Here is a 57,671-nt window from a genome sequence, read left to right as displayed (position 1 = left end):
ATAAGAAGGTCGGATAAGTTAGCGGCTGTAGGCCTACTAGCCGCGGGAGTGGCTCATGAGATTCGAAATCCATTAACAACCCTTAAAGGTTATATTCAATTACTTGCAACAGATATTGATAAAAATTATGCAGATATTTTGTTATCTGAAATAGACCGAATTAACCTGATTGTCAGTGAATTCCTGATTCTTTCAAAACCGCAAGCAATAAAATATGAATCCCAAGATATAAAACTTATTCTAAATAATATCACATCAATTCTTGAACCCCAGGCCAGATTAAACCGTATACAAATCATTTCAGAATATGATTCAAATATACCGTTTATCAACTGTGAGCAAAATCAGTTAAAACAAGTATTCATAAATCTTATAAAAAACGCGATTGAAGCTATGCCAAATGGTGGTGAAATTATTGTAAAGGCTAAGAAAGTTAATAACCAAATGGTTATTATTCAAATTTCAGATGAAGGAATTGGGATAGAAGAGGAGAGAATCCCTAAACTTGGAGAACCATTCTATACAACAAAAGAACATGGAACGGGATTAGGTTTAATGGTATGCTTTAGAATCATCGAACAACACGGCGGTACTATTAATATTTCTAGCCAGTTGAATAAAGGTACATCAGTGGATGTTTGCTTACCTATTGATTGCTAATACTTCCCCCATCCTTTCACCCCAAGGATGGGGTTTATCGTGGGGAACTCCCTAACTTTTGCTTGCTAACTAATCAGGTATCATGAGAAGATAATTTCTGTTGATTATTCGTAGAAAGACTGGTGAACATTCATGAATCCAAAGGCTTTAATGTTAGGGCTTTTTACCGTATTGATTTGGGGTTCAACATTCGCGGCAATCGGCTATAGTTTAAAAGGCGGCTATTCTGCTGGACATTTATTATTGCTTCGTTTTTTGATTGCCTCTGTTTTATTTGGAATCCTTGCTTTTATTCCAGGGATGAATTTTCGCCTGCCCGAGAAAAAAGATTTTTGGAAAATAGCCGTTCTTGGCTGGATCGGGATTAGTGGCTACCATATCTGTGCAACATCTGGACAATTAACGATTTCTGCAGGTACGGCCGGTATGTTAATCGGCTCAGGGCCTATTTTCACAACCATTTTCGCCGTCTTGATTTTAAAAGAGCGGTTAAGCAGACTGGGCTGGATGGGGCTGGGATGCGGTTTTATTGGGATTTGTTTCATTGCAATCGGTTCGGGAAATGCCTCTTTTGGTGTGGCACCAGGTGTATTTTTAACACTTTTGGCTGCCATTGCAACATCTATTTTCTTTGTTTACCAAAAGCCATTATTTAAAAAGTATTCGGCAATTGAATTAACCGCTTATTTTACATGGGCAGGGACAATTCCATTTCTATTTTTTGCTCCCGGATTACTTGAGACAATCGAAACAGTACCCGTTAGTGTCAATATCACGGTTTTGTACATCGCTATTTTTCCAACTGCCATAGCATACTTAACTTGGGCATATGCCTTATCCCAAGCCAATGCAAGTTCCATCTCCAGCATCCTTTATCTGGAGCCTGTTATTGCTATACTCGTTGCCTGGGTTTGGTTAAAAGAACTTCCTGCTTCACTTTCCATCATTGGTGGAATGATCGCAATTTCCAGTGTACTGCTTGTCAATGTATATGGAAAACATCATGCAGTCAGACAAGCTCCCCCCAAAACGAAAGCGTTGCAATAAATACTTAGAAATGATTAAACATATGTAAATTCCTTTTTAAAAGGAACTTTGGGATTAAGGGGAACATAGAGATTGTCTATGTTCCCCTTTTGATAGGATTTCTGTTTCCATGGGAACATAGAAGGTATCTATGAACCCTTTTTGATGCAATTTCACTTTCACCGGGCATATAGGAAGTTTCTATTTGCCTTTATTGAACTAAATTCAACGTCCAAGGGTACTTAGAGCATTTCGTGCCTTATAGAAGAAGGAAAACCATCACTCGAGAACGACTTTTCCTCAGTACAGTTTCCATTTGAAAGTCCTTTACTTCAACTTCCTAGCGCTCAAGAAACCCCGTGATTTCCACGGGATTTCTACATGGGTATATCATTCAAGAATCACCGATCGCGGTTCACGATATAGTTCAACATTTGCTTTAAAAACTTCACATTGTGCGGAATTTCTTTTAACGCTTCCAAAGCTAAACTATAGTGTTCCCAAAGTTCTTCTTTTGCCTTGTCAACTCCCAAAGCCGTTACAAACGTCGAACTTTGATTGTCATGATCGATTCTTATTGCTTTGCCTAGTTTTGTGGATTCCCCATCATAATCAAGCAAATCGTCCTTTATCTGAAAGGCAATTCCGGCATGGCGGGAAAACGTTTTTAATGCCTGCCTCTCACTTTCGTCCGCCTTCGCCAAAATGGCCGGCATCAACAGGGCGGCTTCGAAACCTAACCCGGTTTTGTAGAAGCACATCATCTCCAGCTCTTCCTTCGAGAGTCTTCTCCCCTTTGATTCTAAATCCATCACTTGCCCCTTGCACATGCTGGCTGTTACTTGTGATGAGTATTGAACCATTTGAAGGATTGTTTTTGCATCAAATTCATTCAGCAACGTTTGTTGTTCCATCGCCTTCTGTGTCAGGAACAGACCGCTTAATTCTGCAACTGCCTCATTATACATTTCATGGACAGTAGGGCGGCCCCTTCGATAGGAGGCGTTATCCTGGGATGGCAAATCATCAAACACAAGAGAAGCGGTATGCATATACTCCAATGATTTCAGCAGAGGAATGAGCGAATCTTCTTTTAAACCATACAGTTCCACTCCGACAAACCATGCAATCACCGGTCTCAACCTTTTCCCGCCACTGCTTAAGCTATAATTTGCCGCTTCCAATACAAGGTCGTTTCGAAACATTGAGACTTCATCAGCTGCTATTAATAGAACGTCATTGACCCTTTTCTTTACATTTTCTATTGTTTCTTTAAATGCTTCTTTTTCCTCACTTTGTTTTTTTAGGTGTTCAACCATCCCGTCACGCAGCAGCTTATCGAGAAAGTCGACATCATCCCCTTTTTCCACCATCTTTTGCAATACTTCGTTGAACTCCGGAAATCCGGAAGCAAACCGCTTCATCACTTCATCATATTTTTGGCGTCCATGCTTTTCCTTGAAGCGCTTTAGCCCATTGATCGCCCGGTTCAAGATAACCTCCCGTGTACGATCATCCGAATGGTAGACATGATGAATCAAGTTAGCGATTACAGCCCAATACATTTCAAAGGGATTGATCAGATCTTCCCGTACGCCTGCATGCTCCATAAAATACGTATAGGGCGTGACGGAACCCATTTCCAAATCATCGAACATATCTGCAAAATCGTCCGCCAATTGATTGTATATGCCGTATAAGAAAGTAAGTTTTTCAAATTTTTCATCCGTGTCCTGGAGAACCGAGCGGGCAACCAGCCTTGAAGAGGAGGATTTTAAGATAATCGGAACGTAAAGTTCTTCATTGGTATACGCGGCATTCGATAACTCTTTTTGCCGGTCCAATTCTTGTGAGTGAAAAAATACAAATGCCTGTTCAAAAAACTTTTTCGTTGTTTGATGAGATTGAATAAATTCAAAAGCTTCCTTTAGCTCTCCGTGAATAAATTGCATGAACGGAAGCGTTTCTTTCCGCCACCCATTCCCAAGCGGCGGCACTGTTCCCGTAAGGAGTGCATCGCGAATTAACCGCGAATAGTTTTCCTTTTCTCTTTCGGTTAATAAGTTCGCATCAAGCAGATCGTCAACAAAGGGATATGTTAAACCATAACAATAGCCCAAACGTATGGCTAGATCGAGTTTTTCCGTGCGCTCCGTTTGCGACGTGTTTTCATCGAATTCATCAAAGGTGTGCATCAAGACACCTGCAATAATTTTAATTAGCTTTCTTTGGGCATTTACCGCATCCAATTCTTCGGGGATATTGGAGGAAACCATTTTCAATTTATCCCAAAGCCAATCTACGGTTAACACAATATTTTCTTCTTTGGCCTTTTGAATCAGCCATTCCAGGCTAAACAAATCATCGGTTTCATGCTTTGTCGATTCCAGCAAGCGCTCTTTCAAGGAGGAGACTGTTTGATTGATTTTGGATTGTGTTTGGGGATGATCCAGCGTTTTCCCTAGATCACGCAAATATAGATACGAAATGCTGCGATCTAGATAATCTTCCAGCTTATTTGTATAGTTCAGCCATTTTATATAATGGGATATTTCTTTTGAATTCGGTTTTTTTCGTTTTGGGGTTAAATAAGCAAAAAAGGTTGGATGATGAATATGCTTGATTTTCCACATTTGAAAATCCTCTACTAACTTGGGGATATAACTCTTGTTGTCTACCTGCGTATGCAGGAATTGGAAATACTGCCTGGCTTCTTTCTCTTCTTGCCGATAACATTCATCGGTTTTGATTACTTCCTTCATTTTCTCATCCTTATCTTTCATCTCTTTTCATTAACAGGGGAAAACGATTAAAGCCGCACCACCATTGTCCTTGTATTCTTTTGCGAAATCAAAAAGACAAAAAGAGGCTCAAAGTTTACGTTTTTGAGCCCTGATTATACTCTTATTCTACAATGATGCTGCCGTTGTTGGAAGTTAGCTTTATGACATTTTCGCCTTTTCCAAATACTGTCTCACTGTTGAACTGGCCAAAAACGTTCACAAATCCGTTATCGGTGTCCACATTAATCTTGGCATTCTTCGGTTTATCAGTTGTTTTTATATAAATTTCCCCATTGTCAGTATCCAACTCCATCGGCCGGTCAAGATTTTCCGTTGTAATCACTAGATTGCCATTGGATGTTTCACCTTTAATTGTACCGGAACTCTCGTCAATCACTAGATTTCCGTTATCAGATTTAGCGAAAATTTCTCGGCTTGCCATGTCTTCAATGATTACTTCCCCATTGTCTGTTTCACCAATAAAATTTCCAACTTTGATTCCGGTTGCTTTCATTGTTCCATTGTCCGTTTCCGCTTTTATCGTACTGTATTCTTTATTTGGCAATCGTATACTAACAGTTGCATTTTTGGAGAAGAAATTCGAAGTAAACCATTTAAACCACTTGCTTTCCACATCAATTTTCAACGTATCTCCCTGCATTTTTACATCGGCTGTATATCGTTTATTGTCCAACTCGATCTCCGCTTCTTCTCCATCCGCAGGCATGATCAGGATATTGGCCGTATCGCTTTCGACTTCTACATTAGAAAAGTCTTGAGCGATTGTTAGGTCTTCTTTTTTCCCATTTTTATAAAAATTAAATATCAGCACAGCAACGATTGCAATAAGGGTCACCCAAATAAATACCTTTTTGTTTTCCAATTCAACCTTGCTCCTTTTCATCATATTACCTTCATGATAACTGCTGAATATATGGAAAGAAACGTACCTTGACTGTAATTTTTTCTAAGTCTCGAGGCGTAGCCTTTTCTCATGACTTCAGCGCCAAGCATAAAAAAGTTAATTGAAAAGAATGATTATATTTCCATCAAATCTGAACATGCTAAATAAAATTCGTTTGTTCAAAAAGATGAGGAGTGTTGCCCCGTGAAACTATTTCAAGTTAGAAAGGGACAGTTTGTTTATTATCAAAATGAATTACATAAAGTATATGCGGTCAAGCCGATGTTCAAGAAATCGGTTCATTTGATTCGGCTTCGTGATCTGACTCAAGTATTGGCAAGCGCACCGGAAATCGAGCGATACCAGCCTAAAGAAACAGATAGTTTTATTTTTAATAAGAAAATTTTTACGTTATCCAAGGACAGAAAAGCAGAGGTTGGAGACTATATCCTAATCACAAATCCAAACCCTGATATCTTGGATCATTATTCATTGAATTCTATAGAAGTGGTTGAAAAGGTTGAGAGCAAAGGGGTCATTACCAATGAAGCGAACGGGATTCTTCATAATGAGTATTTGTTAATGGTCCCAGGCAGCCATGATTATAGTAATCCCATTCAATATAAAAATATGGAGCATTGGGCTGAACAGGATGCCGATTCTGAAACAGATGCATTATTCAGCGATCTTCTTCCCGCAATTGGGGACGTCTATCAGAAAAACGATCAAAATTCTCCTTTGGAAACAATGGTCGTTGCCGTTCATGGGACAACTGTCTACCTTGGAAACGGTCTCCAAGTACATCAAAATGAATTAATGGATGCAGAAAAATGGCTTTTTCAATACAACCTAGCGGATCAATAAAATTATGCGCAAAATCGGAGGGTCTTCATTGAATGTCAAAAAATTGAAAGAGAATAGCGTTTTTATTATTTCCTTATTATTAACTTTAATATTTATCGCTTGGGGAGCCTTCTTTACAGAGAATTTAACGAACGTGACAAATATTATTTATAATGCCTCCATAGATTATCTGGGCTGGGTATATATTGGTGTCACCCTTTTTCTGGTAATATTCTCCTTTTATTTGTTATTTTCAAAATACGGGCATATCCGATTGGGCAAAGCAACAGATCGTCCCGACTTTAATACCGGTTCTTGGCTAGCCATGCTGTTTGGGGCGGGAATGGGTATCGGTATTGTCTACTGGGGCGTTGCTGAACCAGTGACACATTTTACAACCCCTCCATATGGAGAAGCTTATACCATCGAAGCGGCAAATACCGCCATGCAATATACCTTTTTTCATTGGGGTCTTCACCCTTGGGCAATTTATACCGTGATTGGGCTGGCACTTGCCTATTTCCAGTACAACCGAAAGTTCCCCGCTGCCATCAGTTCCGTATTTTATCCGCTTTTGGGCGATCGAATCTACGGTCCCATTGGCAAGGCGATTGATATTCTCTCGGTCTTTGCGACAGTATTTGGCATAGCAACTTCTCTGGGGCTAGGCGCCCTGCAAGTCACTGCCGGCATGAGCGCCATTTTTGATTCGCCCGATACCTTAACTGTACAACTCATCGTCATTGCTGTGGCAACAGTTATCTATCTTGTATCTGTCAATTCGGGTCTTGAAAAAGGAATTCAATATTTATCGAACAGCGCCATGATTATCTCCTTTGCCATTTTACTATTGGTTTTGATCATTGGACCTACCATTACCATAATTAAATTATTTTTTAATACAACCGGTTTATATTTAAATAATTTTATACAAATGAGCTTGCGATTAAGACCCTTTGGCGAAGGGGAATGGATTGCTGCCTGGACATTATTTTACTGGGCATGGTGGATCGCTTGGGCCCCATTTGTCGGAATGTTTATTGCCCGCATTTCAAGGGGGCGGACCGTAAAAGAATTCGTAATTGGCGTTCTGATTGTTCCAACTCTGGGTACCTGTCTGTGGATGTCCATTTTTGGGGGTTCCGCTCTTGAAATGGTTGTCCATGCAGACAATCATGAGCTTGCTAAATTTATAACAGATAATGTTTCCTTGGCGATTTTCACCTTCTTTGAACAATTGCCATTCGGCAGTATTTTAAGCATTCTGGGATTTGCTCTTGTCGCCATTTACTACATCACCGTAGCGGATACTGCAACCTTTGTGTTGGGCATGCTCAGTGAAGGCGGAACTTTGAACCCTTCAAATAAAATAAAAATGACATGGGGAATTATCCAATCAGCGGTAGCGGCTGTACTTCTTCTATCCGGGGGATTGGAAGTGCTGCAAACCGCTTCCATTGCAGCGGCATTTCCTTTTGCCATCATCATGTTATTTATATGTTACTCCCTGTTGAAAGGCTTGGACAAAGAACTTGAAGTCCAGAGAAGAAAACCAAGAATCAAGGACACGAAATAAAAAAGCGGAAGCGCAACGACCTACAGGGGCTAGGCGCTGGAGCTGGACATACAGAAAAAGCCGCTATAAGGATTGCAACCCCTTGTAGCGGCTTTTTCTCTTATTCCTGCGGTTCGCCTGCAGCTTCCCAACGATTGATTTCTTCGCGCACAATCGGCGCCACTTCTTTACCCAAAAGTTCGATGGATTTCATTACATCTTCATGCGGCATGGATCCAACCGGGCAATGCAGCATAAAACGAGTAATGCCCACTTTTTTGCGCAGCAAAATAATCTTCTCTGCAACTGTTTGAACATCCCCCGTATAAAGGGCTCCTTCCAAACTTCTAGCATAATCAAACGATTCACGCGTATAGGAACCCCATCCACGCTCCCTGCCCAGTACATTCATTGCATATTGTGTGGAAGGGAAGAATTTCTCGATCGCCTCTTCTGTTGTTTCAGCAACAAAACCGTGTGAGTGTGACGCTACCGTTAACTTCGATAAATCATGTCCTGCTTCTTCAGCAGCTCGATAATAGAGTTTAACAAGGGCCGAAAATTTCAATGGACTTCCACCGATGATGGCCAGTACTAACGGCAATCCAAGGAACCCGGCACGTGCCACGGATTGCGGAGTCCCGCCGCTTGCAATCCAAACAGGCATCGGATCTTGAACCGGACGAGGGTAGATTCCACGGTTCGGAATATCTGCCCGGTGCTTTCCTTTCCAATTAATGATCTCGTTTTTGGTTAGCTGCAATAATAAGTCCAGTTTTTCTTCATATAATTCATCATAATCTTTTAAATCATAGCCAAATAACGGGAAAGATTCGATGAAAGAACCTCGGCCTGCCATAATCTCTGCACGGCCATTCGAAATGGCATCGACTGTTGCAAACTCCTGAAATACTCGTACAGGGTCATCGGATGACAGTACAGTAACCGCGCTTGTTAAACGGATTTGTTTTGTTCGCGCTGCCGCTGCCGCAAGCAATACAGCGGGCGCAGAACAAGCATAATCCTTGCGGTGGTGTTCCCCCACTCCATAAACATCCAATCCGACCTCATCCGCCAAAACAATTTCTTCCACAACTTCACGAATTCTTTCTGCATGACTAATGACTTTTCCGGTTTTGACATCCGGTGTCGTTTCTACAAAGGTTGTAAGACCGATTTCCATATGCTTCACTCCGCTTCCTAAACTTCACATTAACGTTTTAATCATACAAGAATTAGGAAATGAAAGGCAGTTTTATGCTTAGCATGGCGTATAATGAGAGATGCACAATTAGTTTGAAGACAATCGATTTATTTCCTTGATCAAGTACTCGACAAACATATCATCTTTTACCAGCCACGCCTCGTATTGGCGTTTAAGAAACTTTTCGCTTTCCTCAAAACTTGCAAATTGCTCATCTAATCGGTTCTTGTTTTTTTCAATGACCCACTTTTCCTCTTCGGGATAAACGAGGAATAGATCATCACTTTTATTTTTATAGATCGTGCCAAAATCCGATTCCTTCAAATTGTAGCGATTTCTTTTGGCATCTTCCCGCAATGGTTCAAGATGGAAGGTATCCAGCACATAGTGATTGTATGCTTCCTCGCTCAGGGAGCTGCCTGAGGCTTTTTGATGTCCCCCACCGCCATAAGTTCCTGCAATTTCCGAAACATCCACATCATCATGAATCGTCCGGTAGGATATCCGTTTTCCACCCATATTTAAGATGGCAATATAATCGAGATGGGAAAATTCCTTTCCCAATTCATTGCCAAGTTCCGAATGATAGGATTCTGCATACACTACCCCGGCATAATACTCACCGATTTTGGCTTGTACAATTTCCCGTTTCTTGCGGCGTATATACCGTTCAATTTTATCGTCCTCCATATGAAGCAATCTTTTCTCGAATTCATCAAAGTCAAAATGGCTGCTTTGTGAAAGACGCTCCAGCATCATCTCTTCGAATTCATCAATCGACACCAGGAAGAAGAGCGAATTAAGGGAATGTGCCTTGTGATTATTGTTCTTTTCCCATTCCCACGTATCGTATTGCCTTACCAATTCAACAAATTCCGAAATTGCATCCTTTGTTTCCAGAAAGTCATTTTCCACCAAGTATTCATAAAATAATGAAGTGGCCGATTCCAGTTTGCCTTCCACTCCTTCAACTTTTACAAATCCCCATTCATAATCATTAAGATGCAGCGCTGTTTTATGATGGTCAATTAACTGGATGTTGGGATGGTCCTGATAATGCTCATTTAAGTTTTTTTCATTTTCTTCATTCGGGGATAAGTCCGTGATGAATAAAAATGTAGAAGGATCATCCTTTTCCAAATAAAATCCAATTTCCCGATTTAATGAAGAGATTGAATTGTACCGCACCTTAATCTCTGATCCAAAAGCTAATTTTGCTAAAATACCGCAACCTACTCCATCTAAATCATTATGGCTTAATAATTTATACACTTTCTTCACCTCAATATATAGTATGGTTTTTTGATGCCGATTTAATAAATATTCTCATTGTATAAAATTCAGTCTTCAAGGGAAAAATGATAATTGATAAAAATTCTTTAAAGGGATGACGAGAAAATGCAAAGAGAACAAAGAAAACTAAAGGAAAGAAAAATGACTCAGTTTCTCCTTCTGGGAATATTTAGTTTTTCGATGGCGGTTGCTTTGTTGGACTCCATCCATATTCAGCCTAATGTGACATCAGCTTCTTTTTATTTTCTTCTTTTAATCGTTATTGCAATGGTCTATAAACCAGTTCGGCTCTATGTACTTAGAAGTGTTGCTTCCATTTCGAGATTTCTTTTTTCCGGCGTAAAATCATTTTGTATATTTTGTACTTCGGCTATTTCTTTTAGATCAAATAAGTAGGGGCTGTTTCGGCAGCCCTTTTTTTCATTATCTAATTAAAAAAACCCCACATAAGTGAAGACTTATGCAGAGTAATAATGGTTCTTATTTCAGCGAATATTTTCCAAAGCCATCTGTACCATCACCGATATATCTGATGCTGCTTTCTTCAGGAATGTAGTCCGCCGCTTTTTTGGATGTTTCAAAGACCACCTTTACATCCTCGGGCAATTCGGCAAATTTCCAGTTATAATCCGCAAAAATTTAATAAAATCCCTTCAAGCTTTTATGTATAAAAAGTAAAGGCTGACACAAAATATTTTGTCTCAGCCTTTAGCCACGTTTAATTTACTGTTCGGAACGCCCTCTAAGTTGGGCCTCAGCCATTTGAACAAGGCGTTTTGTAATTTCGCCGCCAACTGAACCATTGGCACGTGATACTGCATCCGGTCCAAGATTGACGCCAAATTCTTGAGCGATTTCATATTTCATTTGATTCATCGCTGCTTCGGCACCCGGGAATAAAAGTTTATTTGAATTTCTATTAGAAGCCATTTTTTACACCTCCTTGTTTTCAATTAGAATGGACCAAAAGGCATCATTCATACATTGCTAATGATTCCTTCAATGTCTCAATTTACCTCGCACTTTATTACTCATTTGTAAAACTTGAGGCAAAGGTATTGCAATCCCATCTGGAAAACGGTATTATTTTATTTAACGAAAAATTCACTTATTTCAATAACTTTTGAAGTAAGGATAGAGGCGCAAAAACCATCAGTACACAGTTTGAGGATGATGAGATCCGGGGATGATTGTGGAAAGGGGAATTTGCCGAAGCTTTGGAGATCCTCATAGTCTCAAAAGCTGGTTCTGCATTGAAGAAATGCAGAATTGTCATATAGGTTTCTATATGGAGGGCTATCTTACGCATGGAAATGAAACTTATTTCTACGCAACAATGAGTCCTCATTGTTGCTTTTTTGCGTTTACCACCCAACGCCCTTCTCCCTCTATTTCTTAGAATTAGCCAAAAATGATAAGGATGTGGAGAAGAAATGAATTTTGGAAAAATTTTAACCGCTATGGTTACTCCTTTTGACGCTTTCGGCGAAATTGACTGGAAAGCAACTGAAAACTTAATCAACTATCTAATTGCGAATGGAACAGATGGATTAGTAGTATCTGGTACAACTGGGGAATCCCCAACATTAACAGAACTAGAAAAAGTCCAACTATTTAAATTTACAGTGAATGTTGTGAATGGGCGAGTACCGGTTATTGCAGGTACAGGCTCTTACAACACAAGAGCTTCCATCCAGTTAACAAAAGAAGCGGAAAACGCTGGCGTGGATGGCATTATGCTTGTTACACCTTACTATAACAAGCCTTCACAAGAAGGCATGTATCAGCATTTCAAGGCGATTGCAGAGTCTACAACATTGCCGATTATCCTATATAACATTCCAGGGCGCAGTGTTGTCAATTTAGACGTGGATACAGTAGTACGTCTATCTGCGATCCATAATATCGTAGCGATCAAAGAAGCGAGCGGATGTCTCGATGATATGGCGGAAATCATAGAAAATACACCGGAAGACTTCTCTTTATATACCGGTGATGATGGATTGACATTACCTGTCTTGTCAATTGGCGGAACAGGCGTTATTTCTGTTGCTTCCCATATTATCGGAAACGAAATGCAAACAATGATCGAAAAATTCCAAAGCGGGAACTTATCCGGTGCAGCACAAGATCACCGTAGACTTTTGCCAATCATGAAAGTGCTATTTGCAACACCAAACCCGACGTCCGTCAAAGCCGCTTTGAATCTAAACGGAATTCCGGTTGGCGGTGTGCGCTTGCCGATGATTCCATTAAATGATCAAGAATTAGCTACTTTGCAAAATGTGTTAAAAACAGTGGAAAAAATAAAATTATAAGAAACGTCCAGGCACTAAACTGGAGAGAGTACAAGAAACGGGAACAGCTAATTTGTTCCTGTTTTATTTTTGGAAGAAAATCGCTCCCATTAAAATTTAAAGCCTGGAATCCATAAATGGATTCCAGGCTTTGCAATTCCGGTTAGCTTTTCTTCATTTTTAAAACGCCGTTCACTACATAGTTTGGTCTTTGATCATGGATGACAGCTTCGACATTTGACCAAATATTTTGATGGGCCCTGATAAATGTACTTCTTGTGATCCCTCCGATATGCGGAGAGAACAACACTTTATCCGCAACTTCGGGCGGCAGGTCAACTATCGGATTATCTTTTGTCGTAGGTTCAGGATACACGGTATCAAAACCTGCTCCACCAATATCGCCATTTATTAAAGCATCTCTCATCGCTTCGTTATCGATTATTTCACCACGTGCTGTATTTACGATTAAAGCCGTTTTTTTCATTTTATTTAGAAACTCGCGGTTAATCATATTCGTTGTTTCCTCTGTCACGGGTACATGAATACTGATAATATCGCAAGTCGCTGCCAAGTCCTCCAATTCCAGATAAGTGACATGTAATGCATTCTCTACTTCTTTCCGTTGACGGGTCCGACTATAATAGTAGAGCTCGCATTCAAAAGGATAAAGTCTCTTTGCTGTTGCTTGGGCAATATCCCCAAACCCGATCAATCCTATCTTGCAATCGGCCAATTCTACAATTCCTTCAACCATCGCTTTTTCTTTCGTTTCAATTTGATAGCCTTCACGAACTTTACGATCTCCCACTATAGCTTTTCTTAATAATCCAAGCATAAGCAGAATGGTTTGTTCAGCCACTGCCCCTGCATTCATTCCCTTGTTATTGCAAACATAGATTCCGCGCTCTTTGGCTGCCTGAATATCGATTGCGTTATAAGCAACTCCTTCTGAGTGAATGAGAAGCAGGTTCGGCAAATGTTCAATCAAATACTTGCTAACCGGAGCAATGGCATCCACCAGAAGAATCTGTGCATCCCCGCCCTTTTCAATCAACTCATCATCTGTTGTGCCGATTGGACAGAAAACTATCGTTGCCTGATTGGCACAATCAGTATTCGGCATATATTTTTTATAGCGTTCCTCATTCCCGATTACCAATACTTTCATTGTATCCTCCAGCTCTTAAGGTCAATATAAGTTCCTTGAATTTTCTCTTATTTCTATTTTATCTCTTCCTTTCTCTATTTTGTAGAAAAGATATCCTTTTTTTATTGTTTTTTCTTGTTTCCTGTTTTTATGTTTTATTCTTGGAATTTCGGGAAATGACAAGTAGCATAACAGAAAGAGGAGACAAAGGAATGGTGAGAAAAATCCTGGTTTCATGCAGCACGTTGTTTCTGCTCATTGCATGCAGTTCTGCCGAAGAACAAACGATGCATTCTCTAAGCAATGAACCCTCTTCGCAAGCCGGCAATGGTGAACAGGCAGAAGCATCATCAGCAAACATTCTGGACGTTGATACTTCGCTTAGCGATGCAGTTGCAATTTTTCGGGAAGTTCATCCTACAGCAAAAGTTCAATCAATTGATTTAAATACAAGCTATGAAAATTATGTCTATGAAGTTACCGGATTAGATGCCAACACTGAATATCGGGTCTTCATCGATGCAACTTCAAAAGAAGTGCTCAAAGAAAAAAAAGAATCGCAAGACAATGATGACACGATAGACTTTGCAGCCATTATTCAACCTGAAAAGGCCATGGAAGTAGCTTCAAAGGTAGAAGAAACAAGAGGGCTTATGCCGGAAAGCTGGACTTTGGAAGCCGAGGATGGCATCCATAGCTATACACTGACATATGAAAACGGCAATTCAGAGATAGAAGTAAAAGTTGATGCCGTGAAAGCAAAACCATTGAACTAGAAGTTGACGTTTGGCCAAATAGAAGGACAAGTCATCAAGAGCTTAACTTTCACTTGTCCTTTATTCACCCATAACTATTCCTCTTTAATGAATTTCACCACATCATATCCACATTCAGGGCAAACCATTAAATGCGGGCAAATTTCATCCTTTGCCGTGTTTGGATAGCCATCCCCCATTTTTACCGTTTCTTCATCATTATAATGGCCGTATGGATCCAAAAAATCAGAAACTTTTCCCGAATCCTCCAGCTGACTATTGCATTGCGGACATTGTGCTTCCAGTGTTTTTAGCGAATTGCATAACGGACATACTGCCATACTGATCACTCCCTTAACGCGAACGGTTAATACATATTTAAAAAAAGCTTGAGCATTCTAATTTCATCTTGATACTTTAGGAGGAAAATTAGTCATGAAAAGAAAAGAAATAGAAGAAAAATGGAATGGACAAGCAGCTTTAAACAATAATATTGGTTCTTCTACATTAAGCATGAATCAACAAATCGCCAAAGACCACGCTGCGCCAAAAGCAACTAAAACCAATGACGATAAAAAACATGAAAATAAATTCAGCTAGAGTATAAGCAACATGCCTTTTGGTATAGTTGCTTTTTCTTTTCCAGTTAAAACTGCCAATTTATGCTATATTTTTAATAGATGACAAAGAAATTGGGGTGGAACGATTGGATACATATAAAATAGCGGTGATTCCTGGAGACGGCATCGGAAAGGAAGTTGTGCCCGCAGCAATCGAAGTGTTGGACGAAGTGGCCAAGCTAGACGGCAGCTTCCAATTCCAATGGACTTATTTTCCGTGGGGCTGTGATTATTATTTGGAACATGGGGAAATGATGCCGGATAATGGCCTGGAAGTGTTAAAGCAATATGATCAAATCTTTTTGGGGGCTGTTGGCATGCCTGAACTCGTACCCGATCATATTTCACTATGGGGATTATTGATCAAGATTCGCCGTGGAATGAAGCAGTCCATCAACGTACGTCCGGCAAAATTATTGCAGGGATTGGAATCTCCATTAAAAAATCCACATGATTTTGATATCACGGTTGTTCGGGAAAATTCCGAAGGCGAATATTCGGATAGTGGCGGACGCATTCATAGCGGGAATGACGAAATAGCGATTCAAAATGCGATATTCACACGCAAAAGTACCGAACGCGCCATGCGTTATGCATTCGAATTAGCCCAAGATTCTCGAAAGCATGTTACAAGCGCCACCAAATCGAATGGGCTTACCTATTCCATGCCATTTTGGGATGAAGTATTTAATGCAGTGAAAACAGACTATCCTGAAATCGATACTTCCGTTACTCACATTGATGCATTGGCAGCTTTTTTTGTAATGAAACCCCAAGCATTTGATATTATTGTTGCCTCCAACTTATTTGGCGATATCCTGACAGATTTAGGTGGAGCGATCATGGGCAGTATCGGTATTGCGCCAGCCGCCAATCTGAATATTGAACGAGAGTACCCTTCCATGTTCGAACCGGTTCACGGCTCAGCACCTGACATTGCAGGAAAAGGCATAGCCAATCCGATTGGACAAATCTGGACCGGCAAAATGATGCTTGATTTCCTGGGTCATTCCGAAGCCGGTACCCGTGTATTAAATGCCATTGAAAAGGTTTTGGCATCCGGTGTGAAAACTCGTGACTTGGGTGGTTCGTCCTCACTTGAAGAAGTGAAGGCTGCCATTATCCAGTCTTTATAAAAAAAATAAAAATCCTCTTCGCAGAAATGTGATAGAGGATTTTCTCAATTATTCCCCAACTTGAAAATAAAGCGGGTAATGCGCTGCACACCCTTCATTAAACAGGTGATTACAATTTGGACATCTACTGGATTGCATGTATTCAGTAATTGTTAGTTCTGTTTGACAGTGCCCGCAGAGAATGGCCTTATTACCAAACTCCTCTTTTGCCCATTGTTCAATTTCATGATTGGCATCTTCTTCATGACAGCGATAGCAGGGATAATAACGATTGCAACATTTAAATTTAATGGCAATAATATCTTTTCTCGAATGATAATGCGTGCATCTTGTTTCACCATCGACGACTGATCCATAAACTTTCATGTTGACATCCCCCCCTGTCGATACAAATATCCCAAATCTGCCCGTCTATTTTGCATTTTCATCAGGCTGGTGAATCCCAATGATATTTCCTTCTGTATCAATAAAATATCCTTGCCATGCCATTCCTGGCAACGCATATTTCGGTAATGCAACTTTGCCTCCATACTCAAGGATTTTCTTTTCCGTTGCATCGAAATCTTCCACACCCATTGTACAAACAAATGCATTTACACATTGCCCCAATTCAGGCGATGCACTTTGCCTTTGCATTAACCCTCCGTTAATTCCTGGCTCGTTTGCATCTCCCGTAATAACACCAAAGTATGGCATACCCGCAAATTCACTATAATCTTCGAACGTCCAGCCGAATACTTCTCCATAAAATCCTTTTGCCCGCTCGATGTCATCTACATGGATTTCAAAATGCAATACTCTTCCCATAGTGGCCTCCTTAATTTTCATTTCTCACATATGTGTTCTGTAAAACAATTCTCGATGGATCTTCTTATTCCCTCTTCGCTAAAGACACTTGTACAAAATTATTATTACCTCAAACTAATTTCATGGTCAAAGTTTACTCACTCATACTTTTAAGAAAGTACTCTTATTTATTTCCTTTTGTGAATAAGCTGTATTAAGCCGATTTCTAAAAGAAAGGTAGGGAGAATGGTAAACACTCACGCTGCAAATATTTCCTTTCAAAATTTGAGCCAAAAGAATATGTCCTTTGAACGGGTTTTTCGAAATATTGAACAGTTTATGGAAAAGGATCCCGCCGGCAATTTTAAATTAATGTTCGGTACAGATTCGCAAGTATACAGCCGGGAGACGAAATTCATCACAGGAATTGTGATACAGCAGGAGCGAAAAGGGGTTTGGGCATGCTTCCGAAAAGTAGTCATCCCCAGAAAAATGACCAACCTTTATGAACGCATTTCTTATGAAACCACCCTAACCGAAGAAGTGGTTTCATTGTTCACCAACGAAAAGAAAGAACGGTTAATCGACATTGTCATCCCTTACCTTTATAAGGGGGCAAGCTTTTCGATAGAAGGCCATATTGATATCGGATCGGGCACCCGCAATAAAACAAGCATTTTTGTAAAAGAAATGATGGCGCGCATGGATACAATGGGTTTAAAACCAAAAATCAAGCCTGATTCTTTTGTGGCCAGCAGCTATGCGAACAAATACACAAAATAAAGGGATTGCATCATACGAATAGTCAATTTATTCACAATTGATAGGTAAATTATAACGTTTTTATTCAATTATGATAATATTGGGATGAAGTATAACTTTGGAGGAAATTTTATGTTACCTAACTTTAATGAAAACTTGAAAAAATACGCAAAGCTTTTAGTGGCAAAAGGCATTAATGTGCAGCCAGGCGATTGGGTAAAATTGACAATCTCGGTTGACCAAGCCCCTTTTGCGCGTTTAATTACAAAAGAAGCTTATGTCTTAGGTGCCGAGAAGGTCATCGTGAAATGGTCAGATGATGAAATTACTAAATACCACTATCTTCACCAGCCAACAAAAGTATTAACCGATATTCCTCAATATGAAATCGACGAATCCGAAGATCATATTTTAAATCATCGTGTCAGCCGATTAACGGTTTTATCCAGCGACCCTGGATTATTGGATGAGGTAGACGCAGGAAAAGTGGCGGCCTTCCAAAACGTTGCGGCTAAAGCCTTCCATGTGCAGCGAAAAGCAACCCAAAATGACGATTTAAAATGGACGGTTGCAGCTGCTGCAGGCGCTGGTTGGGCATCGAAAGTATTCGCGGATCTAGGTTCAGAGGAAGAACAGGTGGATGCACTATGGGATCAAATCTTCAAAACATGCCGTGTCTATGAAGAAGATCCAATCGCTGCTTGGGATGAGCACAAAAAAACATTAAACGAAAAAGCGGCGAAATTAAATGAGATGCAATTTGATGCCCTTCATTATTCAGCTCCTGGAACGGATTTAACATTAGGCTTGCCGAAAAATCACATTTGGGCATGCGCAGAAAGCTATAACCCAAAAGGGGAAGAATTCATTGCCAACATGCCAACGGAAGAAGTGTTTACTGCTCCTGATACACGCCGCATGGATGGTGTAGTCCGCAGTACAAAACCGCTTAGTTATGCAGGTACCTTGATTGAGGGAATCGTAGTGCATTTCAAAGACGGGAAAATCACCGATATTTCTGCCGAAAAAGGTGATGAAGCAATTAAAAAATTAGTCTTTGATAATGATGGTGGCACAGGATTGGGTGAAGTCGCCCTCGTTCCGGACCCTTCCCCTATTTCACAATCAGGCATCACGTTCTTCAATACTTTATTTGACGAAAATGCATCCAATCACTTGGCAATCGGCTCGGCATACCCTACAACGATTCAAGGGGGTACCAAAATGAGCCCGGAGGAATTGCAAGCTCATGGAATGAATACTTCAACCGTGCATGTGGATTTCATGATTGGTTCTGCTGAAATGAATATCGACGGCATCAAACAAGATGGCACAGTGGTCCCTATTTTCCGCAATGGAGACTGGGCATTTTAATAAATAGATAAAAAAGAAATGTACAATTCAGTCGAGTTGTACATTTTTTCGTTTGCTATTATAAGAGATTATTAAAATATTTCCCGAGAAATGTTTTTATTTGGTGGGATTTATCGAAATAAGATGCGTCCCATACACGCAACTTTCTTTATCATAATTTTCCCATTGAAATCCTGCCGAAATTGCTCCAGCTTTGCTGCTCCTTTAGCACCATATGAACTAACAGTTAGCGCACAATGAAATTTGCAGCCCAAAATTAGAGGAATCTCTCGTGTTTTTCAAGAATATTCTAGGTATGGACGAAATACAACGTCAAGGCAATTCGGTCTATATGCGTTGCTTATGAAGACCAATATCACAATGAAGCAGGCTTGGATCATATGGCATTGAGAACAACATCACCTCAGGCATTGGAACATCGTGTTGTTGCGGTAATCCTGTATGGTCGGATGTACTTGATAAAAATTCATAAAATTAGACCGGTAAATTTAAATGATAAATCACTATTTACGGGCTTTGCGAACTATTAGGACAATGAGTGGAGAAAATTTAAGTGAGGTTGATTTTTGCCCAAGTTTTACAAGGAGGGATTGTTTTGCAAATCGGGTCAAAATATATAGAAATCAATGGAATTAATACACATTACCACGAAGAAGGCACTGGCCATGAAAAAATCATTCTAATACACGGATCCGGTCCAGGAGTTTCGGCTTTTGCGAACTGGCGCCTGGTGATTCCACGTTTAAGTGAATCATATCAAGTTTTTGCACCAGATATTATCGGCTTCGGCGAAACAGATAAATTATCCAATCATGATTATAATATTGAATTATGGGTCGAACATTTAATTGGATTTATAGAAGCAGTTTCCGATGAGCCGGTTTACCTGGTGGGCAATTCATTTGGCGGAGCGCTATCTCTTCACATTGCCTATCGCAGACCGGACTTAGTAAAAAAATTAATCTTGATGGGCAGCGTTGGCACGAAACACCCAATTTCCGAAGGTCTGGATCGAGTATGGGGCTATGAGCCAAGTCTTGATTCCATGAGAGAATTGATAAAGTTATTCTCCTACAATCAAGAAGCCGCAAATAATGAGGAACTGGTTCGAATGCGCTATGAAGCAAGTACTCGACCAGATGTAAAAGAAGCTTTTTCTGCAATGTTCCCGGCTCCGCGCCAAGAGAAATTAGATGAAATGGCATTGGAAGATGAACAAATCCAAACAATCGAGACTAAAACTTTAATCTTCCACGGCTTAAATGATCAAGTAATTCCCATTGAAGATACAAGCTATCGATTAATTCAATTATTGCCGCATGCAGAATTGCATGTATTTAATGAATGCGGGCATTGGACGCAAATTGAAAAAACAGAACCTTTCATTGATAATATTTTAACTTTTATAAAAAACTAATAGTGTTACTAGAATGAAAAAAAATGCATATTAATAACCTTCAATATTTAAAGCCCGATTTCTTGTGGATTCTAGCAAAATTGGGCTTTAATTTCACCGATTCCTCTCTCCCCTTAAGAAAACTCTCTTTCAAAAAAATGTAAAGTTAAAAATTTACTGATTTTTGTCTCTTTTTAAGTATCTTGAAATAATTTCATGTTTCCTAATCATCTTATCCGTGGTAAACTATTGTTTAATTAAGTGTCCACTTGGGCGATACAAATGTACACTATACTAATATATTTAACTTACTTCGGAGGCATAACATGAAAAACATCGTACATAAGTGGAGCCAAATTAGTTTAGTAAAACGAATTTTGCTTGGAATTATTTTGGGTATTCTCTTGGCTGTGACAGTACCCGATGCAGCTAGCTGGGTTTCTATTCTTGGTTCTTTATTTGTCGGCGCTTTAAAAGCTGTCGCTCCAATTTTAGTTCTGGTTCTAGTAATGCATGCCATCTCCAGTCACCAGAGCGGCAAAAAAACCAATATGAAATCGATTCTTGTCCTTTATGCGATTGGAACGACTTTAGCGGGAATCGTTGGCGTGGCAGCAAGCTTTTTATTCCCCGTCACTTTAACATTTGCATCAAACCCTGAAGATATCGCTCCTCCAGAGGGCATATTGGAAGTACTGAATACTCTTTTATTCAACCTTGTTGATAATCCGGTTAATGCAATATTGAACGCGAATTACCTCGGAATTTTAATGTGGGCAATTTTATTGGGCTTTGCATTAAAAAAAGCATCCGATTCTACCAAAACAACGATTGCCAATTTTTCAGAAGCAATCACAAAAATCGTAAAATGGGTTATAGAATTAGCTCCTTTTGGTATTTTGGGTCTTGTGTTCGACGCGATCGCAACAAATGGTTTTTCCGCAATGAAAGAATATGTCCAACTGCTGGTATTGCTTTTAGGCAGCATTTTCTTTGTGGCGCTGGTAATCAATCCGCTGATTACATTTATTTATATTCGCAAAAATCCATATCCACTTGTACTAAGAACAATAAGAGAAAGTGGATTAACTGCCTTCTTTACCCGCAGTTCGGCAGCCAATATTCCAGTGAATATGGCTTTATGCGAAAAGTTAGGTTTGGATGAAGACACTTATTCTGTTTCCATTCCATTAGGTGCAACCATTAATATGGCCGGTGCAGCGGTAACAATTTCTGTCTTAACGCTGGCAACCGTTCATACGCTTAATATAGAAGTAGATTTTTGGACGGCCATCATTTTGGTAATCGTTTCTGCAGTATCCGCTGCGGGTGCTTCAGGTGTGGCTGGCGGGTCTCTATTGCTCATTCCGCTAGCTTGTAGCTTATTTGGTATTCCGAATGATATTGCAGTGCAAGTCATAGGAATCGGGTTCATCATCGGCGTGTTGCAAGACTCTTGCGAGACGGCGTTAAACTCCTCTTCCGATGTCTTGTTCACTGCAACGGCTGAATTGGCGAAAAATCGCAAAATGGGATAATGGCCATTAAAAGACAAGAGACTAAACCCAACCCGGTTCAGTCTCTTGTTTTATTTTAGTTTTCGCGATAACGAATCGTTAACCCTTTTATGAAATTTCTCGTAAAATTGTCGCCGCATTCTTTAAAATTGCGGTGATTGGCTTTACGCAAAATCGCTCCGATTTCCCCTTTAGACACATTTAATCCAGCATCATAGAAAATATCGATCATATCTTCTGTTGTTAAACTTAAAGCTATCTTCACTCTTTTTATAAATAAATTATTCGGTGGATCTTTTCTTTCAGCAACTTCCGGTGTTTTCTCCTGCCCTGGCTTTTGCTCTTTCTTGCCGCGCTTAAAAGTGATAAACCCATTCAGAAATGCCTCAAGCATTTCATAATCACATGGCATAAAATCCTCGGTTGGCGTTAAGTCATACTCGCCATCTTCTGTTTTCTTTGGTTTAGTAAGGATTTTAAGTACGTCTTCTTTTGTAAAATCCATACCGCCCAGCCGAAAAATTTCAACCATCTCCGTATTTTTAAGATCCAGTGCGTATCGTAATCGAATTAGTAAATCGTTATTTGTCATGCGTATCTCCTTTAGTCTTTTTGCTGCCTGAAATTTTTAATTTCAAAATTAACTAGATTAAATTAATCATGCGTTCATTATACATTATCGCTTAACTTTCATGAAATTCATACTTGCTGAATCGCTAAAGAACTCGCCATTACTTCGATTTTCTATAATTTTTTATATTGATAAATATTTCATTGACTAAATAAAAAACGGATTTACAATCAATAATATAGTTTCAATTTTGCTATAATAACAATACTTTAATTAGATGGAGGTCTTTTTCTTGAAACTGACTCAAAAGGAACGGGAAATTGTTGAAATTTTGGAGATGAACGCCCGTATAGCTGCCGAAGATGTAGCAAAAATGGTAGGGTTAAGCTTGGAAGAAACACAACAAGCCATTCAAAAGCTTGAAGATAATAAAGTAATCATTCGATATATTTCTCTCGTGGATTGGACAAAGGTTGAAGAGCATCCTGGTGTACGGGCGATGATTGATGTAAAGGTAGCGCCGAAGCGAGGCGTTGGCTTCGATGAAATCGCCGAAAGAATATACCGCTTTGATGAAGTGAATTCCGTTTACCTGATGTCGGGTACTTATGATTTATCGGTTATTGTAGAAGGAAAGTCAATGAATGAAGTTGCAAACTTTGTATCGAAAAAGCTTTCAACACTTGATTCTGTTCTCTCTACAACAACTCATTTCATCTTGAAAAAGTATAAACATGACGGAATCATTTTCGAACCTGAAAATAAAGACAAAAGAATTGTGGTGTCACCTTAATGGAATCAACAAAAAGCAAGTATGTATCAACGTTAGTACATGAATTAAAACCATCGGGAATTCGCCGCTTCTTTGATATGGCGGCAGGGATGGAAGGAGTAATCTCACTCGGTGTAGGAGAACCTGATTTTGTTACACCTTGGCATATCCGGGAAGCAGCCATTGCTTCTTTGGAAGAAGGTTATACTTCCTATACTCCAAACGCAGGAATAATGGAATTGCGTAAAGAAATTTCCTATTATATGAACAATCAATTCGGGGTAGCCTATGATCCCGCTCAAGAAATCATCGTTACGGTTGGAGCAAGTTCCGCCATCGACATTGCAATGAGAACCATCCTGGATCCGGGCGATGAAGTGATTGTTGTGGAACCATGCTTCGTTTCCTATATTCCAATGGTTGAATTGGCTGGCGGTGTTGCGGTTCAAGTGCAAGCAGAAAAAGAAAACGATTTTAAGGTCCTTCCTGATCAGATTGAAGCAGTCGTCACGGAAAAAACAAAAGCAATCATGCTGTGCTCACCAAACAATCCAACAGGGACGATGTTGAATAAAAGTGAATTGGAAGGGATCGCTCATATCGCAAAAAAATACGATTTGCTAATCGTTGCCGATGAAATTTATGCAGAGCTCTCATACGATGAAGAGTATACAAGCATGGCTGCCATCGAAGGAATGCGAGAAAGAACGATTCTGGTTAACGGCTTCTCCAAAGGATTTGCCATGACTGGCTGGCGCTTAGGGTATGTTTGCTCTCCAGCAGAAATTTCGTCTGCCATGTTAAAGGTTCACCAGTATGGCTTAATGTGCGCTTCCACAATGTCTCAGTATGCGGCGGTCGAAGCTCTGAAAAATGGACGTCCGGATGTCGAGGAAATGGTAAAAAGCTATCGCCGCCGACGCAATTATATTGTCCAATCTTTCAATGAAATGGGATTGGATTGCCATATTCCCGGCGGTGCCTTCTATGCCTTCCCTTCGATTCAATCGACCGGCTTAACTTCTCAGGAGTTCGCCGAGCAGCTTTTGATGAAAGAAGGAGTTGCCGTAGTACCAGGAGATGTGTTTGGCGAGAGCGGCGAAGGCCATATCCGCTGTTCCTATGCAACATCCTTGGAGCAACTGCAAGAAGCGGTCAAAAGAATCAAACGTTTTATCGATCATTTATAAACGAAAGCGCCCTGCCTATCCAACGGATACAGATGTTTTGCGTATCGGGCTGGCGGCTTTCGGTGAAAGTATAATAAAAGAGTCATTTCCTTTTGGAAGTGGCTCTTTTTATTCTTAAAACTCCATCCTTACAGCTTTTCGGAAAGAATGCTAATATGAAATGGTAAGAGGAGTGAAGACATGATTAAAATCATAACAGATAGCTCTGCCGATTTACCTGATGAGCTGATTAAAAAATACGATATTACCGTTGTCCCTTTAACTGTCACAATTGATGGGAAAGATTTTTTAGAAACAATCGATTTAACACCTAAAGAGTTCTTTTACAAAATGGAATCTGCCGAAGAACTTCCAAAAACATCACAACCCTCTCCAGCTGCTTTTGCCCAAGCCTTTTCAAGTTTTGATAAGGATACCGACCTGCTTTGTTTTACCATCTCGTCCGGTCTAAGCGGCACGTATCAATCCGCCTGTCTTGGAAAAGAACTGGCCGAATCAAACGCTGTTATTTTTGATACCCTTGCCGGCTCACTCGGGCATGGCCTTCAAATTATTAAAGCAGCAGAACTTATAGAAGAAGGGCGTCCATTGGAAGAAATCATCCCTGAACTGAAAATCTATCGTGAAAAAATGAATATCCTGGTCCTGCTTAACACGCTCGAAAATATCGTAAAAGGCGGACGTCTAAGTAAATTCCAAGGGACGGTTGCCAAACTTTTAAATATAAAAGTAATCTTGGATCGAGTGGAAGGAGGAAAAGTAGAGGTTCTTGAGAAAATAAGAGGCACGAAAAAATTCCAAAAACGAGTCGTTGAACTAATCGGGGAAAGAGGTAACGATTTTTCTCAAATCACCTTTGGCATCACCCATACCGGCAATATAGAAGATGCGGAATCATTAAAGCAAGAACTGATTCGGATGTTCAAACCTAAAGATGTCATCATTAACTACATGGGAGCAACGATGGGAACCTATGCCGGCAAAGGTGGGATGATTCTCTCTTTCTAAATAGTACATTTAAAAAAGACTAAAGGACTTTGCCTCTAGTCTTTTTTATATTTCACCATTTTTCCGTGCGTTCATCTCATCCTGGATTTCGTCCTCCATTGCCTGGATGGATTGTTTGCGGCGTTCATTCTTTAGTTGAATGTTTTGCTGATCTTCGGCACTGGAGAATTCCAGGCTTATTTCGGCTTCATGCAACTTATTTTTCGTATTTTCAATCATCTCATGCAATCGCTCTACATTATTGGAACGGTCGTCCGGTTTTGGTTGCTGTTGCGGCATTTTATTTCCTCATTTCAATAGTATTTTATCGACTTTAGTTTGTTTTCTTTTCAGCGATCTATACTTGAAGGAAGCAAGCAATAAAATGTGAAAATAACGCATAATTAAGACGGTTCTTTGACACATTACTTATAGGAGGTGGAAGAAAAAATGTCACATATTATTGGTGTTGAAGAATCTTTAACTAATGTGGAACAAGCTTTAAAAGCAAAAGGTTATGACGTAGTTCAGCTTCGCAAGGAAGAAGATGCAAAAAAATGCGATTGCTGTGTGGTAACAGGGCAAGATGACAATTTTATGGGAATTAGCGAAACTGCAATTGAAGGGCCGGTTATCGAAGCAAGCGGTTTATCGGCAGATGAAATTGTTGAACGTGTAGACAAAGTATTCCATTAATTAAGAAAAAGTGCTGTCGTTTAAGTTTTAATTAATTGGCAGCGCTTTTTTATATACTTTAGTTATTACAGCGATTTGATCAGCCACTGAATTTGTTGGACAGCTTCCTCTGCCTTCTTTCATATGCTGTCCAATAACCCACTCCTTTTGGACACCTTCCTCTCCCTCCACCTTGTCCAAAAAACAAAAAGAAGCAGAAAACCAAGCTAAGTGGTTTTCTGCTTCTTTTACTATTATGAGTTGAAATCGTAAATTTTCCCTTTAATTAAATACGCAGTGCTTTCAGCGATATTGGTGATATGGTCCGCTGCTCTTTCCAAGTGGCGGTTAATAAAGATTAACTGCAAGAGTTGATCCATATCTTCCGGATGTTCTCTTAAATAGTTTGTAAGAGTTTTATATGTTTCGCTATTATATTCATCCACTTGGTCTTCGAGGTCACTCACTTCTTTAGCCATTACGATGTTTGCTTCAAGGAACGATTGCAGTGCTTTTTGCAGCATTTGAACGGAAACATCTTTCATCTTCTCTAAATGAGTCAATTCAAGCAATGACTTGGACTTTCCAATTTTGATTGTAGCTTTTGAAATATTCACGGCAAAATCGGCCACTCGTTCAATTTCGGATGAGATTTTAAGCGCGCCGATAATTTCGCGAAGATCTCTTGCAACCGGCTGTTCTTTGGAAATAAGCCATACCGCGAATTGGTTGATCTCATCATCCAGATCATCTACTTCCGTATCTTCCTCAATAACGCTTAATGCGATTTCAACATCTTGTGTTTTTAAAGCAATAAAAGCATTTTCAAGCGCTTGGATGGAAAGCTCCCCCATGTCGGAGATTTTCTTTTTTAGTTCTTGCAGACTGTTTTCAAAGTTTTCACGAATGACCATTTGTTGCCCTCCTATTATCCCGCGCTTAACAGGCAGGGATAGTTAACTGTTATATATGAACTTACATAATTTTTGAACAGTTGTCTAGCAGAAGCCCTTCGCAAGACTATGAGAACCTGGATTGGATAATATAGGGAATCTAACTTTTATTATCCGAAACGTCCTGTTACATAATCTTCAGTTCGCTGGTCTTTCGGCGTTGAGAAAATATTATCCGTTTCATCATACTCAACCACTTCCCCATTTAAGAAGAAAGCCGTTTTATCGGAAATTCGTGCCGCTTGCTGCATGTTATGTGTCACGATGACAATGGTAAAGTCTTCTTTCATTTGCGTTATTAATTCTTCTACTTTCAAAGTAGAGATTGGGTCAAGGGCCGATGTCGGCTCGTCCATCAGGATTACATCCGGTTTCATGGCAATTGCACGAGCGATGCAGACACGTTGCTGCTGACCGCCCGACAAACCAAGTGCAGAAGTTTTAAGTCTGTCTTTTACTTCATCCCAAATAGCCGCGCCACGCAAACTTTCTTCTACAATTTTATCTAATTCTTTTTTGTTTTTGATGCCTTGCCCTCTTGGACCATAAGCAACATTGTCATAAATGCTCATCGGGAATAAGTTCGGTTTTTGGAACACCATTCCCACTTTCGTGCGCAATTTAATAACATCGCTGGAAGTATAAATATTTTCATCGTTGATAATAATATCACCAGTGATTTTAACGCTATCGATTAAATCGTTCATTCGGTTTAACGTTCTTAAAAAAGTAGATTTCCCGCAGCCAGATGGACCGATCAATGCCGTTACTTCTTTTTCATTAATATCTAGAGAAACTCCAAATAACGCTTGTTTTTCACCATAGAATAAGTTTAAATCTTTTACTTTAATTTTCGCGTTACCTTTTCCACGTTGTGCCATCTCTGAAATACCCTTCCCTGTTTCATTTTGTTTGACCAATTCTTTGGTATGTTCCTTTAACGCTCTATTCATCACATACTCCTTATTTATTGGTTGCTTTGTTTAATTTTTTGGATATATATGTTGCTGAAAAATTGATTGCCAAAATAATCACGATTAACACAATTCCCACAGCTGCAGCAAGTTCAATGTCGCCGGCCTCTTGTGTAACTAAATACGAATGAACCGTCAGCGTTCTTGCTGATGAGAAGATGCTCTCCGGCATTGCGGCTACTGTTCCTGCAGTTAGGAAGATGGCTGCCGATTCCCCAACTATACGTCCGATGGAAAGAATAATCCCGGATAAAATCCCCGGCATTGCACTCGGCAAGATGACCTTATACAGTGTTTGCAATTTCGTATTTCCAAGAGCCAAAGAACCTTCGCGATATGAAGCTGGAACTGTTTTTAATGACTCTTCGGTTGTACGAATAATCACCGGCAATACAATAATTGTCAATGTTAGGGAAGCCGCAATAATTGACATTCCCAATTTTAAAGTGGTTACAAAGAATACTGCACCGAATAGACCATAAATAATCGAAGGAATCCCGGTTAAACTTTCCGTTGCAAAACGGATGATTCGAACTAAACGTCCTTGTTTTGCGTATTCATGCAAGTAGACGGCTGCCAAAATTCCGATTGGCGTTGCAATGATCAATGAAATAACAATCGTGTAAACCGTTGTTACAATCATCGGCCAAATTCCGCCGCCGCCTTCAGGAGAATAGTCCCCAAAGATGAACTCGAAACTGATCAAGCCCATTCCTTTATAAAAGATAAACCCGACAATCATCAACAGCACAGCAACCGACAAGAAAGCCGATAACCATAAAAGTCCACGCAACAAGTTATCTTTAAAATCTCTCATCCTAGTTACCACCCTTTGCACTGATTTTCGCCAAAACAAAATTCAAAATTAAAATAAACGAGAACAACACAATACCCGTTGCGAATAGCATTTCCTGATGTGTTCCTGCCGCATAGCCCATTTCCAGCGCTATGTTTGTTGTCAACGGACGAATGCTATCCGTTAAACTTGTTGGAACAATCAAACTGTTGCCGGCAACTAGAATTACTGCCATTGTTTCACCAATCGCTCTTCCCAGTCCCAATACAACCGCTGTCATGATTCCCGATTTTGCCGCCGGGACAATTACTCTGAAGATTGTACCGATATGCGACACACCAAGCGCCAATGAACCTTCACGATAGCTTTGTGGAACAGCGCGGATTGCAGTTTCAGCAACCGTTACAATCGTTGGCAACATCATGATGGCCAGCACAAGAATAACCGCTATTAAACTTTGTCCTTTTGCCAAACCAAATGTGTTTTGCAAAAATGGAACAATGATGGCTAGTCCGAATACACCATATAATACAGATGGAATCCCTGCCAATAACTGAATGGCAGGAGAAATGATTTTCGCTACTCTTGTCGAAGCGATTTCAGCCAAGAAAATTGCTGTAAATAATCCAATCGGCACACCGATGATTAACGCGCCAATCGTGGCATAAATTGATGCAATAATCATTGGGAAAATGCCGAATTTATCTTCACTCGGCACCCAATCCGTACCAAAAAGAAAATCTATAAAACTATAACCGCCTACTACGAAAGGATGCGATCCTTTATAAAACACAAACCCGATAATCAATACCAATGTGATAACCGACAAAAGCGCACAGATCATAAATAATTTTGACGAGACGCTCTCTAAAAAATACTTCCTTTTATTTGCTTTACCGATATTTTCGGTTTGTTTGTTTTCTGTTGGGATAGACACTCTTTATTCCTCCAAAATTCCGTTCAAAATGTTTTGTTGTCTTCCTGCTAGTTTGTTACTTTACTGGAATTGCGCCTGCTTCTGCCGCAATTTGTTGTCCTTCTTCACTTAAGATATAATCGATAAAGTCTTGTCCCGCTTCCGATAATGCCTCTTCTTTATAGACAAACAAGAAAGGTCTGGATAATTTATACTCTTGTGCCAAAACGTTTTCGGCAGTCGCCTCTGCGCCATTTATATCAATAGTGGAGATTGATTCATCGATATATTCAAAAGAGATGAATCCAACTGCATGTTTATTGTTCGCTACAGTGGTTTTAATATTTCCGTTGCCGCTTGCGATAATTGCACTTTTCACTAATTCACCTGAGCTATAATCAACAATTTCCTGGAATGCATCGCGTGAACCGGAACCATCCTCACGAGAAACAACAACGATTTCCATGTCATCCCCGCCAACTTCTTTCCAGTTTGTGATTTCACCAGTAAAGATTTGTTTGACTTGCTCCATCGTTAAATCTTTTACTTTATTTGATGGATGTGTCACAACAACGATTCCATCATAAGCAATGACCAGGTCAGTCAATCCACTCGCTTTTTCTTCTTCCTTCAAGTCACGTGAAGCCATTCCGATTTCCGAAACACCATTAATGGCATTTGTAATCCCTGCGGAAGAACCGATTTGGTTAATTTCAATTTTTGTATCGGAATGTTCAGCGTATTGGTATGCTAATTTTTCCGCTAAAGGCCCTACTGATGTGGAACCTGAAATGGCAAGTGTATATCCATCACCAGATGTTGCTTGTGTATCTTCATTCTCCGTGTTTGTACAAGCTGATAAAACAGCAACACATACAACTAAGAGAAAACTATTTTTCACTTTTTTTATTATACTCATTCCCGACCTCCAAGAAATTAGTTAGTGTCGTATTTTGTCTAATCTAGAATAAAGGTACTGTGTAAATTTTTATCGTGTCTTTTGTAAAGGTTTTGTAAAGATTTATTAAAAACAATACATATTTTGTTAAATTTTTTTAAAGTTTTCTGTGAATTATGATATCTTAGGTCAAAACGATGATAGATCAGCGCAATTTTCTATTTATTGTAATTTCGCTAAGAATATTTCAGTTTTATTTTAAAAAAGCCTCCTGTTTAGATACACGAATCATTTTTTCGCTAAAATACTTTTGAAAGTATTTTTGTATCCTTAGGTGAATATCTTCCTCATACCAATCCAATAATCCATGCTCTTCAAATAACTTCGGCATTCCCAGCCGCTTTGAACGTTTACCATTCGCTCCATCGCCTATCATCAACGTATCAATCCAAATATGATCTACAATACCAGATAGCGCTTTCGGAAAATCCGGTGTAAAGGGTAGTGCCGGTGAAATGGAAGCTTGCGTACAAATGCCGGCTTGATACAGTTCTTCTAATGCTTTCAATCGTAATTTGATACCAGGGGCAAGGGGGGCAAAGATTCGTTTTATATCTTCTCTATCAGTTTCAACTGTCATGGACACGAGAAGGTTGCATCTTTCTTTTAATTGTACGAATATGTCCATATCTCTCGTAACAAGAGGACTTCTTGTTTGAATTTGCAGAAAGTCAGGGGGAGTTTCAAGCATTTCTTCCAAAATTGCTCGTGAAATTTTCGCATTGCGCTCGATCGGCTGGTAAGGATCCGTTGCAGATGACATAAAAATATTGACCGGTTTCTCTTTCTTTCGCAGTTTCAATACTTCATTGCGATAGTTTTCAGCCGCGTTTATCTTGACATCGACCCATTCCCCCCAAGGAATATCCTTGAATCGTTGTATGGGCATTTCACGTACATAACAATATTTGCAAGAAAAGCCACAACCGCTATATGGATTTAACGAATGTGTAAATCCAACATCCAAATAGCCTTTTGCTTCCGTTAGTATTTTTTTAGAGATTATTTCTGTTAGCTGCATATCCATTCCCTCTCCATTCTTTTATGGACTTAAACAAGAAAAGACTAAAAAGGAACTCAAAAAATTCCCTTCAGTCTAATCATTTACTTTTTAATTTGTTTGAAACGTCCAGTAATTGTTCAATAAAAAATTCACAACCGGAATGATTAAAATCGTCAGCAATTCGCCCCACATATAATGGAAGAAAAGCACATGAACCACGAAATAAATAAGCAAAAAATTCAGCATAAACCCGATGAGCGAAACAGAAAAAAAGCGCACGAGTCTTTGTTGAGTAACCAATCCTTTAAACGTATAACGTACGTTCTGACAAAAGGAGGCAATCGTCATCAGGATAAAAGAAAAGCAGGATCCCAATAATGATTCAAAATGAAGTTGTTCAATTAACAAAAAAACACACAGAAAATAAATGCATGTATTTATACAACCTACTAAACTATATTTCATAAACTTCAAAGAAATCTCTTTCATGCGCTGCACTCTTCCTTCCTCAAGGATGCTTTGCACTCCTACCCAAAGCGCAATTTTCTTTTGATGATTCGGCTTCTTTTGGAAGAAGAACCGAGCTCGTGTTTATGGTTGATCAACAACACTAACTGCAATAATAAAAGAGGCAACCATGATTTTTTATAAGCCAAATATTTCGGTTCCCAATCTGTTGCAAACTTGGCTTTATAAGTCTCGAGCCCTTTAAAATTGTATTTTTGATTTCCATGAAGATAAACAAGGTGAATCAGTTTTTCATTCATGCATGATTCTTTGCAATTGCCTACGTTTGCGAGAGGTGCCATTCCCAAGCTGCAATTCTGGTATCCCTTTTCTTTTGCCCACGTGAGAATATTGGCAAATAGAACATCCATTGCTCCATGTGGCGATTGTTGGCCCTTTCTCATCAGGTCTATAATTAATGTCTGTTTATAATCTGTTGTTAAAGTGGCAAAAGCTATGATTTCTCCATCCGAATTATGTAAAAGTGCTACCGGAAAACGCGAGACATATTCTTCTTGAAAACTGACTACAGAGAACCCCTTTTCTTTTTCGGTCCCCAGCCAGGAATCTGAAATTGCTTTAAGTTCGGCCATGAATTTAGAAGAATGCGGAGGTTTTGCTACACTAAAGGCATATCCCTCGCGTGTAAACTTGTTAACCCTCGTTCTTAATTTCGCTCCCCTTTTACCCTCAAGAGAAAAAAGCTCAAGCTTTACAATCGCTTCTTCTCCCAACTTGGCAAAACGGAATCCTGCATCGTGATAATGGTGCATATAACGAGGATTGACTTGGTAAAATACCGGCTTCACTCTTTTCTTTTTACAAAAAGCGGTAAATTCCTTAATCGCGTTTTGGATGGCCTTTTCTTCACCGATGGGGTCTCCAAGCACGACGAATTTATTAAAAATTTGTTTGTATACAATTAAACCAGTTTGATCTGTTGTCCAAAACTGTTCTTTATCGTTTAAAAAAAACAGGTGCGATACATGATTTCCGCCTTTGTTCTTTAAAAACGACAGTAGGTCATCCTGAACTTGTACCCGTTGTTCCAATAAACCTCTTTGTGTATGCATAATAGGAAAATGAGAAATGAGGTTTTTTATAAAAATCATAGGTATTTCCTCCTGCCACAATCTACAATTCATTTTCTTCGATGATAACATATAGTAATTAATGTTCATAGATAGCAAATATTCTTTGCATTAATTTTTGCAAAAAAAAATAAGCAGCAAAGAAAAATAAGATATTTTCTTCACTGCTTTCGCTAAAATTACATGATTAAATGAAATGGAACTGTGGCAACAACCACATTTTTCTTGAACAATAAATAGGAACGGATGAAAAGCCCTGATTGATTATGCAATGCGTTGTGCCATCCTCTTTTAGGAATAAATTGAGGAATCACCACTGTCACTTGGTAATTGGATTCTCTAGATTTCCGTTCCACCACATCAATAAAACGTGTAAGTGGAACAATGATGCTTCGGTAGGGTGAATGAAGTGTGACCAATCGAATATCCGGCTGCCATCTATTCCATTTCTCTTTAAACTCTTTCTCATCTTCTTTTTCAAACCCTACGTTTACGGCAATGATCTGGTCAGGCTTCAGCGACTTTGCATAATTCAAGGAGTTCTCTACCACGCGTGTCATTCCGGCAATTGGGACAATAATGACATTTCCCTCTATTATTCTCTGTTCCGTATTCTCCGATAATCTTAATTGATCGCCAACGGAATCATAGTGCTTTTTAATTCGATAGAAAATAACAATAATCAATGGCAAGAATACAAGTACAGACCATATTTGAGAGAACTTCGTGATAAAGAATATAATCGTCACCGTCAAACTGATCAAGGCGCCAATCGCATTGACTGTTAGTTTCAACAACCATCCAGATGGCTTTTCTCTTATCCATTTCACAATCATGCCGGTTTGGGCGAGTGTAAATGGAATGAAAACCCCCACGGCATAAAGAGGAATTAAATGTTCCGTCTTGGCATGAAAAGCAATAATCAAAGCAATCGAAGCCACGCCAAGGACGATAATTCCGTTTGAGTACCCCAAACGATCTCCTCTGGCAAGAAACATTCTTGGAATAAACTTATCTTTTGCCAAATTAACGGCCAACAAAGGAAATGCTGAATATCCCGTATTTGCTGCCAAAATCAGGATAAGAGCAGTCGTCCCTTGAATAAAGAAGTAATTGAAATTCCGTCCAAACGTTTCCTCCGCAATTTGCGATACGACGGTTACCTCTGCGGCCGGTGCAATACCATAGTAATAAGCTATTGAAATTATCCCCGCGAATAAAAGCGCAAGCAAAGCCCCCATAATCATCAACGTTTTTGACGCGTTTATCGGCGCCGGATCTTTAAAATTCGGAATGGCGTTTGAGATTGCCTCCACCCCTGTCAAAGCCGAGCTCCCGGACGCAAAGGCCTTTAAAAGTATAAATAAACTTATGCCTGCAACCGGCGTACCGATCGGTGTGTGCAATTGCGGCGAAACTTCCCCTGTTAAAATATTGTATATTCCTACGATAATTAAAATCGCCAATGACAGTACGAATAAGTATACAGGGTAAGCCAAAACGGAAGCTGATTCCGTTACGCCTCTTAGATTCAGCACCGTTAATAAAATGACAAAAAAGATGGCGATTTCCACATTCAAACCATGCAGCGAGGGAAAGGCGGATGTAATCGCGTCTGTCCCGGCAGATACACTTACAGCAACAGTCAGTATATAGTCCACAAGCAGTGAGCCTCCCGCTACAAGACCTGCATTCTTGCCCAGGTTCGTTTTCGAGACCACATATGCTCCTCCACCATGCGGATAAGCAAAGATAATCTGTTTATAGGACAAGATTAGAGCAGCTAAAAGAATCAAAACGCCAAGTGCAATGGGTATGGAAAACCAAAGGGCAGCAGTTGAAACGGCAAATAATACAATCAATATTTGTTCCGGCCCATAAGCAACCGAAGATAATGCATCCGATGACAAAATAGCCAAAGCTTTTGTTTTATTAAGTTTTTGTTCCCCTATTTCGTTATTTTTTAAAGGCCGGCCAATGAGCATTCTTTTAAATGATGACATCATTTCTATGCACCTTCTGTTAAGTTAATAGATTGCAGGATGAATTTAATTCCGTTAATACAAATAAAAAAAGCGTCCACAAGTCATCAATGAAAAGACCTGTGGACACCTAATTTTTCTGGGTCACAAGCTCCACCTTCCTTCTCATATAACGCTTACGAGGTTAGCTGTCGGATTCGGGCCATTGAGTAGCCCTACCTTAAAAAGGATTCACCCCAAGGATTAAGTAGCAATCCTGAAAATGGTTCCCCCGTACCTGGTTCGGTTTCAGCGATTTAGAAATTTAGAACAGAGTCATCATACTCCCGAGTACAGAAAAAGTAAATAAAAAATTTTTTTGCAACAAAATAAAGTTTACTCAGCAAGATTTGTAGAGTAAACTCACCTTAACTTTATTAGGTGATCGAAAGGCGGAAAAGCATGACTCAGGTTAGAAATGTGAAAATAGTGGGGACGGGCAAATATTTGCCTTCCAAAAAAATACACTCAAATGAATTGGATCTAGTATTGGGCGTAAAGCCAGGATGGGTAGAGCAAAAATCAGGTGTAAAGATGCGCTCTTTTATCGACAACGAAACAGCTTCAGAAATGGCGGCTTATGCGGCCATCGAGGCGATTAACGCTTCCGGCCTTCAAAAAGAAGAGATTGATTGTATCGTGAGCGTAAGCGGCACAATGCAGCAGCCGATTCCATGCAACGCAAGCTTGGTTCAAAAGCAATTAGGATTAAGCAACTCCCAAATTCCCTGTTTTGATATTAACTCTACCTGTCTAAGTTTTGTGACAGGCCTTGATACAATCTCTTATTTAATACATAGCGGAAGATACAGCAATGTCCTGCTTGTCTCCAGTGAAGTGGCGTCGGCAGGATTGAATTGGGAAGCCAAAGAAAGTGCGATATTATTTGGAGACGGCGCTGCTGCAGCCGTTTTGACCAAAACCCCGGAAAATGAATCTTCCAATATTTTGGCTGGCCATATGGAGACATTCAGTGAAGGAGCTCACTTTACCGAAATCAGGGGCGGCGGTACAAAACTGCATCCGAATAATCCAAATGCAAAGTATACAGATTATTTATTTGATATGAACGGAAAAGCCGTTTTTAAATTATCTTCAAAACACATACACCCCTTCATGGAAAAATTACTGTCATACTCCCATTGCACCTTGAACGAAATCGACTTGGTTGTGCCGCATCAGGCAAGCGGGATGGCAATGAGAATTTTAAGAAAAAAATTAGGAATTGAAGAAGCCAAGTTTATGGATATACTCCACCATCATGGCAATACAATTGCATCAAGCATTCCAATGGCTTTGCATGAAGCCATCTTGCAAAAGAAAATCCAGCGCGGAAGCAAAGTAATGCTATTGGGGACATCTGCAGGGCTTTCAATCGGAGGGGTTGTGTTTGAGTATTAATATTCTGCTCACAGGCGGGCGTGCCCCTGCCACTTATTACTTTGCCCGTTTATTGAAAGAGCAGGGACATACCTTATTTATGGCCGAAAGTTTGCCAAAGCATTTATGTATGCGCTCCAATCTTTTCGAAAAAAACTTTCATGTCCCCGCGCCCAATGAAAATCGGCATGCCTTTATCCAGGATTTAATTGATATTATTAGATCGAACAACATAGATTTGCTCATCCCTACTTGCGAAGAAATCTTTCATATTAGTTTTGGATATGAGCAGCTATCCAACTATTGCCGCGTATTTTGCGAGCCGTTGGAAAAAATAAATGCATTTCATCATAAAGGGTTATTTATCGAAACGCTGAAGAAAGTGAGTAGCGAATGGATTAGAATCCCGTCTACAATAGTGGTTGATACAACAAAAACCAGCTCTAAAACAGAGTTGTCACACATTCTGGAGAAGAGCCGGATTTCTTTAAAAATGGAGTATGTATGCAAGCCCGCCTATTCAAGATTTGGAACGGAAGTTGTTTATAAAAAAGGCGGCGAAATGATTGATTTTCTCCTTTTAAATAAAAATCTCTGGGTTGTTCAGGAAAAAATAGAAGGACGGCAACTATGCACATATGCCATTGCAGATAATGGGCAAATGAACTATTACAGCGCTTATCCATCCAACGATCAGGTAGGGCTCGGCGCCACGATTTATTTCGAGCCTTTTTCAAATCGCCGATTGGAGGAATTTGTAGCATGCTATATCAAAGAATTCAACTATACCGGACAAATTGCTTTTGATGTCATCATGACGGACAAGGGTGAATTTTATCCGATTGAATGCAATCCAAGAACCACCAGCGGCATTTGTCTGTTTCCTGTTAAAAAGCATGCAAAGACTTCCGATTCCTACTCTATCGGATCAGAAACGACAATGCTGGGGTTGGTCATGCTGCAAACATTGCTGTCCAAAAATCCCTTTCGGCAACTCCGTAAAATGAAGAAAGCCAGGGATATTGTATGGAATCCAAAAGATAAGAAAGTATTCTTTGACCAAATAGCCAGCTTCTTCTATTTATTAAAAGAAGCTAAAAAGCACAACCTATCAACCTATCACATGAGTACGTTGGATATCGAATGGAACGGCAGAAAGGATGATCAGCAATGAGTACAATAGCAGTAACGGGTGCAACGGGCTTTTTGGGGCAGCATGTTGTGAAAAGGCTCGTTTCTGAAGGGTTTCAAGTGACTGCTTTAGGACGCAACCAGGCAATCGGAGATGCGTTTCCCAAAGAGGTGAAATTTGTAAAAGTTTCTTTGGAAGATCGAGATGGGATTTCGAGAGCAATGAAAAATCAGGATTATGTCATTCATTGCGCTGCCCTTTCTTCTGTTTGGGGAAATTACGCGGACTTTTATAATGCAAATGTCGTTGGCACACAAAACCTGGTGGATGCCGCCCTCTTTTCCAATGTAAAACGATTTGTCCATGTTTCTACACCCAGCATTTATTTTAATCTGCATGAGCGAACAAAAATAAATTTAAAGGAAGATAACATTCTGCCAGCTCCCGCCATTAACTATTATGCCGAAACAAAAAGAATAGCCGAAGAAGTGGTAGATGAAGCTTTCAAGAAAGGGTTGCCTGCCATCACGATTAGACCCCGCGCTTTATTTGGGCCAGGCGATAATGCCATTATTCCGAGACTAATCAAGGCAAATGAAAAATCCGGGATTCCTTTTATTAATGGAGGAAAAGTGCTTACGGATATTACATACGTTGAAAATGTTGTCGATGCACTTTTCCTTTGCCTTTCTTCGGAGATGCCTACCTTGGGACGGAAATATAACATCACAAATGGCGAGCCTATGTATCTGGGCGATATTTTAGAAAAGGTTTTTCTCGTGCTTAATGAGACCATGAGAAAAAGAGAAATCAAATATGAAAGAATTTTGTGCATTGCCAGTATGTTGGAAAAAACGCATCGATTGTTTGGCATTAAAAAAGAACCCATCATCACACCGTACACCGTGACAGTACTATCACATTCCCAAACGTTGAATATCGATGCGGCAAAAACGGAGTTGGGCTACCAACCGCGCATTTCGATAGACGAGGGCATTAATCGATTTGCAGAATGGTGGAATTCAACAAAATGATTTCATATAAACTATTCCAAGCCGGATATTGTACGCATAATGCAAAAGCAGCTTTAAAAGGCGCACCTTCTTCTGAAATGAAATTTCCGGCAACGGCGGCATTATTAAAACATCCAGATAAAGGGTATATTTTGTTTGACACAGGCTATACCCGCGCTTTTTATGAAGAAACAAAAAAGCTTCCATTCTCTTTGTATGCTAAAATCACACCCGTCTATGTAAAGGAAAACGAAAGTATTGTAGAACAGCTGCAGCAAGAAAATATTCGAGAAGAAGAGATCCAGTATATTTTCTTGAGCCATTTTCATGCGGATCATATGTGCGGATTAAAAGACTTCCCGAACAGCACGTTCATCTGTTCAAAAGAAGCGTACGATTCCGTGAAAAACAAACAGGGCATAAGAGCCGTCATGGCTGCCTATATCCCGAATCTACTGCCCCATGATTTTGAGGAAAGAGCAATTTTCATAGAAGATATGCAAATTGCCGGGATGGAGCACCCTCCTTTCGAGGTCATATCGGAAGTCTTTGAAAAGCCTCTATACGACCTATGGGGAGACCGCAGTTGCTTTGCGATTAATTTATCGGGCCATGCAAAAGGCCAATATGGATTGATTTTTCAGGATGAGAAGCAACAAACCATTTTTTTAGTGGCGGATGCTGTTTGGAGAAGTGCGGCTTACCGGGAAAACAGGCCTCCCAGCAAACTAGCCTTCCTTATAATGGACGACCCAAAAGAATACAAAAAAAACTTCGAAAAGATAGTACGTTTGCATTCAATGGCGAAAGAAATAAAGATCATCCCTACCCATTGTGAAGAAATTTTATAAAGCAAAAGAGGTACCAAATGATTAAAATAGCGACAATCCTGCAGAACTACCTGCGAGTAAAAAGAATTCAAAAGTATTCTCCACAGCGCTTTCGCAGGTGGCAGAACAAGCATTTGCAAAAGAATCTCACCTGGATTGCCAATCATTCTCCCTATTATCGACAGTTGAATATTGGCAACATATCGGATTTAACTCAATATCCTTTTATGGACAAGCAAATGATGATGGATAACTTCGATGCATTAAACACAAGAGGGGTATCAAAAGAAGAGGCATACAAAGTTGCGCTTGCTGCAGAAGAAAACCGTGATTTCTCTCCCACTATCAGTAACGCAACAGTAGGTTTGTCTTCTGGAACATCAGGCAGCAGAGGCATTTTCCTGGTTTCGGAACAAGAACAAGCCGCATGGGCGGGGACCATTTTAGCAAAACTGTTGCCGAATGGATTTAGCAACAAAGAGAAAATCGCATTTTTTCTGCGTGCAAACAGCAATTTATATGAATCTGTTGAAAACAAAAAAATTGAATTTGCCTTCTTCGATTTGCTCAATCACTATGATATTCAGATCAAAAGATTGGAACAATACCAGCCAACCATTTTAGCGGCGCCTCCTTCCATGATGAGGCGCATTACAGAGGCTATTGAGGCAAATCGACTAAACATCCGGCCCATCAAAATCATCACAATGGCTGAAGTGCTGGATCCTTTGGATGAGGTATACATCGAAACGATTTTCCAACAGAAGATTCACCAGGTTTATCAATGTACAGAGGGATTTTTGGGGTGTTCGTGCTCCCACGGCACCATTCATTTAAACGAAGATCTCGTTTATATCGAAAAAGAATATTTGAATGATGAAAAAACAAAATTCTACCCGATTATTACCGATTTCAGAAGACGCACCCAGCCTATTGTTCGTTATCGGATGAATGATATATTAACGTTGAAATCCGAGCCTTGTCCGTGCGGCTCTCCAATGCTGGCCATCGAACAAATTGAAGGACGTATGGATGACTTTTTTATCTTTTACAATAAAGAGCAAGATGACTTAGAGTATATCTTTCCTGACTTTATAAGACGCGCTTGCATCACGGCCTCAGACAACATAAAAGAGTACAAAGTGATTCAACACACCATAGATCGAATCGAAGTTCAAATTCTGGTTGTAGATGAAGAGAGAAGAAGGGAAACCGAACAGAAGATAGCATCCAATTTACTGTCCTATTTGCAGCAAACCGTTCAATGCCCACGCATCACTTTCGCTCCATACGAAGAAAAAGATCGCTTAGCGAAACAAAAGCGAATTGAAAATAAAATGCCCATTACAGAGGATATGAAAAATGCAAACTCATAAATCAATTCTTTTCAACCAAGAGAATATGCACGAGCTTGACTGGCATTACTATGAAAATGGTTCTTTTTTAAAAGCATATTTTGAGGAGTTTATCGAAAATACGGGCGCTTATATTCAAAACGTGGAAACAGAAGTGATTTTTGTCGGCATCGGGCGCAAGTTAATTCCTTGCACGGTAAATGATGAGGCTTACCAAAACTCCTATGTTTGCTCCCCGTATACTCATTACATTTCCTACGCCAAGGAAGAATTGCGCTTTGTTTCTCCCAAACCATTAAGAATGTTATTAAAAATTCTTCTTGATGGTATCGGCATGTTAGCGAAAAAAATGGAAATCAATAAAATTGTTTATATCAACAATTATTGCTTATCTACCAATTTAATTTTGCCCTTAACATCGGGAGAAATCCTTTTAATAAAAGAGCTGCTGTTGAAACACTATCCAGCGCACCAACTGGGTTTTCGTTCAATAAATGAGATTTGCCATGGGGGCATGATGAAGGCTTTCCAAAAAGAAGGGTTTCATCTGCTGCCTAGCCGGTATATCTACATTTCAACGGTTGATCGATTAAATTCGCCAACGAAAAAAGAGAGAAAAAATCGGAAGCAGGATGAAAAGTGTATAACGGATGATATGAAGGTTATCTCTCATGAAGATTTTAATTATGCAGATATTGGGCGCATTGTCGAGCTTTATCATCAATTATACATAGACAAGTATTCGGCTTTGAATCCTCAATTTACGGAGCAATTTATAGAAAAAATGCTGAAGGATGACTTGTTAATTTTTCAGGGTGTGAAAATAAACGGGCAATTGGAGGCCGTTTCCGGTACTTTCGTGGTATCGGGTATGATGACGAACCCAATTTATGGCTACAACCTTTCATTGTTCCCGCAATATCAGCTCTATCGGGCATTAAGGCACTTAAACACAAAGCTGGCACTTGAAAACGGCTTTTTATATCACCAAAGCGCGGGAGCCGGACAATTCAAAAAAGCAAGAAGCGGCGAAGGAACCCCTGAATATACCGCCTTATATGTGAACCACTTGCCTTTTAGCAAGAGGCTATTTTGGAAAACCCTCTCTTTCCTGCTTATGAAAATTGGCATTCCTTTAGTTGAGAAATTGGAGTTATAGGTTAAAAAAAGGAGAATGGCATTTTAAATGCCACTCTCCAAGCCAATTTGCCTCGTTACAGGCGATTAAACGTTTTCCTTGATCTTCGAATCCATTTTGGAATAATGAATGACGATTTGCTCCAATACATCAATGCCTATTAATAGATCATCCAAATCGGTATGTTCTTCCGGATGGTGGCTGAGACCATCAACAGAAGGAACAAAAATCAGTCCAGTAGGGCATAGCTTTACCATGTTCATGGCATCATGTCCAGCTCCACTCGGCATCATTTTGTAGGGAATATCCTGCTCTTTGCAAATTGTTTCCATCGTCTCAATAATTTCAGCGGATAACAATACCGGTTCCTCGGAAATTATTTCCTGGCTGATGATTTCCAGATTTCTAGTTCGTTCAACCAATTCGATTGTTCGTTTAAGATGGTCCAACACCCGCTGTCTTGAGTCGACTGAAGTCCCCCGAATATCAACCTTGATTTCCACTTCACCAGGAACTACGTTCATCGCACCCGCTTGAATATCAAGGACTCCAACAGTAGCGACCGTTCCGCAGCTTTGCTCGCTTAAAGCGACCTTTTCCAGTTCCAGTGCTATTTCAGATGCACCTAGAAGAGCGTCTTTCCTCATATTCATCGGAGTTGTGCCGGAATGTGAAGGGGTTCCTGCTATTTTTATGGAAAATCTGACGGGAGCTGCTATGCCGGTAACAATGCCAATCTTTTTATTTTCGTTTTCCAGTACTGGACCTTGCTCTATATGCAATTCGAAAAAGGCCTTTATATTTTCATCTTCCCTGCTTGCTTGATGGACGCTATCAATTTCAAATGCGCACAAAGAAAGCGCCTCTTCCAATGTTACGCCATTACGGTCCTTTAAATATCTAACCTTCTCCTTATCAAATGAACCGGCCATCGCTTTACTTCCCAAGGTTGATACACCAAAACGGGAAGATTCTTCACAGGCAAATGAAATGACTTCGATGGGATGATCGGTTTCGATTCCCTTTTCGTTGAGCCTTTTCACAACTTCCAGCGCGGCGGTAACACCGACTGTTCCGTCATATTTGCCGCCTTGATAAACCGTATCCAAATGAGATCCCATTAACACAGGCGGAAGCCCTTTTATTCTGCCTTCTCTTCTTGCTATGACGTTTCCGCACTGGTCCATCCGGATATCCAATCCCTCTGCTTTACACATACGCATAAAAGCTTGTGTACAAGCCTGCTCTTCATTTGTATATGCTACCCTCGTGATTCCTTTTTCACCTGAGTTATATTGACTGATTTTATCAAAAAGTAGTTGATACCGTTCCTTACGATCCATATAGACATCTCCTGCCTTATCGTTATGTCATTATTATACAAGTTTTGAAGATTATAATCTTTTAATTCTGATATTTTAAATGTGAGCTTAGCCATTCTATTGATTTTCCGGATATATTTCTGGCTGCTAATATAACAATATGTAGTATGTATAGATGTGGGGACAATGATGATAAATCAAGAACTGAATGATTTGCTCAAGAATCCTAAAAAACGCTAAAAACACAAAAGCACTGATGCCGCAACCTTTAATAAGGAGCGGCACCAGCCTCTTGATATGATTAATAGATCAGTGATAGGGCAATCTAATAATTCTTAGTTATTTACAATACGAGTACCAGTTTTTCCTTCAAGCGCATCTTGAAGTTTATCCATGGAAGTGATGATGACATTTTTTCCGCCTTTTTGCAGGAATAAAATCGCTGCTTCGATTTTAGGACCCATGCTTCCTTTCGGGAATTGTCCTTCCTCTAAATAGCGAAGCGCATCATCAATTGTCATTTCTAAAAGGTTTTGTTGATTTGGTTTACCGAAGTTGATCGCAACTTGTTCTACACCAGTTAAAATGAATAGGAAATCTGCATTGATATCAGCAGCAAGTAAAGCACTTGCGAAGTCTTTATCGATTACAGCTTCGATTCCTTCGATTTTCCCTTCGTTTTCGATGACAGGGATACCACCGCCACCAGTAGAAACAACTGAAATACCATTGTTAAGTAAAGTTTCGATTGCTTCTTTTTCTACAATACGAACTGGTTTTGGAGATGCAACAACACGACGGTATCCGCGACCAGCATCCTCAACAAATGTCAGGTTTTGCTCAGCTGTAATTTTTTCCATTTCTTCTTTTGAATAAAATGGCCCAATTGGTTTTGTTGGGTTTTCGAATGCTGGATCTTCTTTAGAAACAACTGATTGCGTTACAACTGTAGCAATTGTTTTGTTAATATTGCGTGAAGTCATTTCGTTTTTAAAGATTTGTTGAATTAAATAACCTAAGTTACCTTGAGTTTCAGCACCATATACATCTAAAGGATACTCTGGAATAACTGATTTCGCCATTTCCCCTCTAATTAATGTATTACCAACTTGTGGTCCGTTTCCGTGTGTAATAACAACTGTATGACCTTGTTCCATTAAGTCTAGAACAGGTTTAGAGCTTTCCACAAGGTTTTCACGTTGCTCTTCAATTGTACCTTTTTGACCTTCTTTGATGATTGCGTTACCGCCAATCGCTAGAACGACTTTACTCATATAAACACTCCTTAATCTTGTTGTAAGTCTAATTATTTGTAGTTGTTTTAGAAGTGATCATTCCAATTAGAATTCCCATTAACGTATCAAGCCCTGAACTGTGTCCAACGCCCAGCAAGTTCCGAAAAACTTGCTTGAAGTTGGAATCATTTCCGCTGGCAAGCGCATTGACCATATCCGAAACTGTCGAGCTGTATTCTTGTTTTAGTGCATATCGCAAGTATTCTTTTGCCACATCTGTCGTAATCGATTCACCTTCAATGAGTTCAGAAAGCTTTTCGTAAAACCGAGTGGATAGAAAACCTGAAACGGCATCAAAAGCAAGCAGTCCTACAATCATATCATCTCCTGATGGAGTTAAGCCATTTCCTCTCCCAAGAAAGTATCGGAGAGCTTTGTCCATTAACAACTCATCACTTGTTTTGGCGGCTTTTATCAACATGATCAAATAAGATTCAACACCAAGCCAATTTTGTTCACAATCTGCCTGAAACTTATCAATAAAATCACGAATTGAAACGTCTAAACCGGTTTGTTCATTTATGGTTTTTAAATGAGAATAAAACAGTTCAAAACTTCTATCAAAAACTTGTTCGCTTTTCAGCTTTGTTAATACCGTTTTATATTGTTTGGCTTTTTCCAAGCTAATTGTAAATGTTTGAAATTCGAGGGAATTCGTTTTTTGATTCCATACTGCCGAATCACTATTATTTACAGAGGAAACCGCAGTTCTAGTCTCAGCTTCTCCAAGGTGTATCCCAAATGGAAGCAGACCGTTTTTGTTCGTTCCAATAAAGACGAGAGAGTCTCCGAGCTTAATATTAAAGCCATTGGCAAAACGGCTATGAATAAATCCATTTCCGCTTTTATTAAGAAGGAGAGGAACTAGATAGCTATAGCCCTCTCCAAAAAGAGTCAAATTATTCATTTACCGCAGGTTCAATTAGACCTAGTTTCACAGCGTATGCATCAATCGCTTTTTCGAAGCAAGCTAATGGAGCACGAACTGTACCAGCACCGATTTGGCCGACACCAGCTTCTTTGTGTGCAATACCTGTGTTGATTACTGGCTCGATTCCAGTTTCAACAACTTTTCTTGCGTCAATTCCTAAGCAAGAACCTTTGAAGTCCCAAGTAGGAATAGAGAAGTTCGGGTTATGGTCGATACAGATTTCCATCATGTCGTTACTTGTTGAAACGGCATCGTCCATACCGCCAGCACCTACGAAACGTGTTACACCAGGAGCAGCGATCATTGCAAAACCACCGACACCGAATGTTTCAGTGATTGCACTGTCACCCATATCAGGACAAGCCATATCTTGATCATAGCCTGTAAAGAATAAACCTTGTGGTGTATTAACTGGAGCAGTAAACCATTGGTCACCCATACCAGCAATACGGATTCCGAATTCATGTCCGTTACGGCACATTGCTGTTACAACTGTACCATGTTGGATTTGTCTTGCTGAATCCATTACAGCTTTCGTTGAAGCCATTGCAATGTTCAAGAAGTACTGATCTGTATCAGCCAAGAATTGAATAACATCTTGCTTGTCTTTGTCATCTACGTCCGTTTGTAAAATGAACGGAGTGATTTCTTTTAGGAAAATAAGTGAACCAGCAATGTTACGTTGGTGGAACTCGTCACCCATTGTGATTGCTTTTGCCATCATAACGTTTACGTTAAGGCCGTCGCCTTTCACTTTAATTGCTTTAGAAAGTGTTGGGCCAAGTACATCTCTGAACCATCCAAGACGGTTGATTACTTCATCAGAGTAAGCACCGAAACGAAGAACCGCACCGATACCTTCATTCATTGTGCAATATGCGAAATTTCCGCCATCACGATTTTCCGCTACAAGAACCGGCATGTTTCCGGATGTAATACCACCCATCGGTCCAACTGCGTTTACGTGGTGACATGGAATGAATTCCACTTCTCCGTTTTCAAGCATTGTTCTAGCTTCATCAGCGTTGGATGCCCAACCTTCGAATAATGCAGCTCCAATACAAGAACCTTGCATTGGGCTTGTCATGTTTTCCCATTTAATAGGTGGTCCTGCATGAAGTAATGCTTTACCGTTTAATTCTTCGATAACAGATTTAGCTGGAACAACATCCACTAAAAATGGTGAGCCTGATACAACTTTATCGATTACCGCTCTGTTTGCTTCATCAATTGTTTTAAATTGTCCGTACATTATGCTTTCCTCCTGAACATTCATTGGTCGTGCCATTCGATGACCTTAAATTTTTAAATTCTTTCGATTAGCGAAGAACACTTAAAACTTTACGCATTCTTGGGTTGCCGCCAGCAACTGGACGCCAGTCATACTGAACAACTCTTCCGCCGTTAGCAGTAATTGCTTCCGTGAATTTCTTTAATCCAACGTTAACTACGTTTGGTTTTTCAGTTAATAATTTTTGGATTGCTTCTGAAACTGTAATTTCAGCTGTTGCAGTTTCTTTTGCAGGAACTACTTCTTTTTGTACTTCCGCAATTGTGATATCAAGCATTGCCAATGCAGTTAGAACCGCTTGGTTATTGCTGTCACGCAGGATAACGCCTGCTTTTGCCAACTTCGCTTTTTGGTCGTCAATGCCTTGTGGATCTTGGTCAGTACCACATACAGTTGCTACGAAGTAAATGTTTTTGCCATTTGCTTGTGCTTCTTTTTGGATTTTTTCGATGCCAGGGATAAGCGCGCTCGCCATATCTTCATGAGAACCATATCCAAGAACAACATCAAACAGGATGATTGCAGTTGATTCATCTTGTGCTGCTTTTTGGAAGTATTGAATACGAGTTTCTGGGTCGATCATTGGGTGTGGCTTACCTTGTGTATAAATATCATCACCAAGGTCGATCACTTCAAATCCGTTCGCATTTAGAAGGTAACCTTCCGCATGGTCGCCAGAGTTATCAAAGTTAATGCCTCTACTGATTAAAGTAGCTGCTTCGTAACCTAATGTACCGCCTGAATATAGACCTTTGATTGTTTTTTGCTCAGGTTTTAACTCTACAGCAGGTACATCACCTTGCAATGTGTTGTAGTTTGATTTGATTGGGTTGCCTTTAACCAAATCAACAGCGATTGCAGCTGTTTCTTCTAATGTGTTTGCATAATAAACATTGCCTTCATGGTTATGCGGCTCTTCCCCAAGGAAAATCGCAACAACTGGTTTTGAAAGGCTTTGAAGCAATTGAACAACTTGGTCACGAACTTCTTTTGCAGGTGGCTTAGAAATCAATGTGATGACTTCTGTTTGGCTGTTTTGTGCTAAAGCCTTAATTCCATCAAGCATTGTGATCGCACCGACTTTTTCAGAAAGGTCACGGCCGCCAGTACCGATTGCATGGCTGATTCCAGCGCCTAAACGGTCAATTTCAGTTGTAACTTCTTGAATACCTGTACCGGAAGCTCCGATTACACCAATTTTTCCTGTTTTCATAACGTTCGCGAAAGCAAGAGGAACGCCAGAAACTACTGCTGTTCCACAGTCAGGACCCATTACTAGGAGACCTTTTTCATGCGCTTTTTCTTTAATGCGGCGCTCGTCTTCAACAGCTACGTTGTCACTGAAAATTAGAACGTGCATATCACGGTCAATTGCTTTTTCAGCTTCTTCAGCCGCATATTGGCCTGGTGTAGAGATAATTGCAAGGTTAGCACCTGGTAATGCAGCCGTTGCTTTATCCCATGAACGAACAGTTTCGAAAGCTTCTTTACTGCTGGATAGTGCTTGGTTGTTTAAGTAGTTGTCTACTTCATCAAGAACCGCTTGGATCAATTCTTCTGAATCAGTGTCAACAACGATACACATATCGTTTGAAGCAGCACCTTCAAGCTCATCTGTATATAATCCAGCTCCCTTGAAGATATCTTTATTCGCAGGAGTTCCCATCATAACTTGAACTTTGTTAATGCCTTCCATAGTCGAGATTTTATTCGTAAGAAGCATTAAGTTAACTGAATCCTGGTAGGAGTTCTGTTTGACAATTGTATAAAGCATGTTTAAACGCACCTCTTCTTCTTTTTTGTATACCTTGGAATGACTTGTACAACATTCACATCTATCGATTATTGGAAAATTATAAATTTTGAAAGTCGTAACATTTTCTAATCACTGTACTTCATTAAAAGGGGCGACTATGTTTAAGCCGCCCATTCGTACAGCATTTAAATTATTATTTTGCAAAAGGACTTTTATGATCATAAGCATTGTTATGAATAACATCAGAGATTAAATATTCATAAATATCATCGACAATTTCAATGCCGTCTCTTTCATATGCTTCTTCTCTTTCAGCACTTCTTTGCCCTGGATAGTAAACTTGGCTATATCCCGAAGCAGGTTTAATGTTATTCAAATCTTGCATTGTTTCAGCAATGGCTTCTTTGAATGGAGCAAGTCCAGCAAAGAATTCCGGATTGATCACAATATGAAGTTGGCCTAAATTCCGGTATTCAGTCAAATCATGGTACATCGATGATACCTTGTTTCCAAATGGCAATCCCAACAGAATGCCGGAAAGTACGTCTACCATCATCATTAGCCCATAACCTTTTGGTCCGGAAATTGGCAGCAAGGCATTTACTTTGAATGGATCAGTTGTTGATTCCCCGTTGCTGTCAACAGCCCACGTTTCAGGAATCGGTTCATTCTTCGATCTAGCATGGAGGATTTTGCCCCAAGCTTGTACCGTAGTTGCCATATCAAACGTAATATGCTTGCCGTCTTTGCCTGGCGCAGCAAACGCAATTGGGTTTGTCCCATAATAAGGTTCTGCCCCGCCGAATGGAACAACCATTGGATCGGATTGACATACGGAAATACCAACTAAATCCGCATCAGCCGCTTGCTGTACAAAATAGGAAAGAGCTCCGCTATGTCCAATTCTGCTTACGCCTACTACGGCAATGCCGTTTTCCTTGGCCATTTTGATTGCTTCATCCATCGCAAGTTTCGCTGCTACGTGACCTACTGCGTTATCGCCGTGAAATATACCCGTGCATGGTCCTGTTTTTTCGAACTTGAACTCAGGTTTGCTGTTCAGTCCGCCTTTTGCAATTCGTTCAGCATAATACTCAACTCGCATTGCACCATGAGAGTGCACACCTCTTGCATCTGCATGTACAAGGACATCTGCCACTCCACTCGCGTGTTCTTCAGTCAAACCAGCCTTGTGAATCTTAGTTTTGATTAAATTATGCAATTGTTCTTTTGATACTCTCATCCGTAGTCACCCCTTGTGAATGAACCCTTGTCCTACTTATCTGAATGTCATTGACATTACTTGGCAAATGGGTCTTTATGGTCATATTGATTGTTATGAACCACATCGGAACGTAGATATTCAACAATGTCATCAACAATTTCAATGCCATTTTGCTTATATTCTTCGATTACAACATCATTGTTTTGACCAGGATACAATACCTTGTCGAAACCTGTTGCAGGTTTGATTCCATTTAAATCTTCCATCGTTTGAGAAATATCTTGCTTAAAGCGGTTAATGCTGCCGAAGAATTCCGGATTAATAACGATGTGAAGTTGGCCTAATTTACGGTACGCAGTTAAATCTTCGTACATGGAAGATACTTTGTTTCCAAATGGAAGTCCAAGCAAAATCCCAGATAACACATCAACCATCATCATAAGCCCGTAACCTTTTGGCCCAGAAATTGGCAATAGTGCATTTACGCTGAATGGATCTGTTGTTGGTTCTCCATTTTTGTCAACAGCCCATGTATCTGGAATGGATTCATTTTTGGATCGTGCATGGAGGATTTTCCCCCAAGCTTGAACAGTTGTTGCCATATCAAGTGTGATATATTTACCCTTTTCCGTGCTTGGTGCTGCAAAAGCAATTGGATTTGTACCATAGTAAGGCTCTGCTCCACCAAATGGAACAACCATTGGGTCGGATTGGCAAACTGTAAGCCCAATCAAATCTGCTTCCGCTGCTTGATGAGTAAAGTAAGAAATTGCACCACTATGGGACATGTCTCTTACTCCAACAATGGCAATACCACTTTCTTTTGCCATTTTAATTGCCTCGTCCATTGCTAATTTGGCAGCTGTATGGCCGTTTCCGCCATCAGCATGGAAAATTCCCGAACTAGGGCCTGTTTTCTCAAATTTAAAGTCAGGGTTTGTATTCATCCCGCCTTTAGCGATTCTCTCAGCATAATATTCTACACGCATTGCGCCGTGGGAATGGATTCCTCTTTCGTCCGCAAAAACGAGTACTTCTGCTGCTTGGTCGGCATGGTCTTCTGAAAGTCCAGCCTTATTAAGTTTAGTTTTGATAAGACTTTTTAACTCGTCTCTTGTAATTCTCATATTGACACCTCTTAAATTGCAAAATTATAGTTCTGGGTCACGATTGCAGTCTTTAGAATAAACATAAGTTAATGGTTCTCTTCCAACAGCATAAGCCGCTTGATGAACGTATGGGCCCATGAAGATGTAATCGCCTTTTTTAACTGGAATCCATTCGTTGTCAAGGTTATACATGCCTTCACCAGAAAGCAGGTATGCACCGTGTTGTTGATAATGCGTTTCAATAAACGGATGGCTCGCTGCAGGGTCGAAAGATAAAATGTGGAAGTTCATATCGAAATCAAGATCCATTGGCAATAAATCTTTGATGTGAACATTGCTCATATCATCATAGTCTCTGTATTCGATATCGTTTGAATGTCCTGAAACTACCCAAGGTTTTTTGCCTTCAAGCGGTTTATGTTTTTGTTTGTAAAGGAATAGGCGAGAATCTCCTGCTTCCATGTTTTCAAGATACATTGTTACGCCAGGTGGGCAGAATAGGTAGCCGCTTTCTCCCAAGATGAACTCTTGATCATCAGCTTTTGCTTTTACTTTTCCGCTTAATACGTAAACAAAGCATTCAACATCTGCTTGTCCGCAATAACCTTGTGTATTTTTTCCGCCTTCATGCATTGTTACGATGTAATCAACGAAAGTTGCACCTAATTGCGGAGAGCCCAAAATTGACATTGTGCAGTTTTCAAATCCAGGAATTACATTATTCACCAAACCTTCTGGTGCGATTAAAGCGTATAAACCATGTTTAATAATTGAACGACTAGAAAGTAAATCTTTTGGATATCCCATAATAAATATCTCCTCTACCTTAAAATTTTATTTCTATTTCAATTGTGCAATTGGCTAATTAACACAATTTCAAGAAGGCGTTTACAATTCACATAATTATTTATAGCCTAGTTCATAAAGAGCCCCGATAAGCCCCTTAACACCTTCAGCTACATCTTTTGGTTCAGTAAATTCAGCCGGGTTATGGCTGATTCCTTTTAAGCTTGGTACAAATAGCATGGCAGTTGGCACAACAGGAGCAAAAATTTGAGAATCATGTCCTGCGCCGCTGTGCATGACTTTATAATTCAGGCCGTTTTCTCTACATTGCTTTTCAATAAGCTCAACGACTTTTGGATCCATTGGAACTGGATCTTCATCCATCCAAAGATCAATATTCATTTCAACTTCATGCTCTTTAGAGATTTCCTGCATTCTTGCTGTCATTTTTTCTGTGAAAGAAAGGATTGCTTCTTTATCCGTGTGTCGAACATCAATTGTGAAAATAGCTTTTCCCGGCACAACATTCACGATGTTAGGTTGAGCTTCGAATTTTCCTACTGTTGTTACAAGTGGATCACCGGTTTCTCTCGCCATAGAAATAATTTCATGAATCATTTGGCTAGCCGCAAAAACAGCATCTTTTCGATAACCCATTGGCGTTGTACCCGCATGATTAGCTTCACCGATTAGTTCAACTGTATACCGTCTTTGACCGACAATATTGTTAACTACAGCAACAGGAATTTTTTCCGTTTCCAGAACGCTTCCTTGTTCCACATGAACTTCTACAAAAGCTTTCAGATCTTCACGCGGACCCTTTGATTCATCTCTGAAGCCAAAGCCGGCATTATTCATCGCTTCCACAAATGGAACACCGTCGAAATCTTTGATATCTTCAACATCTTCGCGTTTTGCCAACCCGACAATGTTTTTTGAACCCCAGAATGAGTATGGGAAACGGCTTCCTTCCTCTTCCGCCATCGAAACCACTTCAATGTTTCTTAGTGGTTCACCGAAATGTTTTTTCAAGTATTTCAATGCTAGTATTCCGGCAATAATTCCGTAGGCACCGTCAAAGCGGCCACCATTCTTAACAGTATCCACATGAGAGCCAGTTAAAACTGTTTCATCTGTATTTTTTCCTTTTAACGTGCCGTATAAATTCCCGATTTCATCAAATCGAGCTTCCAGGCCTTCAGCTTCCATCCATTCTTTTAATGCATGTTGGCCTTCAACCCATTCTTTTGTATAGAGTAAACGAGAAACTCCGCCTTCTGGATCTTTTCCATATTCGGCTAACCATTCAAGTCTGCCCGCTGTTTCTTCAGCTAGGTCAAGCTTTTGTATAATGTCTTTCATATCGTTCACCTATTTCCACCGCCCTTTTCCTCACTATGTAATGTTTATTTAGGTAACGCTTACTATTGTTTGTAATACATGTGGATAGTATGCATTGAATTGTCTTCAATTGCATATTGCCTGTAGCTCCACACCCATTATAAAGGGAGCTGAAAAAATAGTCTTTAGCACATATGGATAAAGTTTATTGTTTCTTTTAACCAAAATGGATAATAACTTCTGTGAATAACAGTAAGCTAGAGGGAAGTAGAGATATCCCTCGATACCTCTCAACCTTTAGCTATAAACCTCTTATTCGGTAATAGTGTTCTTTTCGACCTTTACTTGTTCTTTATTTTCGTTGCCGTAACTGTCCCATTTGAAAAGGTTTTCCAAAAGGAGTGCCAGAATGATCCCCACTAATAATCCGCTGCTTAAAACCGGACGGATTACGCTTGGAATGGTAGTGAAATAAGAAGGAGGCAGGGTCATAACCACAACGCCTACAAACAATGGAACAGCAGATCGATAGATATTGACCGTGTTGAATTCTACCTGTTTGAAGAAATTCAAGGAAGAATTCAACAGAAGCACGTATGAAACAAATAACGCTGCACTACCAACGCTTAATGGAAGTTGTGAGAAAAAGTGTCCAAGGGGCGGAATAAGTCCCATTACTAGAAACATAAATCCACCAAGAACAAAAGGAATTCTTTTGATTATGCCTGTTTGGCTTAAGAAGCCAATCGAAGAAACGTAAGGTGAGTTTGGAACAAGTCCAAAAATCCCCGCTATAAATGTGAAAATGCCTGTAATCGTAAAGGAAGCTCGGTATTCTGCTTTAGTCGTTTCCACCTCATACATGCTTTCCGTACCTTTTAACGCGCCAAACGTATTTGCAGAGTTTAACAATCCTGCTATAACAGTTGTAATGATAATTCCAACGTCCCACGCTGGCTTTCCTAATGGGAAAAGCTCAAGGCCAAACGACGTACTTTCAGCGACAAGACTTTCCGGTTTGAAAATAAGCGCATAAATAATCCATCCCCCGATAATACCTATGAGTAAGGCATAGCGTCGGATATTTACAGGTGCCTTTACACTGATCACGATTACAACAATTGCGATTACGATTGATAATAAGGCCACTGAGACATTAATTTGCGCACCAGCTGCCTGGTTGCCAAATGGAATTCCCAGCATCCCCTTTAAGAAGATGCCAATCAATTGACATCCGAATAAAAACATAAACACACCCATTACGGCAGGTTTAAATAATTTGGCTATATGAGGTCCCAGCCCTGTAATACCAATCAAAAAAGTAATAACAGAGGTAATGATAATACCTACAGTTAAACTGCCTCCCAAAACAGGTAAAGGCATCCCTTGCGCCATGGCCGTATTACATAGGGTTAAAATGATTCCCCACCACAATCCGGATTGACCTTCCATGATGGCACGTTTATGTCCCAAAAACGCTTGGACGATACATGCCAATCCAGTCACGATAAAGGAAAGCTGAAGCATATTAACAATTGTGCCAGGCGAAAGTTCAAAAGCCGCTCCGACAGTGATCGGTATGACTACTATGTTCGTAAAAATAAAAAAGAGCCACTGCAATCCCGAAATCCAGTTACTTGATTTTAATAACTCGTTAATAATAATCACCTTTTCTTTTATGAATAAACAGGCCTACTCATATCAGAACTTAGCATAGCTGCACCGTATAACCAATGTTCTATATCTCTTCAGTGAAATTTGAAAAAGCGGCGCCGTGGTTTCTTGTCCAATACATGTAACTGTAAATTACGCTGAAGAAGAATAGAATGAAGGGAAATCCGCGAGCAGTTAAGGTAGTCCGTTTTTTTCGACCGTGTTACCAATTAGGATTTTTTAAGTTGCGTGAAAACCCTTGCATTTCATCTCGCACTTAAATAGTATTCCCTTGTTTTTGGCTTTTAACTACTCTAGTCTAACGTTCTCAACCTGAATTGTCATTGTTTACTATGACCAATTTATGCTTTGATTTTTGTTTACTTTTAACGTAAAATGGACATCATGCAACAAGACAAAATTACGGAATCTTTTTTAGAGAGGGTATTCATTATGAAAACCATAAATGATTTATTTATATTGGAAGGAATGAAAGATGCGGTTGTACTTGCCGGCCATCGCGGTCTAACAAGAAATGTTCAAACCGTTAATATATCCGATACACCAGACGTAATCAATTTTTTGACTGAGAACCAGCTTCTCCTGACTACCGGATATGCGTTCAAGGATGATCCGGAGAGTTTTTGCGAATTAATCAAACAAATGCATGATTTAAATTGTTCAGGCCTTGTCATCAAAATCAGCCGATTCTTTCGTCAATTGCCGATTGAAGTTAAATTACTGGCTGATGAACTTGCATTTCCAATAATTGATTTACCGACCAGCCATACTTTAGGTGAAGTGTCCCGCCATATCTTGAATTACTTAAATGACCATAAGGCAGAGCAGCTGTACTATGCCTTGCATGTTCAAAAAGAGTTTTCAAACATGCTCATCAAAGGATACAGTTTAGGTGCCCTACTTGAACAATTAGGCCACCTTTTGGCACGTCCAGCCCTTCTGTTGAATCACAGGGGGGAAATCATCGCTCAAAGCAATGATTTTTTGAAAGAATCCACAAAGGAAATTAAACGGGAAATCCTTCAGAAGGTAAAAGAAGACTTACCCGCTGCACGAGAAGGAACAGCGTTTTCCATTCCATCCAGGGAACATCAAAGCTTTTCGACTTTCCCTGTCCAAACAAAGCGTCAATATCCAAGTATGCTTGTCATATACGATTCACTAACCCTACCTTATCCCTCTTCACAGATGGCAATTGAGCAGGCAGGCAACGTCATTTCATTTACAATCATAAAAGAGCAAGCAATCGAAGAAAATTCAAGATTGTTAAAAAACAACTTCTTCTCCGATTTAATTGAAATGAAAATCCATTCCGATGAAGAAATTTTCAATCGCTCGAATTATTACGGTCTTCAAAAAGACATGGAAAATATTTGTGTAGTATGTACGATCGATGCCCAGGGGGAAACATATGAAACGTTGCAGCTTTATGAAAAAAAGGTAGGAGAGCTGCATAACACCGTTTACGACCAACTTGAAGATGAAATTATAAATGAAAATTTAGAGGCAACTTTATTCACTAAAGGAAAGTACTTCGTCATGATTTTACAGTTCCCGAAATATGGGGATGAAGAAATAAATCGAATCACTCAATTTTTGGAAAACGCCCAAGCAAACTTTAATGGAGATTTCACCCTTTCCTTCGGAGTAAGCCACTCAGCACCATCCCTTAAAGAGATTCCGAACGTTTATCATCAAGCTGTAGAAGCGATATTGACAGGATACGAACATCATTTAAAAGGGTTTGTGAAATTTTATAAGACAAAGGATTTGGAAGAATTGTTGAAATCTCTTCCTCGCAAAGACTTAAAAGCCCTCTATGAGAATACATTAAAATCCTTGGCCTATCCAAAATCAAAAGAAGAGCAGGAACTAGTAAAAACGATTGAAGTTTACTTGGATGCTCAATGTGAAATTTCGGAAACATCCAGAAAATTATTCGTCCATCGAAACACTGTGAAATATCGAATTGAAAAAATAGAAGAACTGCTGAACTGTTCTCTCCGCGACCCGGCTGACTCGTTGCGCGTTCGCGTTGCACTCGTTATTGGTTCTATTCTATTGGAAGAGCAAGAAGCTTTTAAATAACCGGTCGGCTGTCGCTGAATATCTTGAAAATAAACACACTTCCTTATAAACAGCGAAAGGCAAGTGGTGGAGAATAAAAAGAGTTGTTGCAGAGCCAACAACTCTTTTATTATCTATATAGGCAACATATCCTAAGGAACACAAAAATACCTCATGGAGTTCTATTCTCCATGAGGTATTGTCAATTTAAATTTTATTTCTCGAAAATCGTTCCTTTTTTGAAGCTTGAATCCTTAAAGGCGTATTTCGAAAGTAGATAGTAAGCGATTCCTGCTACTACTAAACCAATAATCCATGCAAGGTCTACCTCAATGAACGCAGCGGCTGCACCGATTAACATCGCTAGCAAAGCTGCTGGATTATATCCGGCAAGAGCACCTTGATCATTGTATAATTCGGAAATATTCACTTTTTGTTTTCTTAAAATATAATATTCAACTAAAAGAATTGAAATTACCGGCCCTAAGAATGCGGAATAAATCAGAACGAACATATTCAGACCATGAGCTGATGACTCTTGTACAAGCAGC

At 39.8% G+C, this 57,671-nt stretch carries 56 protein-coding genes and 2 riboswitches (1 of these 58 running past the window's edge); of the genes, 25 read left to right on the top strand and 31 right to left on the bottom strand.

Annotated elements, in window-relative coordinates; all coding sequences use genetic code 11:
- Both D1B33_RS13695 and D1B33_RS13690 read left to right on the top strand, forming a co-directional pair.
- Window positions 1–660, top strand: the 3' end of a protein-coding gene (locus D1B33_RS13695; protein ID WP_158582983.1) for a PAS domain-containing sensor histidine kinase. 987 nt of this gene lie to the left of the window's left edge; only the last 660 of its 1,647 coding nucleotides appear in the window; its start codon lies beyond the left edge, outside the window; the stop codon is at window positions 658–660.
- 132 nt (window positions 661–792) lie between these two features.
- Window positions 793–1,707 carry a DMT family transporter gene (locus D1B33_RS13690; protein WP_118876965.1) on the top strand — a complete coding sequence of 305 codons (915 nt, stop codon included), beginning with the start codon at window positions 793–795 and terminating at the stop codon, window positions 1,705–1,707.
- A 380-nt stretch (window positions 1,708–2,087) separates the two neighbouring features.
- Here D1B33_RS13690 and D1B33_RS13685 read toward each other — a convergent pair whose 3' ends face one another.
- Entirely contained in the window at window positions 2,088–4,448 is a 2,361-nt protein-coding gene (locus tag D1B33_RS13685; RefSeq protein ID WP_118876964.1) for a polyprenyl synthetase family protein, read from the bottom strand.
- Between the two features lie 142 nt (window positions 4,449–4,590).
- Window positions 4,591–5,352: a DUF4097 family beta strand repeat-containing protein gene (locus tag D1B33_RS13680; protein ID WP_158582982.1), complete on the bottom strand. Its 762-nt coding sequence runs from the start codon at window positions 5,350–5,352 to the stop codon at window positions 4,591–4,593.
- Between the two features lie 225 nt (window positions 5,353–5,577).
- Here D1B33_RS13680 and D1B33_RS13675 point away from each other — a divergent pair, with 225 nt between their 5' ends.
- Window positions 5,578–6,237: a hypothetical protein gene (locus tag D1B33_RS13675; protein ID WP_118876962.1), complete on the top strand. Its 660-nt coding sequence runs from the start codon at window positions 5,578–5,580 to the stop codon at window positions 6,235–6,237.
- 4 nt (window positions 6,238–6,241) lie between these two features.
- Window positions 6,242–7,792 (top strand): glycine betaine uptake BCCT transporter, encoded by a 1,551-nt coding sequence (locus D1B33_RS13670; protein ID WP_407656738.1) that lies wholly within the window; start codon window positions 6,242–6,244, stop codon window positions 7,790–7,792.
- 100 nt (window positions 7,793–7,892) lie between these two features.
- Here D1B33_RS13670 and D1B33_RS13665 read toward each other — a convergent pair whose 3' ends face one another.
- Window positions 7,893–8,954: an LLM class flavin-dependent oxidoreductase gene (locus D1B33_RS13665; protein WP_118876960.1), complete on the bottom strand. Its 1,062-nt coding sequence runs from the start codon at window positions 8,952–8,954 to the stop codon at window positions 7,893–7,895.
- A gap of 108 nt (window positions 8,955–9,062) precedes the next feature.
- Window positions 9,063–10,247 carry a DHH family phosphoesterase gene (locus D1B33_RS13660; protein WP_118876959.1) on the bottom strand — a complete coding sequence of 395 codons (1,185 nt, stop codon included), beginning with the start codon at window positions 10,245–10,247 and terminating at the stop codon, window positions 9,063–9,065.
- Between the two features lie 126 nt (window positions 10,248–10,373).
- On the opposite strand from D1B33_RS13660, the gene D1B33_RS18490 reads away from it, so the two are divergent.
- Window positions 10,374–10,664: a hypothetical protein gene (locus D1B33_RS18490; RefSeq protein ID WP_118876958.1), complete on the top strand. Its 291-nt coding sequence runs from the start codon at window positions 10,374–10,376 to the stop codon at window positions 10,662–10,664.
- 327 nt (window positions 10,665–10,991) lie between these two features.
- Here the strand turns inward: D1B33_RS18490 and D1B33_RS13650 are convergent, their stop codons facing one another.
- Window positions 10,992–11,198 (bottom strand): alpha/beta-type small acid-soluble spore protein, encoded by a 207-nt coding sequence (locus tag D1B33_RS13650; protein WP_118876957.1) that lies wholly within the window; start codon window positions 11,196–11,198, stop codon window positions 10,992–10,994.
- A gap of 197 nt (window positions 11,199–11,395) precedes the next feature.
- A riboswitch (Lysine riboswitch) is annotated at window positions 11,396–11,575 on the top strand.
- Between the two features lie 126 nt (window positions 11,576–11,701).
- Here D1B33_RS13650 and dapA point away from each other — a divergent pair.
- A complete protein-coding gene (gene dapA / locus D1B33_RS13645) occupies window positions 11,702–12,586 on the top strand; it encodes a 4-hydroxy-tetrahydrodipicolinate synthase (protein WP_118876956.1) in 885 nt (294 codons plus the stop codon).
- 142 nt (window positions 12,587–12,728) lie between these two features.
- Here dapA and D1B33_RS13640 read toward each other — a convergent pair whose 3' ends face one another.
- On the bottom strand, window positions 12,729–13,736 hold the full coding sequence (locus D1B33_RS13640; RefSeq protein ID WP_118876955.1) for a 2-hydroxyacid dehydrogenase: 1,008 nt from the start codon (window positions 13,734–13,736) through the stop codon (window positions 12,729–12,731).
- A gap of 191 nt (window positions 13,737–13,927) precedes the next feature.
- On the opposite strand from D1B33_RS13640, the gene D1B33_RS13635 reads away from it, so the two are divergent.
- Complete coding sequence (locus D1B33_RS13635) at window positions 13,928–14,491, top strand: PepSY domain-containing protein (protein WP_158582981.1); 564 nt, start codon at window positions 13,928–13,930, stop codon at window positions 14,489–14,491.
- A 74-nt stretch (window positions 14,492–14,565) separates the two neighbouring features.
- Here D1B33_RS13635 and D1B33_RS13630 read toward each other — a convergent pair whose 3' ends face one another.
- Window positions 14,566–14,811, bottom strand: coding sequence for a hypothetical protein (locus tag D1B33_RS13630; protein ID WP_118876953.1), 246 nt, complete (start codon window positions 14,809–14,811; stop codon window positions 14,566–14,568).
- Window positions 14,812–14,905: 94 nt separating this feature from the next.
- Between D1B33_RS13630 and D1B33_RS18485 the strand changes: the two genes are divergently transcribed.
- On the top strand, window positions 14,906–15,070 hold the full coding sequence (locus tag D1B33_RS18485; protein ID WP_158582980.1) for a hypothetical protein: 165 nt from the start codon (window positions 14,906–14,908) through the stop codon (window positions 15,068–15,070).
- 106 nt (window positions 15,071–15,176) lie between these two features.
- Entirely contained in the window at window positions 15,177–16,226 is a 1,050-nt protein-coding gene (locus D1B33_RS13625) for a tartrate dehydrogenase (RefSeq protein WP_118877061.1), read from the top strand.
- A 48-nt stretch (window positions 16,227–16,274) separates the two neighbouring features.
- Here D1B33_RS13625 and D1B33_RS13620 read toward each other — a convergent pair whose 3' ends face one another.
- Both D1B33_RS13620 and D1B33_RS13615 read right to left on the bottom strand, forming a co-directional pair.
- Window positions 16,275–16,592: a CHY zinc finger protein gene (locus tag D1B33_RS13620; protein ID WP_118876952.1), complete on the bottom strand. Its 318-nt coding sequence runs from the start codon at window positions 16,590–16,592 to the stop codon at window positions 16,275–16,277.
- A 45-nt stretch (window positions 16,593–16,637) separates the two neighbouring features.
- Complete coding sequence (locus D1B33_RS13615; protein ID WP_118876951.1) at window positions 16,638–17,033, bottom strand: VOC family protein; 396 nt, start codon at window positions 17,031–17,033, stop codon at window positions 16,638–16,640.
- 225 nt (window positions 17,034–17,258) lie between these two features.
- On the opposite strand from D1B33_RS13615, the gene D1B33_RS13610 reads away from it, so the two are divergent.
- The 5 genes from D1B33_RS13610 (at window position 17,259) to sstT (ending at window position 22,082) form a co-directional block, all read left to right on the top strand.
- Window positions 17,259–17,795 (top strand): ribonuclease H-like YkuK family protein, encoded by a 537-nt coding sequence (locus D1B33_RS13610; protein WP_118876950.1) that lies wholly within the window; start codon window positions 17,259–17,261, stop codon window positions 17,793–17,795.
- Between the two features lie 111 nt (window positions 17,796–17,906).
- Window positions 17,907–19,148: an aminopeptidase gene (locus tag D1B33_RS13605; protein WP_118876949.1), complete on the top strand. Its 1,242-nt coding sequence runs from the start codon at window positions 17,907–17,909 to the stop codon at window positions 19,146–19,148.
- Window positions 19,149–19,528: 380 nt separating this feature from the next.
- A complete protein-coding gene (locus D1B33_RS18830; protein WP_325049477.1) occupies window positions 19,529–19,678 on the top strand; it encodes a hypothetical protein in 150 nt (49 codons plus the stop codon).
- Between the two features lie 65 nt (window positions 19,679–19,743).
- Complete coding sequence (locus tag D1B33_RS13595) at window positions 19,744–20,565, top strand: alpha/beta fold hydrolase (RefSeq protein WP_118877060.1); 822 nt, start codon at window positions 19,744–19,746, stop codon at window positions 20,563–20,565.
- A 305-nt stretch (window positions 20,566–20,870) separates the two neighbouring features.
- The gene (gene sstT / locus D1B33_RS13590) at window positions 20,871–22,082 is read left to right on the top strand and encodes a serine/threonine transporter SstT (protein WP_118876948.1); all 1,212 of its coding nucleotides are present in this window, start codon (window positions 20,871–20,873) and stop codon (window positions 22,080–22,082) included.
- A 55-nt stretch (window positions 22,083–22,137) separates the two neighbouring features.
- On the opposite strand, the gene D1B33_RS13585 is transcribed toward sstT, so the two are convergent.
- The gene (locus D1B33_RS13585; RefSeq protein ID WP_118876947.1) at window positions 22,138–22,653 is read right to left on the bottom strand and encodes a YehS family protein; all 516 of its coding nucleotides are present in this window, start codon (window positions 22,651–22,653) and stop codon (window positions 22,138–22,140) included.
- Between the two features lie 271 nt (window positions 22,654–22,924).
- On the opposite strand from D1B33_RS13585, the gene D1B33_RS13580 reads away from it, so the two are divergent.
- The 3 genes from D1B33_RS13580 to D1B33_RS13570 all read left to right on the top strand — a co-directional run bounded on the left by D1B33_RS13580 (window position 22,925) and on the right by D1B33_RS13570 (window position 25,602).
- Window positions 22,925–23,425 carry an Lrp/AsnC family transcriptional regulator gene (locus D1B33_RS13580; RefSeq protein ID WP_118876946.1) on the top strand — a complete coding sequence of 167 codons (501 nt, stop codon included), beginning with the start codon at window positions 22,925–22,927 and terminating at the stop codon, window positions 23,423–23,425.
- Window positions 23,425–24,594, top strand: a complete 1,170-nt coding sequence (locus D1B33_RS13575; RefSeq protein WP_118876945.1) for an aminotransferase — start codon at window positions 23,425–23,427, stop codon at window positions 24,592–24,594. The genes D1B33_RS13580 and D1B33_RS13575 overlap by 1 nt, the downstream gene beginning before the upstream one ends.
- 180 nt (window positions 24,595–24,774) lie before the next feature.
- A complete protein-coding gene (locus D1B33_RS13570; protein WP_118876944.1) occupies window positions 24,775–25,602 on the top strand; it encodes a DegV family protein in 828 nt (275 codons plus the stop codon).
- A gap of 45 nt (window positions 25,603–25,647) precedes the next feature.
- Here D1B33_RS13570 and tlp read toward each other — a convergent pair whose 3' ends face one another.
- Window positions 25,648–25,881 (bottom strand): small acid-soluble spore protein Tlp, encoded by a 234-nt coding sequence (tlp, locus tag D1B33_RS13565; RefSeq protein WP_118876943.1) that lies wholly within the window; start codon window positions 25,879–25,881, stop codon window positions 25,648–25,650.
- A gap of 150 nt (window positions 25,882–26,031) precedes the next feature.
- Between tlp and D1B33_RS13560 the strand changes: the two genes are divergently transcribed.
- Window positions 26,032–26,277 (top strand): YkuS family protein, encoded by a 246-nt coding sequence (locus D1B33_RS13560; RefSeq protein WP_118876942.1) that lies wholly within the window; start codon window positions 26,032–26,034, stop codon window positions 26,275–26,277.
- Window positions 26,278–26,510: 233 nt separating this feature from the next.
- On the opposite strand, the gene phoU is transcribed toward D1B33_RS13560, so the two are convergent.
- The 9 genes from phoU to D1B33_RS13515 form a co-directional block, all read right to left on the bottom strand.
- On the bottom strand, window positions 26,511–27,170 hold the full coding sequence (gene phoU / locus D1B33_RS13555) for a phosphate signaling complex protein PhoU (protein ID WP_118876941.1): 660 nt from the start codon (window positions 27,168–27,170) through the stop codon (window positions 26,511–26,513).
- A 149-nt stretch (window positions 27,171–27,319) separates the two neighbouring features.
- Entirely contained in the window at window positions 27,320–28,090 is a 771-nt protein-coding gene (pstB, locus tag D1B33_RS13550) for a phosphate ABC transporter ATP-binding protein PstB (RefSeq protein ID WP_118877059.1), read from the bottom strand.
- Between the two features lie 82 nt (window positions 28,091–28,172).
- Entirely contained in the window at window positions 28,173–29,000 is an 828-nt protein-coding gene (pstA, locus tag D1B33_RS13545; RefSeq protein WP_118876940.1) for a phosphate ABC transporter permease PstA, read from the bottom strand.
- Window position 29,001: 1 nt separating this feature from the next.
- A complete protein-coding gene (gene pstC, locus D1B33_RS13540) occupies window positions 29,002–29,916 on the bottom strand; it encodes a phosphate ABC transporter permease subunit PstC (RefSeq protein WP_118876939.1) in 915 nt (304 codons plus the stop codon).
- Between the two features lie 55 nt (window positions 29,917–29,971).
- Window positions 29,972–30,814 carry a phosphate ABC transporter substrate-binding protein gene (locus tag D1B33_RS13535; protein WP_118876938.1) on the bottom strand — a complete coding sequence of 281 codons (843 nt, stop codon included), beginning with the start codon at window positions 30,812–30,814 and terminating at the stop codon, window positions 29,972–29,974.
- 232 nt (window positions 30,815–31,046) lie between these two features.
- Window positions 31,047–31,874: an SPL family radical SAM protein gene (locus tag D1B33_RS13530; RefSeq protein WP_118876937.1), complete on the bottom strand. Its 828-nt coding sequence runs from the start codon at window positions 31,872–31,874 to the stop codon at window positions 31,047–31,049.
- Window positions 31,875–31,964: 90 nt separating this feature from the next.
- Entirely contained in the window at window positions 31,965–32,321 is a 357-nt protein-coding gene (locus D1B33_RS18885; protein ID WP_407656741.1) for a GtrA family protein, read from the bottom strand.
- Window positions 32,322–32,383: 62 nt separating this feature from the next.
- Window positions 32,384–33,475, bottom strand: a complete 1,092-nt coding sequence (locus tag D1B33_RS13520; RefSeq protein WP_158582979.1) for a phosphatidylglycerol lysyltransferase domain-containing protein — start codon at window positions 33,473–33,475, stop codon at window positions 32,384–32,386.
- A gap of 158 nt (window positions 33,476–33,633) precedes the next feature.
- Window positions 33,634–35,460: an APC family permease gene (locus D1B33_RS13515; protein ID WP_118876934.1), complete on the bottom strand. Its 1,827-nt coding sequence runs from the start codon at window positions 35,458–35,460 to the stop codon at window positions 33,634–33,636.
- A 133-nt stretch (window positions 35,461–35,593) separates the two neighbouring features.
- A riboswitch (cyclic di-AMP (ydaO/yuaA leader) is annotated at window positions 35,594–35,740 on the bottom strand.
- Between the two features lie 137 nt (window positions 35,741–35,877).
- Between D1B33_RS13515 and D1B33_RS13510 the strand changes: the two genes are divergently transcribed.
- The 6 genes from D1B33_RS13510 to D1B33_RS13485 are packed head-to-tail and all read left to right on the top strand — an operon-like array spanning window position 35,878 to window position 42,344.
- Window positions 35,878–36,876: a beta-ketoacyl-ACP synthase III gene (locus D1B33_RS13510; protein ID WP_118876933.1), complete on the top strand. Its 999-nt coding sequence runs from the start codon at window positions 35,878–35,880 to the stop codon at window positions 36,874–36,876.
- Window positions 36,866–38,029 (top strand): ATP-grasp domain-containing protein, encoded by a 1,164-nt coding sequence (locus D1B33_RS13505; protein WP_118876932.1) that lies wholly within the window; start codon window positions 36,866–36,868, stop codon window positions 38,027–38,029. Before D1B33_RS13510 ends, D1B33_RS13505 begins: the two co-directional genes overlap by 11 nt.
- Window positions 38,026–39,021, top strand: coding sequence for an NAD-dependent epimerase/dehydratase family protein (locus D1B33_RS13500; RefSeq protein ID WP_118876931.1), 996 nt, complete (start codon window positions 38,026–38,028; stop codon window positions 39,019–39,021). The genes D1B33_RS13505 and D1B33_RS13500 overlap by 4 nt, the downstream gene beginning before the upstream one ends.
- The gene (locus tag D1B33_RS13495) at window positions 39,018–39,851 is read left to right on the top strand and encodes an MBL fold metallo-hydrolase (protein WP_158582978.1); all 834 of its coding nucleotides are present in this window, start codon (window positions 39,018–39,020) and stop codon (window positions 39,849–39,851) included. The genes D1B33_RS13500 and D1B33_RS13495 overlap by 4 nt, the downstream gene beginning before the upstream one ends.
- 17 nt (window positions 39,852–39,868) lie before the next feature.
- Window positions 39,869–41,206: a F390 synthetase-related protein gene (locus D1B33_RS13490; protein WP_118876929.1), complete on the top strand. Its 1,338-nt coding sequence runs from the start codon at window positions 39,869–39,871 to the stop codon at window positions 41,204–41,206.
- On the top strand, window positions 41,193–42,344 hold the full coding sequence (locus D1B33_RS13485) for a hypothetical protein (RefSeq protein ID WP_118876928.1): 1,152 nt from the start codon (window positions 41,193–41,195) through the stop codon (window positions 42,342–42,344). The genes D1B33_RS13490 and D1B33_RS13485 overlap by 14 nt, the downstream gene beginning before the upstream one ends.
- A 65-nt stretch (window positions 42,345–42,409) precedes the next feature.
- Here the strand turns inward: D1B33_RS13485 and D1B33_RS13480 are convergent, their stop codons facing one another.
- The 10 genes from D1B33_RS13480 to D1B33_RS13435 form a co-directional block, all read right to left on the bottom strand.
- Window positions 42,410–43,666, bottom strand: coding sequence for a Zn-dependent hydrolase (locus tag D1B33_RS13480; RefSeq protein ID WP_118876927.1), 1,257 nt, complete (start codon window positions 43,664–43,666; stop codon window positions 42,410–42,412).
- A gap of 314 nt (window positions 43,667–43,980) precedes the next feature.
- Complete coding sequence (gene arcC, locus D1B33_RS13475; protein ID WP_118876926.1) at window positions 43,981–44,919, bottom strand: carbamate kinase; 939 nt, start codon at window positions 44,917–44,919, stop codon at window positions 43,981–43,983.
- 28 nt (window positions 44,920–44,947) lie between these two features.
- On the bottom strand, window positions 44,948–45,847 hold the full coding sequence (locus tag D1B33_RS13470; protein ID WP_118876925.1) for an oxamate carbamoyltransferase subunit AllH family protein: 900 nt from the start codon (window positions 45,845–45,847) through the stop codon (window positions 44,948–44,950).
- Window positions 45,840–47,123 (bottom strand): YlbE family protein, encoded by a 1,284-nt coding sequence (locus tag D1B33_RS13465; protein ID WP_118876924.1) that lies wholly within the window; start codon window positions 47,121–47,123, stop codon window positions 45,840–45,842. The genes D1B33_RS13470 and D1B33_RS13465 overlap by 8 nt, the downstream gene beginning before the upstream one ends.
- A gap of 67 nt (window positions 47,124–47,190) precedes the next feature.
- Window positions 47,191–48,936, bottom strand: a complete 1,746-nt coding sequence (gene fdrA, locus D1B33_RS13460; protein ID WP_118876923.1) for an acyl-CoA synthetase FdrA — start codon at window positions 48,934–48,936, stop codon at window positions 47,191–47,193.
- Between the two features lie 175 nt (window positions 48,937–49,111).
- A complete protein-coding gene (gene allD / locus D1B33_RS13455) occupies window positions 49,112–50,161 on the bottom strand; it encodes an ureidoglycolate dehydrogenase (protein ID WP_118876922.1) in 1,050 nt (349 codons plus the stop codon).
- Window positions 50,162–50,217: 56 nt separating this feature from the next.
- Window positions 50,218–51,270, bottom strand: coding sequence for an ureidoglycolate dehydrogenase (allD, locus tag D1B33_RS13450; protein WP_118876921.1), 1,053 nt, complete (start codon window positions 51,268–51,270; stop codon window positions 50,218–50,220).
- Between the two features lie 24 nt (window positions 51,271–51,294).
- Window positions 51,295–52,059, bottom strand: coding sequence for a (S)-ureidoglycine aminohydrolase (allE, locus tag D1B33_RS13445; protein WP_118876920.1), 765 nt, complete (start codon window positions 52,057–52,059; stop codon window positions 51,295–51,297).
- A 96-nt stretch (window positions 52,060–52,155) separates the two neighbouring features.
- Window positions 52,156–53,400 (bottom strand): allantoate deiminase, encoded by a 1,245-nt coding sequence (allC, locus tag D1B33_RS13440; protein WP_118876919.1) that lies wholly within the window; start codon window positions 53,398–53,400, stop codon window positions 52,156–52,158.
- A gap of 291 nt (window positions 53,401–53,691) precedes the next feature.
- A complete protein-coding gene (locus D1B33_RS13435; protein WP_233549484.1) occupies window positions 53,692–55,047 on the bottom strand; it encodes a uracil/xanthine transporter in 1,356 nt (451 codons plus the stop codon).
- A gap of 438 nt (window positions 55,048–55,485) precedes the next feature.
- On the opposite strand from D1B33_RS13435, the gene D1B33_RS13430 reads away from it, so the two are divergent.
- A complete protein-coding gene (locus D1B33_RS13430; protein WP_158582977.1) occupies window positions 55,486–57,141 on the top strand; it encodes a PucR family transcriptional regulator in 1,656 nt (551 codons plus the stop codon).
- Window positions 57,142–57,334: 193 nt separating this feature from the next.
- Here D1B33_RS13430 and D1B33_RS13425 read toward each other — a convergent pair.
- Window positions 57,335–57,671: cytosine permease (locus D1B33_RS13425; RefSeq protein WP_199677419.1), on the bottom strand; the 337-nt coding region annotated here is incomplete at its 5' end.

This window comes from Ureibacillus yapensis (assembly GCF_003515775.1).
GTDB lineage: Bacteria > Bacillota > Bacilli > Bacillales_A > Planococcaceae > Ureibacillus > Ureibacillus yapensis.
The sequence above is the reverse complement of the archived record's forward strand: the minus strand, read 5'-3'. Positions and strand labels throughout refer to the sequence as shown.

Coding starts and splice junctions, on each gene's coding strand:
- D1B33_RS13430 (WP_158582977.1), top strand. CDS start 55,486: ATGAAAACCATAAATGATTTATTTATATTGGAAGGAATGAAAGATGCG.
- tlp (WP_118876943.1), bottom strand. CDS start 25,881: ATGCCGCAACAGCAACCAAAACCGGACGACCGTTCCAATAATGTAGAG.
- sstT (WP_118876948.1), top strand. CDS start 20,871: ATGAAAAACATCGTACATAAGTGGAGCCAAATTAGTTTAGTAAAACGA.
- D1B33_RS13490 (WP_118876929.1), top strand. CDS start 39,869: ATGATTAAAATAGCGACAATCCTGCAGAACTACCTGCGAGTAAAAAGA.
- D1B33_RS13685 (WP_118876964.1), bottom strand. CDS start 4,448: ATGAAGGAAGTAATCAAAACCGATGAATGTTATCGGCAAGAAGAGAAA.
- D1B33_RS18485 (WP_158582980.1), top strand. CDS start 14,906: ATGAAAAGAAAAGAAATAGAAGAAAAATGGAATGGACAAGCAGCTTTA.
- allD (WP_118876922.1), bottom strand. CDS start 50,161: ATGAGAGTATCAAAAGAACAATTGCATAATTTAATCAAAACTAAGATT.
- D1B33_RS13465 (WP_118876924.1), bottom strand. CDS start 47,123: ATGTACGGACAATTTAAAACAATTGATGAAGCAAACAGAGCGGTAATC.
- D1B33_RS13650 (WP_118876957.1), bottom strand. CDS start 11,198: ATGGCTTCTAATAGAAATTCAAATAAACTTTTATTCCCGGGTGCCGAA.
- allE (WP_118876920.1), bottom strand. CDS start 52,059: ATGGGATATCCAAAAGATTTACTTTCTAGTCGTTCAATTATTAAACAT.
- D1B33_RS13560 (WP_118876942.1), top strand. CDS start 26,032: ATGTCACATATTATTGGTGTTGAAGAATCTTTAACTAATGTGGAACAA.
- D1B33_RS13670 (WP_407656738.1), top strand. CDS start 6,242: ATGCGCAAAATCGGAGGGTCTTCATTGAATGTCAAAAAATTGAAAGAG.
- allD (WP_118876921.1), bottom strand. CDS start 51,270: ATGAGAATTACAAGAGACGAGTTAAAAAGTCTTATCAAAACTAAACTT.
- D1B33_RS13605 (WP_118876949.1), top strand. CDS start 17,907: ATGTTACCTAACTTTAATGAAAACTTGAAAAAATACGCAAAGCTTTTA.
- dapA (WP_118876956.1), top strand. CDS start 11,702: ATGAATTTTGGAAAAATTTTAACCGCTATGGTTACTCCTTTTGACGCT.
- D1B33_RS13500 (WP_118876931.1), top strand. CDS start 38,026: ATGAGTACAATAGCAGTAACGGGTGCAACGGGCTTTTTGGGGCAGCAT.
- D1B33_RS13485 (WP_118876928.1), top strand. CDS start 41,193: ATGCAAACTCATAAATCAATTCTTTTCAACCAAGAGAATATGCACGAG.
- arcC (WP_118876926.1), bottom strand. CDS start 44,919: ATGAGTAAAGTCGTTCTAGCGATTGGCGGTAACGCAATCATCAAAGAA.
- D1B33_RS13640 (WP_118876955.1), bottom strand. CDS start 13,736: ATGAAAGTATTGGTAATCGGGAATGAGGAACGCTATAAAAAATATATG.
- D1B33_RS13515 (WP_118876934.1), bottom strand. CDS start 35,460: ATGATGTCATCATTTAAAAGAATGCTCATTGGCCGGCCTTTAAAAAAT.
- D1B33_RS13480 (WP_118876927.1), bottom strand. CDS start 43,666: ATGGATCGTAAGGAACGGTATCAACTACTTTTTGATAAAATCAGTCAA.
- D1B33_RS13690 (WP_118876965.1), top strand. CDS start 793: ATGAATCCAAAGGCTTTAATGTTAGGGCTTTTTACCGTATTGATTTGG.
- D1B33_RS13495 (WP_158582978.1), top strand. CDS start 39,018: ATGATTTCATATAAACTATTCCAAGCCGGATATTGTACGCATAATGCA.
- phoU (WP_118876941.1), bottom strand. CDS start 27,170: ATGGTCATTCGTGAAAACTTTGAAAACAGTCTGCAAGAACTAAAAAAG.
- D1B33_RS13635 (WP_158582981.1), top strand. CDS start 13,928: ATGGTGAGAAAAATCCTGGTTTCATGCAGCACGTTGTTTCTGCTCATT.
- D1B33_RS13615 (WP_118876951.1), bottom strand. CDS start 17,033: ATGGGAAGAGTATTGCATTTTGAAATCCATGTAGATGACATCGAGCGG.
- D1B33_RS13585 (WP_118876947.1), bottom strand. CDS start 22,653: ATGACAAATAACGATTTACTAATTCGATTACGATACGCACTGGATCTT.
- D1B33_RS13510 (WP_118876933.1), top strand. CDS start 35,878: ATGACTCAGGTTAGAAATGTGAAAATAGTGGGGACGGGCAAATATTTG.
- allC (WP_118876919.1), bottom strand. CDS start 53,400: ATGAAAGACATTATACAAAAGCTTGACCTAGCTGAAGAAACAGCGGGC.
- D1B33_RS18830 (WP_325049477.1), top strand. CDS start 19,529: ATGGCATTGAGAACAACATCACCTCAGGCATTGGAACATCGTGTTGTT.
- D1B33_RS18885 (WP_407656741.1), bottom strand. CDS start 32,321: ATGAAATATAGTTTAGTAGGTTGTATAAATACATGCATTTATTTTCTG.
- D1B33_RS13470 (WP_118876925.1), bottom strand. CDS start 45,847: ATGAATAATTTGACTCTTTTTGGAGAGGGCTATAGCTATCTAGTTCCT.
- D1B33_RS13530 (WP_118876937.1), bottom strand. CDS start 31,874: ATGCAGCTAACAGAAATAATCTCTAAAAAAATACTAACGGAAGCAAAA.
- fdrA (WP_118876923.1), bottom strand. CDS start 48,936: ATGCTTTATACAATTGTCAAACAGAACTCCTACCAGGATTCAGTTAAC.
- D1B33_RS13610 (WP_118876950.1), top strand. CDS start 17,259: ATGGTAAACACTCACGCTGCAAATATTTCCTTTCAAAATTTGAGCCAA.
- D1B33_RS13520 (WP_158582979.1), bottom strand. CDS start 33,475: ATGATTTTTATAAAAAACCTCATTTCTCATTTTCCTATTATGCATACA.
- pstA (WP_118876940.1), bottom strand. CDS start 29,000: ATGAGAGATTTTAAAGATAACTTGTTGCGTGGACTTTTATGGTTATCG.
- D1B33_RS13570 (WP_118876944.1), top strand. CDS start 24,775: ATGATTAAAATCATAACAGATAGCTCTGCCGATTTACCTGATGAGCTG.
- D1B33_RS18490 (WP_118876958.1), top strand. CDS start 10,374: ATGCAAAGAGAACAAAGAAAACTAAAGGAAAGAAAAATGACTCAGTTT.
- D1B33_RS13630 (WP_118876953.1), bottom strand. CDS start 14,811: ATGGCAGTATGTCCGTTATGCAATTCGCTAAAAACACTGGAAGCACAA.
- D1B33_RS13620 (WP_118876952.1), bottom strand. CDS start 16,592: ATGAAAGTTTATGGATCAGTCGTCGATGGTGAAACAAGATGCACGCAT.
- D1B33_RS13665 (WP_118876960.1), bottom strand. CDS start 8,954: ATGGAAATCGGTCTTACAACCTTTGTAGAAACGACACCGGATGTCAAA.
- D1B33_RS13535 (WP_118876938.1), bottom strand. CDS start 30,814: ATGAGTATAATAAAAAAAGTGAAAAATAGTTTTCTCTTAGTTGTATGT.
- D1B33_RS13575 (WP_118876945.1), top strand. CDS start 23,425: ATGGAATCAACAAAAAGCAAGTATGTATCAACGTTAGTACATGAATTA.
- pstB (WP_118877059.1), bottom strand. CDS start 28,090: ATGGCACAACGTGGAAAAGGTAACGCGAAAATTAAAGTAAAAGATTTA.